Genomic DNA, 54639 nt, shown 5'->3' on the forward strand with positions numbered 1-54639 from the left:
CGATCCGGGCCGCATCTCCTGCCCCACGCGGCACGCAACCACTGGTGACCGGCGCTTCGGTGCCGGTCACAGTGGCGTCCCGGCGTGCACACCCCCCCTGCCCGCTGTCACGCCAATCCGCGCCGCCGTCAAGGGCGTTGACCCGCCCCGGGTGCACCAGCAGAATGAGCGCGCATCGTTGAGAGCGCTCTCAGGACCGAGGGAGACCCATGACCGGCATGGCCGACAGGCAGGGCGCGGCGCTCAGCCGTCGCACACTCATCGGGGCCGGCATCGGCGCCGCCGTGCTCACCGCGACCGGTGCGGGCGCCGCCCACGCCGGCGTCGACTCCGCCCGGCGCCGAGCCCACACCTTCCTCGCCGCCGCCATGGACGCCTACCCCGACCACGGCACCATCCGCCTCGCCCAGAGCTACGCCGACCAGGCCGGTCTCTTCAGCACCGCCTTCACGTACGACAACGCCCTCGCGATCCTCGCCCTCCTCGCCGCACGCACGTCCGACGGGCGCACCCGGGCCGTGGCGCTGGGCGACGCGCTGCTGTACGCCCAGCAGCACGACCCCGTCCACACCGACGGCCGGCTTCGGCAGGCGTACAACGTCGGGCCGTACACCTTCTACGACGGCTCGCGGCAGCCGGACGGGTTCGTGCGGGCGGACGGGACCGCCAATGTCGGGACGCAGTTCGGCTTCACGGGGACGGCCGTGGGGGACATGGCCTGGGCCGGGATCGCGCTCACGGCGCTCGCCCGGCGGACCGGGGAGCGCAGGTTCCTCGACGGTGCCGTGCGGATCGGGGAGTGGGTCGAGCGCAACGGCCGTACCGGCGAACCCCTCGGCGGGTACAAGTTCGGGGTGAACGGGGCCGACGAGAAGCTGCCGTTCACCTCCACCGAGCACAACACCGACCTCGTCTGCCTCTTCGGACGGCTCGCCCGGCTCACCGGGGACGGGGTGTGGCGGGAGCGGCGGGCTCGTGCCCGGGCCTTCCTGGAGAAGATGTGGGAGCCGGACGGCGGCTTCTTCTACACCGGGACCAATGACGGGGTGACGGTCAACACCTCGCCGGTTCCCGAGGACACCCAGACCTGGACGTACCTCGCCCTCGACTCCCGCGTCCACGCCCGGTCGCTGGACTGGGCCGCGCGCGAGCTGGCCGTCCTCGACCACGCCGGGCGGCGCAACAGCACGGTGCCCGCGGGGCAGTCGTACGAAGGGGTCACCTTCAGCTCCGCCGGGCTCCTGGCGAACGAGGACGCCCCGATCGCCGACTCACAGCCCAGGCCCGACCGGAACGGGGTGTGGTTCGAGGGCACCGCTCATCTCGCGCTCGCGCTGCGGGAGCGGCACGCGCGGGGCGACGAGGCGCGGGCCCGGCGGCTGATCGACTCCGTCGAGCGGGCTCAGGACCTGCTCGGCGCCGGTCAGACGGCCGGCGGGCGGGCGCTTCCCGAGCGGTCCGGCGTGGTCGCGGCGAGCAGCCCGCTCGACACCGGGTTCGGGTTCGGGTACTACCCGTACCGGCATGTGGGGGCGACCGCCTGGTATCTGATGGCGGCCGTGCGCTCCAACCCGTTGCGGGTCTGACCACCGGTCCCCCGGTCACGGTCAGCCGACCGGCAGGGGCTGTTCGGCCCAGATCGTCTTGCCGGTGGGGGTCTGACGGGTGCCCCAGCCCTGGGTGAGCTGGGCGACCATGTGCAGCCCGCGGCCGCCCTCGTCGTAGGAGCGGGCGCGGCGCAGATGCGGGGCCGTGCTGCTGGCGTCGGACACCTCGCAGATCAGCGTGCGGTCCCGGATCAGGCGCAGCCCGATCGGTACGTCGCCGTAGCGGATGGCGTTGGTGACCAGCTCGCTCACCACCAGCTCGGTGACGAACGCCGCTTCCTGCAGGCCCCAGGCCGCGAGCTGCCGGGTGGCCTGCGCGCGGGCGTCCGCCACGATCGCCGGGTCGGACGGCAGGGCCCAGGCGGCGACCTGGTCGGCGTGCAGGGCGCGGGTGCGCACGAGGAGGAGGGCCACGTCGTCGGCGGGGCTGTCGGGGAGCAGGTCCTTGAGGATGGCGTCGCAGGTCACCTCCAGCGACGGCACCGGGGAGGCCAGGGCCGCGCAGAGCCGTTCCAGGCCGAGGCCGACGTCGTGCTCGCGGTTCTCGATCAGGCCGTCGGTGTAGAAGGCGAGCAGGCTGCCCTCGGGCAGCTCCAGCTCGGTCGCCTCGAAGGGCAGACCGCCGACGCCGAGCACCGGGCCGGGCGTGAGGCGGACGACGCTGACCGACCCGTCGGTGAGCAGCACCGCGGGCGGGACGTGGCCGGCGCTGGCCAGGGTGCAGATCCGGGAGACCGGGTCGTAGACGGCGTACAGGCAGGTCGCGCCGATCCCGCCGGTGTACGGCAGGTCCCGGACGATGTGGTCGTCGTCCGAGGTGAGGTGGGTGACCAGGTCGTCGAGGTGGGTGAGCAGCTCGTCCGGGGGCAGGTCCACGTCGGCGAGGGTGCGCACGGCAGTGCGCAGCCGCCCCATGGTGGCCGAGGCGTGGATGCCGTGCCCGACGACGTCGCCGACGACCAGGGCGACGCGGGTGCCCGACAGCGGGACGACGTCGAACCAGTCGCCGCCGACGCCGGCGCCCGTGCCGGCGGGCAGATAGCGGTACGCCACCTCGACGGCCGCCTGCTTCGGCAGGTCGCGGGGGAGCAGGCTGCGCTGGAGGGTGAGGGCGTTGGTGCGCTCGCGGGTGTAGCGGCGGGCGTTGTCCACGCCGACGGCGGCCCGGCCCGCGAGCTCCTCGGCGAGGATCAGGTCGTCGTGCTGGAAGGGCGCGGAGTTCTTGCCGCGCACGAAGACCGCGACCCCGAGGGTGATGCCCCGGGCGCGCAGCGGGGCGGCCACCACCGAGTGGAAGCCGTGCTCGCGGACGACGGCCGCCCGCGCTTCGTGCTCGCCGACCCAGCGGGCGAAGTCGGGGTCGTCCGCGCCGCTGAGCACCGGACGTCCGCTGGTCAGGGAGCGGGCGGGCGGTGAGAACGGGGGGTAGGTGTCGATCCCGCCGAGGTCGACGGCGGCCTCGGGCACGCCCCGGTCCTCGGAGGAGGACTGGTGGGCGACCCGGCGCAGCACCACGGCGGAGTCGACCGGCCCCGGCACCGGTTCCTCCCCGCGCATCACCGAGTCGAGCAGGTCCACGCTGGCGAAGTCGGCGAGCCGCGGGACGGCCAGATCGGCGAGTTCCTGGGCGGTGCGGGTCACGTTCAGCGTGGTGCCGACGCGGCCGCCCGCCTCGTTCAGCAGGGCCAGCCGCTGCCGGGCGGCGTGCTGCTCGCTGCTGTCGAAGGCGGCGGTGCCGACGCCGGCCACCTCGCCGGTCCCGGGGTCGCGGACGGGCCACAGCTCGACGATCCAGGAGCGCTGCCGGCCCGTGGTGTGCGGCGCCGGGGCGAACCCCTCGTACCGCATCGGCACGGCCGCCTCGGCGACATGCCGCACGCACCGCAGGAACCCCTCGTCGGTACGGGCCCGGCCGAGCGGGTCGGTGTCCGCGCCCGTGTTCAGCCGCCAGGAGCCCGATGCGGCGCTGTAGGTGGACAGGGCGATCGAGGACTGGGCGAAGGCCCACTCCACCAGGCGCCGGTCGTGCTCCGAGGCGGGGGTTCCGGTGGTGGCGGTGACCACGAACGCCTGGGCCGCGCCCGCGCCGTCCAGCAGAGGACGGGCGTGCAGGGTCAGCCCGACGCGGTGGCCGTCGCGGTGCCTGAGGTCCGCGGTGCCGCTCCACTCCGGGGAGCCGACCGGGGAGAAGCCGGTCGCCTCCCGGTCCACGAGGAGGTCGGCCGCGGCCCGTCCCACCACCTCGGCGGGGCGGTACCCGAGCAGCCGCCGGGCGCCCTCGCTCCACCCCGTGACGATGCCCTCCAGGCTGACGGTGGCTGTCGCGGCATCTGGTGACCACCCGCTGTGACCGAGGCTGTGATCAGAAGTGGCCATAAGTGCTCAACTCGCACGAGTGATGTTACTCACGGTTCCAGCGTGCGCGTCGCGCGAGAATCGGACAAGTCGGTTTCCTGTGCATGGATCGACGGCAGCCAGACGGATGGAGGGGTCGGGTCATGGGCTATTCCGGTACGCCGCTCGCCAGGAAGATCGGCATCAAGCCGGGCCACCGGGTCCGGCTCCGTCACGCGCCGCCCCGCTGGGACATCCCCGGGCTGCCGGAGGGCTGCGACGTGGCCGAGGGAAGCGCGCGCGGCGCGGACGTCGCCGTCGCGTTCTACCGGTCGTACGGCGATCTCGTCGCCGAGGGTCCCGCGCTGGCCGATGACCTCGCCGACGACGCCATGCTGTGGATCGCCTGGCCGCGGCGGGCGGCCGGCCATGTCAGCGACATCACCGAGAACGCGCTGCGGGATCTCTTCCTCCCGCTCGGCGTGGTCGATGTCAAGGTCGCGGCGCTGGGGGAAGACTGGTCGGGCCTGAAGTTCGTACGGCGCAGGGAGAACCGCCGTAGCTAGGGGGCGGATACGGGGAACGGGAGACGTCCTCCCCGTGAACCACTAGCATCGCGCCGGTAACGGCAGCCGGGACGAAGTGGGTGCAGGGCATGACGGAACCGACGATCGCGGTCGCCGTGGTGACCATGGGCAACCGTCCCGACGAGGTCGACGCGCTGCTGCGGTCCGTGGCCAAACAGGACCTCGCCCCGCGCCGGATCGTCATCGTGGGCAACGGCTGCCCGCTGCCCGAGTTCGCCGAGCGGCTGTCGCTGCCCGGCGAGGTGACCCCGATCGAGCTCGACGAGAACCTGGGCTGCCCCGGCGGCCGCAACGCGGCCCTCGCCCGCCTCCGTGAGTTCGGGGACGTCGACGTCGTGGTCGAGCTGGACGACGACGGTCTCCTCGTCGACGCCGACGTGCTGCGCCGGGTACGGGACCTGTACGCCGCCGACGACCGGCTCGGCATCGTCGGCTTCCGCATCGCCGACGAGCACGGTGAGACCCAGCAGCGGCACGTGCCCAGGATCGGCAAGTCGGATCCGCTCCGGGGCGGCTACGTCACCGGTTTCCTCGGCGGCGGACACGCGCTGAGCATGGCGATGCTGGCGGAGACCGGGGACTGGCCCGCCGAGTTCTTCTTCGCCCACGAGGAGACCGATCTGGCCTGGCGGGCCGCCGACGCCGGCTGGCGCATTCTCTACGCCCCCGAGCTCCTCCTCCAGCACCCGAAGACCTCGCCCGCCCGGCACGCCATCTACTACCGGGTGAACGCCCGCAACCGCGTCTGGCTGACCCGCCGCCGGCTGCCGCTCGCGCTCATCCCCGTCCACCTGGGCGTCTGGATCCTGCTCACCCTCGCCCGCAACCGGTCGCTCGGCGGGCTGCGCGCCTGGTTCGGCGGCTTCCTGGAAGGCCTGCGGGAACCGGCGGGCGAGCGACGTCCCATGCGGTGGCGGACGGTGTGGCGGCTGTGCCGGCTGGGACGGCCACCGGTCATCTGACCCGGTGGAGGACCGAGCGGGGCCGGGCCCTGCGGTGTGGCGCGGGCCGCTGAGAGGTGCGGCGCCTTTCAGCCGGCCCGAGCCGGGAGTGATCGGGTGCCCCGCGCGAGCCGAAGGCGGCCGGTTCGAGCGTGGGGAGTCGGCGAGTGACGACAATGCGGCGGATGCGCCTGCCGGACCCGCGACGCCGGGATGACCCAAACGGCGGGGCCCAGGTGAGCGGGATGAGGGCCCCGGCCGTTCACCTCCGCCGACCGGGGCCCCTATCCCCGGATCCGGCCACGGCGGCGGCACTCCCCCGAGCTGCGCGTCATACGCGCGCACCGTCGGGCCGGATCCGATGTAGTGATCAGATTAAGCCATGCGGATGGATGACTGACATCCGGTCAACCTCGTGCGGCGGGAGCGTCGTTCGTTCGGTCGGTCCCTCCCCACCTGCACAGATCACCTCGCATCGGCATAACACTCCACCACCGCGGTGGTGAACGGAAACCGCACCGGCGTCCGTCCGAACGTCAGCCGCCCGGCCAGGTCCGCCGCCTCGCGGATCGCCACCACGACGGCCTCGGCCTCCTCCTCGGGACAGTGCACGATCACCTCGTCGTGCTGGAAGAAGACCAGTTCCGCCGCCATGCCCGCGCAGGCCTGCCGCAGCGCCGCGAGCATCAGCAGGGCCCAGTCGGCGGCGCTGCCCTGGACGACGAAGTTGCGCGCGAAGCGGCCGCGGGCGCGGGCGTTGGTGGAGGCGTAGCCCGGCACCCACTCCTGCGGCCCGGTGCCGTCGGCCGGCTCGGCCCCGGTGTCCGGGACCGGGATCCCCGCCTCCTCGGCCGCGTCGTCCGTCGCCCCGGCCGCCGGCGGACAGGTCCGCCCCAGCCACGTGCGCACGAGCCGCCCCTCCTCACCGGCGCGCGCCGCGTCGTCGACGTACGCCACCGCCCTCGGGAAGCGGCGTCTGAGCGCGGCGAGGTTCTTGAGCCCGTCGCCGGAGGTCTGCCCGTAGACCGCACCCAGCACGGCGAGCTTGGCCTGCGCGCGATCGCCGGAGAACGCGCGGTCGGAGACGGACTGGTACAGGTCCGTCTCCCGCCCGGCCACCTCCATCAGCCCGGGGTCCCGGGAGATCGCGGCGAGCACCCGCGGCTCCATCTGGTCGGCGTCCGCCACGACCAGCCGCCAGCCGGGGTCGGCGACGACCGCCCGCCGGATGACCTTCGGGATCTGCAGCGCGCCACCGCCGTTGGTCACCCACCGGCCGGTGACCGTGCCGCCCGCGAGGAACTCCGGCCGGAACCGCCCGTCGCGCACCCAGTCCTGCAGCCAGGACCAGCCGTGGGCCACCCAGATCCGGTACAGCTTCTTGTACTCGACGAGCGGCTTCACGGCCGGATGGTCGAGGGACTCGATCTCCCAGCGCCGGGTCGATCTGATCCTGATCCCGGCCTGTGCGAAGGCCTTGATGACGTCCGCCGGCAGATCGGGCCGCACCCGGCGCCCGAACGCCGCCGACACCTCGTCCGCCAGCTCGGCCAGCCGCCGCGGCTCCCCGCCCCCGGCATACCGCTCGCCCAGCAACTCGTGCAGCACCCGGCGGTGCACCTCGGCGCTCCACGGCAGCCCGGCCCGGTTCATCTCGGCGGCGACGAGCATGCCCGCCGACTCGGCCGCCGTCAGCAGCCGCATCCGCTCGGGGTGCGCGGCCCTGTCGTGCCGGCGCTGCTGGTCGGCGTAGACCTCGACGAGGTCGGCGAGCGGGACGTGCACCGCCTGGGGCTCGAAGAGCGAGGACTGTGAGCCCGGTTCGGCCGCACGCTGGGGCGGATCGGGCGGTACCGGCCCGCCCCGCAGCCGGGCGAGGGCGGCGGCGGCCGATCTCGGCTCCCCGTACCGCCCCTCGTGGCCGAGCAGGAGGGTCTCGGCGTCCTCGATGTCGTAGCACCGCTCCACTCGCACCCCCGCGGCGAGCAGGCGGGGATAGACCTCGGCGGTGGACCGCCACACCCACCGCGTGACCTCCGGCCGCCCGCGCACGGCCTCGGCCGGGTCCGCCTCCCGCCGCACCGGCCCGGCGAGCAGCCCGTCCGGACCGAGGGGGGCGAGCTCCACGCCGCCGTCCTCGGCCGGAGCGAGCGCCCACCGGTCGGTCATGGAAGCGAGTGTGGCACCCGGGTCTGACAACGGCTTCAGCTCTGCACCCCGCCCTCCTCGGTGAACGTCATCTTCAGCGTGGCGAGTGCCGCGGCGAGGTACTCCTCCGTCGCGGCCTTGGTCAGGCCGAGGCCCGACAGGACTCCCTCGCCGTTCTCGAACTCCAGCAGGGCGAGCAGGAGATGCTCGGTGCCGATGTAGTTGTGGCCCAGGCGCAGGGCCTCGCGGAAGGTCAGTTCCAGGACCTTCTTGGCGTCGGAGCCGTACGGGACGAGGTCCGGTGCCTCCTCGACGGCCGGCGGCAGCGCGGCGGTGGCCGCTTGCCGAACGGTGTCCAGGAGGACACCCTGCGCGGCGACGGCTTTGGCGGCCAGGCCCTCCGGTTCGGCCAGCAGGCCGAGGACGAGGTGTTCGGGGCGGCCCTCGGCGTTGCGGGCGGCGACGGCCTCGTTGTGGGCGGCCATGACCACGTTGCGGGCACGGGGGGTGTACCGCTGGAAGCCCTGGCTGGGGTCGAGGTCGGTCGACTCCTTCGGCACGAACCGCTTCTGCGCGGCCTGCCGGGTGACGCCCATGCTCTTGCCGATGTCGGTCCAGGAGGCCCCCGACCGCCGTGCCTGGTCCACGAAGTGCCCGATCAGGTGGTCGGCCACGTCGCCGAGGTGATCAGCGGCGATCACCGCGTCCTCGAGCTGGTCGAGGGGTTCGTGGTGGGCCTTCTTGATGGCCGCGATGAGTTCGTCGAGACGTACGGATGACGTGATGCTCGGGTTCGTCGACATGTGTCAACCGTAGGTTGACACTCCGGGAGTGTCAACCCGTGGTTGACAGGGTCGTCATAGCCTCTTGGCGAAGCAGCGACTGTCGGAATAGCCGCGATACGGCCCGAAGTTGGCCGTCGGCTCATACCCGCTTGAGGTGTAGAGCGCCATGGCCTCCGGCAGGGGAGTGCCCGTCTCCAGGACCATCCGGATCCGCCCGGCCGCCCGCGCGCTCTCCTCCAGCGCTCGCAGAACACGGCGGGCGAGCCCCCGCCCTCTGGCCTCGGGCGCCACGTACATGCGCTTGACCTCGGCATCGCCGTCCGCGTACCCCTCCTCGTCCTCTTCCTGCGCACGCCAGCCGCCGCACGCCACGGCCTTGTCGCCGAGGTGCGCGATGAGGAACAGGCCGTGCGGCGGGTCGAAGTGGCCCGGGTGCAGCGGGGTCATGTCGTCGTATCCGTAACGCCGCATGTACTCGGCCTGCGCGAGGGCGGACAGTCTCACGGCGTCGGGGTGGTCGAAGCGGACGGGGCGGATCTGCTCCATGGACTCCATGACGGCGGAACGTAGGGGCGGTCCTCCTCCTCCCACAACGCAATTACCATCCCTTGGTGAGCACGCCCAGCACCGTCGACCGCGCCTTCGAGGCCGCCCTCTACGACACCGGCCACACCGCCCTCGACACCGGCGCCTCCCTCCTCGCCGCCGACCCCGCCACGGACGCCGAACTCGCCCGGCGCGGACAGGAGTTCGTGGCGGCCGCCTGGCGGCGCGGCTGGCAGCCCGCCGACGTCGTACGGCTCGTGCGGCGCGACCTGGACGACGTCCACGTACGACTGCTCTCGGCGCTGATCCGCGCGCAGCAGCCGTACGACCGCCCCCGTGGCCCCCGCTGGACGGCGCAGCTCGACGACCTGCCCACCGAGGCCCCGCCCCGCACCGACCGCTTCTCGCACGCGACCGCCGTCCTGGAGCTGTACCGCCTCCTGCTGGGCCTGCCCGCGCTGGAGCCCCTGGAGGAGGCGGCCGGGCCGGCCGGCGAGGCCGCCCGGCCCGAGTCACGCATGCTCACCCGCATCCGCGCGCTCCTGGCGAAGGCGGAGGCGACCGGCTTCCCCGAGGAGGCGGAGGCGCTCAGCGCCAAGGCGCAGGAGCTGATGGCCCGGCACAGCATCGACGAGGCGCTGATCGCGACCCGCGAGCACACCGCGAAGGACGCCCCGGGCGCCTGCCGGATCGGCGTGGAGCCGCCGTACGAGCAGGCGAAGGCCGTCCTGCTGGACGCGGTGGCGACCGCCAACCACTGCCGTGCCGTGTGGAACGAACCCTTCGGCTTCTCCACGGTCGTCGGCTTCGAAGCCGATCTGGAGGCGGTCGAGCTCCTCTACACCTCGCTCCTCGTGCAGGCCCAGACCGCGCTGACGAAGGCGGAGGCGGCCCAGCGCGCGGGCGGCCGCAAGCGCACCAAGACCTTCCGCCAGTCGTTCCTGGCGGCCTACGCCCACCGCACGGGCACCCGCCTGGCCGCGGCGGCACAGACCCAGGTCACCCAGGACCTGCTCCCGGTCCTCGCCTCCCGCGAGGTCGCGGTCACCGACCGCCTGGACCGCATGTTCCCGGAGACGACCACGACCCGCCTGCGCGGCGTCACCGACGAGGCGGGCTGGGTGGAGGGTGCGCAGGCGGCCGACCGGGCGCAGGTGGAAGGCCGCCCCCGGCTCAGTCCCCGGCCTGCGCGAAAGCGCTGACCGAGGCCTTGAGGACGCCCGGGTTGTCCTCACCTTGGACCGGTCCGTACGACCACTTGTAGCTCTGCTGGGTCGTCGCCCCCGGCAGGCCGATCTTCAGCGTCTTCGCGTCCAGGGTGTCCTTGCCGCCGGCCTCGCCGCGCTCGTAGGTGATGACGAACCTGGCCGCGGTGCCCTCGTCCAGGGTCAGCTTCACGGCCTTGGCGCCCTCCTGCGGCAGGAGGTTGGCCGACCTGTCGGAGGCGTACAGGTCGACGCCCGGGAAGCCCCGCAGCGTGCACCGGGGGCCCTTGTTGGTGAGGGTGACGGGCACGTTGCCGGTGTCCCCGGCGGCCGGGGCGGCGTTGGCGGGCCCGACCTGCACGGCCATGCCGCCGATCCGGCAGGCGGAACCGGCCTTGCCGGCCTGGCTGTTGTCCGTGCCTCCGCCGTCCCCGCCGTCGTCGCAGGCGGTCAGGAGGAGGGCCGCGGCGAGGGCGGCGACGGTGAGGGAGGTGGCGCGCATGGTGTCCTTCGGGGAGTGACGTCGGCAAGGCTGTGACGTCGATGATCGCGTGCGGTCACCGCATCCGGCGTCACGACCCCGGAACGGCCGTGGGCAGCCCCGGCGGCAGCTTGCCGCCCTCCGCCTTGGTGTACGTCTCCGTACCGAGTCCGCCCTCCCACGTCACCTTCAGCGACGTCTTGCCGACGGAGTCGACCGTCCCGGACGCCCGGTCCTTGCCGCCGCCGGTGCACTTCAGGCGGATCATCCGCATCCCGCCCTGCTCGCCGGCGGTCCCGCTGCACACGGTCCCGCCGGTCGCGAAGAGCCCTGCCTGCGTGCCGTTGACCATGAGCACCACCGCCTTGCCGCCGGTGGTGGCGAGCCAGTTGCCCTCCAGCTCACCGGCCGCGGAGGCCGGCCCGCCGGTCCCGCCGCCGGTGTCGGCACTGGCGGTCGCGGAGGGACTGGAGTCGTCCGTGGAGGCGGAGTCGGAGTCGGAGCCGCCGTCGCCGCTGCACGCGGTGAGGGCGAGCGCACCCGCAAGCGAGGCGGCCACGGCCGCGACCCGCATCCGCCGGCCCGGCATCGTGCGCGTACGCGAGAAAGTCGCCGAGATCACTGGTAGCTCCCAAGCTGTAGCGGTCGGCATACGGCCGAATCGGCCATCTGACCGAAACGACCGCAGCAAGTTACCAGGCAGTCCCCCGGCGGCCCCGGAACGTGCCGGACCTACCAGGACGACTTGCGCACGCCCGGCAGATACCCGGCGTGCGCCTGCTCCCGCAGCGACACCCGGGACAGTCCGAAGGCACGGAAGTACCCGCGCGGCCGCCCGTCCACCTGGTCCCGGTTGCGCACCCGCGTGGCGCTGGCGTCCCGCGGCTGCCTGCGCAACTCGCGCTGCGCGGCGAGCCGTTCGGCGTCGCTGGACGACGGCCTGCGGATGATCTCCTTCAGCTCGGCCCGCCGCTCGGCGTACCGCGCGACGATCTCCTGCCGCTTCCCGTTCTTCGCGATCTTGCTCTTCTTGGCCATCAGACCCTCACTCCCCGCGCGCGGATACGGGCGACGGCCGCCTCGACGCCGATGACGTCGACGGTCTTGATGCCCTTGGCGCTCAGCCGCAGCCGCACATACCGGCCCTCGCTCGGCAGCCAGTAGCGCTTGGTCTGGATGTTGGGGTCGAAGCGGCGGGAGGTCCGCCGGTGGGAGTGGGAAATGGTGTTGCCGAAGCCGGGCCGGGCGCCGGTCAGCATGCAGTGGGCGGACACGGGTGACCAACCTCTCCTCGCTCGTAGCTGTTAATGGAATTCATTTTCAGTAAGATAGCAGCATGGCACGCAACGAACTCCGTCCGGTCATCAAGCTCCGGTCCACCGCCGGCTACACCTACGTGACCCGCAAGAACCGCCGCAACGACCCGGACCGCATGACCCTGCGCAAGCACGACCCGGTCGCCGGCCGCCACGTCGACTTCCGAGAGGAGCGCTGAGGACCGTCATGCGCAAGGGAATCCACCCCTCCTACGGCCCCGTCGTCTTCCGCGACCGAGCCGCGGGCCACGCGTTCCTGACCCGCTCGACCCTGGCCGGCGTACCGACCGGCAAGACGATCGAGTGGGAGGACGGCAACACCTACCCGGTCGTCGACGTCGAGATCTCGAACGTCAGCCACCCCTTCTACACGGGCACGGCCCGCGTCCTGGACACGGCCGGCCGCGTGGAGCGCTTCGAGCGCCGCTACGGAAAGCAGGGCTGACGAGGTGCCCGAGCTCTCCGTCGTGATCGTCGGCGGCCTGCACGCCGACGCCCGCAGGGCGACCGTGGACCAGCTGCTCGCCGACGTCCCCGACAGCGTCGTACTCCACCACGACCTGGCGACGGCCGCCGCCGGCACGGTCGTCCGTACGATCCGAGACGCCACCGGCATCGTCAGCGCCGGCGAGGCGCCCCTCGTGAACGACTGCGCCTGCTGCGCCCTGCGCGAGGACCTGGTGCCGGAGCTGCTGCGCATCCGGGACGCGGGCGGCACCCGCATGGCGGTCGTCGAACTGTGGGACTCGGTGGAGCCCAAGGCCATGGCCGAGGTGGTCACGGCCGGCGGGCTGACGGTCACCGGCGTGATCACCGCGGTCGACCCGGCGCTGGTCCTGCCGTACCTGGGCAACGGCGACGACCTGGCCGAGGGCGGCCTGGCGGCCGCGGCGACCGACCAGCGCACGGTCGCCGACACCTTCGCGCGGCAGCTGGAGTACGCCCCGGTGCTCGCCCTCGCCGACTCCCCGGAGGCCGACGACGAGGACCGCGAACTGCTCGCCCAGCTCCACCCGACCGCCCGCCAGGTCCCGATCACCGGGGGCGGCCCGGCGGCAGCGTCGGCCCCCGGCGCCGCAGCCGACGACCTGATGGTTCCGCCCCCGCGTCGCCGCCCCCTTTCTCTCCTCGCTCAGGCGGCGTTGGCCGGCTTCGACGTCGAATCGGCCGCTGCGGCCCAGCATCCGGCGTGCGCCCTGCTCCCCGCCGAGGCGGACGCACACGGCGTCTCCACCCTCGTCTGGCACCGCCGCCGCCCCTTCCACCCCGAGCGGCTGTACTCGGCGCTGGAGGACCTGACCTGCGCGGCAGCCCGCAGCCGGGGCCGTTTCTGGCTGGCCGACAAACCCGACGTCCTCCTGCACTGGGACGCGGCGGGCGGCGCCCTGTGCGTGGAGAGCGCGGGCCCCTGGCTCGCCTCCCTGCCCGACGCGGCCTGGGACATGGTCCCGCCGGTCCGCCGTGCCGCCGCCGCGCTGGACTGGCACCCCGAGCACGGCGACTGCTGCCAGCACCTGGTCTTCACGTCCCCCGGTCTCGACCGCGACGGCCTGACCCACCTCCTCGAGTCCTGCCTCCTCACGGACGCCGAGTACGCCGCCGGCCGCGACGCCTGGAAACAACTCCCGCCCGCCTTCGACACCCTCCTGGAGGTCTGACCCCATGCCCCGCACGTCCGCCCGCAAGCCGGCGAAAGCCCGCCCCAATCCCCTGGACCAGGCCGGCATCACCTACATCGACTACAAGGACACCGACCTCCTCCGAAAGTTCATCTCCGACCGAGGCAAGATCCGAAGCCGCCGCGTCACCCGGGTAACGGCCCAACAGCAACGCCAACTGGCCCAGGCCATCAAGAACGCCCGCGAGATGGCCCTCCTCCCGTACACCGGCCGCTGACCGAGGCCCCTTCGGGGCCGTGCCGGGGGCCTGCGGCCCCCGGACCCCCGCTTCGGCCCTGAAGGGGCCTCGTCCACGCGGCGACGCACAAGGGCGAGTCGTTCAACCGGTTCTCCCAGTGGGTCGGCTTCGGCAACGGCGGCGTGATCGCCGACAACGACCCCGTCGAGCAGGAGAAGACCGCGAAATTCAACGCGCTGCTGTCCAACGCGGTGATCTTCCACAGCGCGCTCGACATCGCCGAGATCGTGCGCCGGCTGCAGGCCGAAGGGTTGGACATCGACCCGGAGGACCTGGCGCAGGTCTCGCCGTATCTGACCGAGCACAGTCGCCGCTTCGGCGAATACTCCGCTCACGAACTGGCTTTTCGCAGGCCGCGTTTGTCCATGTGTCCACGAGTCGGGGGCTGTCACATCACTGCCAACCCGGTGGGGCGTCATCTTCAGGTCTGCGTGGGCTCCTGATCGTGGTGTTCTTGCTCCTGCGCCCAGATGGCCGCCCATTCGTCGAGCGGACGGAGGGCGTGACCGAGTGCTGTCCCCAGCCGGGTGAGCTCGTAGCCATCGGCCGAAGGGGCGATGATCCCGCTCGATGCGAGTTCGCGGAGCCGCTGGTAGAGGACGCTGGACGACATGCCTTCGCACCGTGCCAACAGCGCGCGGGCGCCGAGCGGGCCCGAACGGAGCTCCCAGAGAATTCGCAGCGCCCACCGGCGGCCGAACAGGTCCATCGCGGCCATGATCGGTCGGCCGGTCGTCGATCCACGAACCGGTGTTCCTGGGCGCGGCGTTGACATACGCCTCCTTGTGTTTCGGTATTCGAAACACTAACATCCGTCCGGCGTTTCTAATTTCGAAACGAGCTCGACGGGAGAGCCGATGCCGCGGATAGCCCTGCTGGAACCGCCGGATACCGACCAGGTCGGCGCACTGCTCGCGGGCATGATGCCCGGAGAGGCCCCACCGATCGGGCTGTTCCGGATGTTCGCCAGAAGCCTCCCGATGGCCGGCGCCATGCGCGAGTGGGGTCGCTACGAGTCGTTGACGTTCGCCGAGCGAGTCGGCCTCACTCACGAGCAGGCGACTTCGCTGGTGCACGGCGGTCCCGCCGACGAATGCCGGACAGCCGGGCCCGGGTGGTATCACGCCGTCGGCTTCGCCGCCCGCACTGCTCGCATACCGAACGAGCCCGGCGCACCACGCTTCGCCGACTTCCCGCCCCGCACTCGATGACGCGCCCTACCCGGCCTGCCGGCCACGACGACCTGCCCGTCACGATCGTCCACGCATGCCTGCGTGAGGGCCGTGGAGGCAGTCCGACGGCAGTCGTGGACGAGACGCCCTGGAGGCGGGCCGGCAGACCGTTGACCGATGGCGAGCGCCGCCTCGTGCCTGCCCTGGTCGGCGCCTCGCATGCCGTCTTCCTCTCGGATGACCGCGATCCGGCAGACAGGAGGGGGATCGGGCAGCCCGTGCTCCAGGTGCGCTTCTTCACTCCCGAGACGGAACTGCCCGCGTGCGGTCACGGCGCTGGGGCCGTGTCTCCTCCTTGCGAGGACGGGCTGGAATGCCCGCCATGGCCGACCCCGTCGACCGGGAGGCCTTTGTTTCCGTCTCCGGCAGTCGCGGGTGGCAGAGCCGCACCAGGCCGGATCGTCACGTCCTCACCGATGCCCGGCCCTCCGTCGCCGGGATCGATCAACCTGAACATCAATTCGAAGTCGGCCATGTCCGGCTGAACGCAGGAGGTTTCCATGGCCAAGGGCTACTGGGTCAGCGTCTACCCCGCCATTTCCGACCCTGAGGGGCTGACTGCCTACAACGAGCTGGCGGGTCCGGCTGTCCGGGCTGGGGGCGGGCGCGTCCTGTCCAATTTCGGTCGAGTCGTCGCCCACGAGGCCGGAATCACCGAACGCGTCGTTCTGATCGAGTTCGACAGCTTTGAACAGGCCGTCGCGGCATACGAGAGCGAGGCCTACCAGAAGGCGCTGGTGGCCCTCCCCGACGGCTTCGAGCGGGACTTCCGCATCGTCGAAGGCGTCGACTGACCGACGGGCCCAGCCATCGACGACTCACGAGACGAGGTCCGGGCCGACTGGGATCACGCCCGCAGACAACCGACGCACCCGCCCCGTACGAGCACCCGTGAACCCTGCCACGCCACCAGCAGATCCAGCCCGACCTGATCATCCCCGCTTACGACCATGATCGTTCTCGCCGGTGAGTCGGGCGACGAGACCCAGACCAAGATCATCCCATGGCCCGTTTCTGCCGTAGCCGGGTCACACCCTGGCGCGGCCCCGACCCGCGACGATGCTGCAGGCGCTACCCGCACACGCCCAACTACGTTTCACACAACGTCACTTGGCGTGGAACAAGAACGCCCCCGAACGCGTCTCTTGCTAATGCACGCATGTGATGCGATGCCTGGGGCATGCGCTGGAACGCATATGGGGCCGCGTACGTCACAGGAGTAACCGCAGGAACCCCCCGCGTGCACGTGCATCTGCTCCTGCAGCTGCACGTGAACAAAGCTATGATCCGGGAGCAGTTGACCACTGCACCACCAGCGGCACCACCCGCTGCACCACCTCTCGCATCAATGGCCTAGAAGCCACCGCACCACCGGGGAGCGACCTGTGGACCACGACGTGTACAACGGCATGGCAGCCACGGCTCTGACCGGCGTGGCCTGGCAGAAGAGCAGGCACAGCAACTCGCAGGGCTCCTGCGTCGAGTTCGCCCGACTCCCCGGCGGAGACGTGGCCGTACGCAACTCGCGCTTCCCGGACGGCCCCGCCCTCGTCTACACGCGCGCCGAGATCGAGGCGATGCTCCTGGGCATCAAGGACGGCGAGTTCGACCACCTGATCGTCGGCTGACAGAACCGGGGCGATCGGCGCCTTTCGTACCGTAAGAACCGCCCCAGCCCCGCGCAACGCGCGTAGAACCGCGGCGTCAGCAAACGCCGCGCAGTATCAGTCCGTCGAGGCCGAACCCGAGCCCGAAGCGGTGCCCGAGCCCGAAGCCGCCCCACCCTCCGACGGCCCCTGGACGCGGAACAGCGCCCATACGACCTTCCCGCTGAGCGTCCCCGCCAGCGGATGCCATCCCCAGCCGTCACTGAAGGAGTCGACAAGGAACAACCCCCGACCGGACTCGGCCGAGAAGTCGTCGGAGTCACGCGCGACCGGGCTCTCGTGACTGGGATCGCGCACCGCGCACACCAGCCGCTCGGTCCACCGCATCAGATGCAAGCGCACGGGCGGCGTCTGCTCGGGTATGCGCTGCGCGCTCGCCGGCAGCGCATGCCGCAAGGCGTTGGTCACCAACTCCGAGACCACGAGGCAGACGTCGTCGAAGCGATACCCCAACTGCCACTGGTCAAGAGTGCGCCGGGTGAACTTCCGCGCCTCACGCACCGCTTCGTAGCGGGCCGGCAGAGCACAGGAGGCGGCGCTGGACACGGCTGCGGGATCCAGCGGCGGAAGGCCCTGCCGTAACGGCTCGAGCATGGTCGATCCATTCGTCCCCATGCGAGGCACTCCCGGGAATTCGCGGTCGTTGCGATGCAGCGGTTGCGCGGGACCATGGTTTCGGATGCGCAGAGCAGATGCAAGGGCAGATGCACGTGCACGTGACCGAATTGGACGTTCCCGTACCGCTTCTTGGCCATTTTTTCCGCCAACTTCCGTGCCTCTCCTTGCTTTCCGTATCCCCTCCGTCACGGCTCCCTGACAGGAATCCTTGTCTTCTTTCCATCTCTGTAATCGGACGAGTACTGCTCGAAGTGATTTAGTGGCAGACTGCGGGCCCTGGAGACGGTTGGGGAGGCTGGCGAACGTGAGCGCGGGAGAGCCCGGATCGGTGGTGCGGCGCATGCTGCTCGGCTCGCAACTGAGGCGACTGCGGGAAGCACGCGGGATCACGCGCGAGGCGGCGGGTTACTCGATCCGCGCCTCCGAGTCGAAGATCAGCCGGATGGAGTTGGGCCGGGTGAGCTTCAAGACACGGGACGTCGAAGACCTGCTGACGCTGTACGGCATCACGGACGAGCAGGAACGCAACTCGCTCCTCTCCCTCGCCCGCGAGGCCAACGTCGCGGGCTGGTGGCACAGTTACTCGGACGTCCTGCCCAGCTGGTTCCCCACCTACGTCGGCCTGGAGGGCGCCGCCAGCCTCATCCGGGTCTACGAGGTGCAGTTCGTGCACGGCCTGCTGCAGACCGAGGAATACGCCCGCGCGGTCGTGCGGCGCGGCATGAAGGGCGCCAGCGAGGCGGACGTCGAGCGGCGCGTGGCGCTGCGCCTGGAGCGGCAGAAGTACCTCGTCTCCGAGAACGCTCCCGAGTTCCACATCGTCCTGGACGAGGCCGCCCTGCGCCGCCCCTACGGCGACCGCGAGGTCATGCGCGGCCAGCTCCAGCACCTCATCGAGGTCTCCGAGCACCCGAACGTACGGCTGCAGGTCATGCCGTTCAGCTTCGGCGGCCACTCCGGCGAGTCCGGCGCCTTCACCATCCTCAGCTTCCCGGAGTCGGACCTCTCGGACGTCGTCTACCTGGAACAGCTCACCAGCGCGCTCTACCTCGACAAGCACGAGGACGTCACCCAGTACGAGAAGGCGCTGAAGGAGCTCCAGCAGGACAGCCCCGGACCGGACGAGAGCCGGGACCTGCTGCGGGGCCTTCTCCAGCTTTCCTAGGGATTCCCCTTCGTTCACCGGCGGAGCCACCCAACTCACTTGAAACGCAAGTACGATGACGTGTGATCAGACCGTGAAGTTGATCAAGTCGATCAAGTTGATCGGGGTGGCTGCTACGGATGAGGGATCACATGTCGTCGTACTTCACCGACCTGGCTCAGCAGTACATCGACGGTGAATGGCGCCCGGGCACCGGCTCCTGGGACATCATCGACTTCAACCCGTACGACGGCGAGAAGCTGGCGTCGATCACCATAGCCACGGTCGACGAGGTGGATCAGGCCTACCGGGCGGCCGCCCGCGCCCAGAAGCAGTGGTCCGCGACCAATCCGTACGCCCGCCGCGCCGTCTTCGAGAAGGCGCTGCGTCTGATCGAGGACCGCGAGCAGGAGCTCGCCGAGGTGATCATCGCCGAGCTCGGCGGCACCCGGCTGAAGGCGGCCTTCGAACTCCACCTCGCCAAGGAGTTCCTGCGCGAGGCGATCCACCTGGCCCTGCGCCCCGAGGGCAAGATCATCCCCTCTCCGACGGACGGCAAGGAGAACCGCGTCTACCGCGTCCCGGTCGGCGTCGTGGGCGTCATCAGCCCCTTCAACTTCCCGTTCCTCCTCTCGATCAAGTCGGTCGCCCCGGCCCTCGCGCTCGGCAACGCCGTGGTCCTCAAGCCCCACCAGAACACTCCGGTCTGCGGCGGCTCCCTGGTCGCGAAGATCTTCGAGGACGCGGGCCTGCCGGCCGGCCTGCTCAACGTCGTCATCACCGACATCGCGGAGATCGGCGACGCCTTCCTGGAGCACCCGGTCCCGAAGGTCATCTCCTTCACCGGCTCGGACAAGGTCGGCCGCCATGTCGCCACCGTCTGCGCCTCCCACTTCAAGCGCTCGGTCCTCGAACTCGGCGGCAACAGCGCACTGGTGGTCCTCGACGACGCCGACATCGACTACGCGGTCGACGCGGCGGTCTTCAGCCGGTACGTCCACCAGGGCCAGGTCTGCATGGCCGCGAACCGGGTCCTCGTGGACCGTTCGATCGCCGACGAGTTCACCGAGAAGTTCGTCGCCAAGGTCAGGACCCTCAAGACGGGCGACCCGCGCGACTCGGAGACCGTCATCGGCCCGGTGATCAACTCCTCGCAGGCGGAGGCGATTTCTGCAACGGTCGAGCAGGCGATCGCCGAGGGCGCGACGGCCCTGGTGCACGGCACGACGACGGACAACCTGGTCGAGCCGTCCGTCCTGACCGGCCTCCCGGCCGACTCGGCCCTCCTGCGTCAGGAGGTCTTCGGCCCGGTCGCCTTCCTCGTCCCCTTCGACGGCGAGGAGGAGGCCGTACGCCTGGTCAACGACACCCCGTACGGCCTGAGCGGCGCCGTCCACACCGGGAACATCGAGCGGGGCGTGAACTTCGCCAAGCAGATCGACACCGGCATGTTCCATGTGAACGACGGCACGGTCCACGACGAGCCGATCGTCCCCTTCGGCGGCGAGAAGCACTCCGGTCTCGGCCGCCTGAACGGCGAGACGATGCTGGACGCGTTCACGACGATCAAGTGGATCTCGGTGCAGCACGGGCGCAGCGGCTTCCCGTTCTAACCTGGACCGCATGTCAGCGATCCGTCTCCTAGTGCTCGGCGCGGTCCGTATGCACGGCCGCGCCCACGGCTACCAGGTGCGGGGCGACCTGGAGTACTGGGGCGCCCACGAGTGGTCCAACGCCAAGCCCGGCTCGATCTACCACGCCCTGAAGCAGATGGCGAAGCAGGGGCTGCTGCACGCGCACGAGATCGCGCCGTCCACGGCCGGCGGACCGCCGCGCACGGAGTACGAGGTCACCGAGCGGGGCACCGAGGAGTACTTCCGGCTGCTGCGTGACGCGCTGGTCACCTACGACCAGCGGGGGGACATGAAGACCGCGGCGATCGGCTTCTTCGTCGACCTGCCGCGGGCCGAGGCGGTGACGCTGCTGAAGGAGCGGACCCGGCGGATCGAGGAGTGGCGGGCCTCGGTCCTGGAGCACTATGTGCCGGAGGACGGTCCCGAGCAGCTGGGACACATCGGCGAGATCATGAACATGTGGGTCCACACCGCGGACTCCGAGGGCGAGTGGACCCGCGGCCTGATCGAGCGCGTCGAGGGCGGCGCCTACACGTTCGCCGACGAGGGGAATCCGTTCGTGGGTGTGTTGGCCGAGGGCCAGGAGAATCCGTATGCGACGGGGGAGTCCCATCCCGAGGACGCTCGCTAATCAAGTTTGACCAACGGGTCGGCGGGGTCTACCTTCGAGCAGGTAGTCAAGTTTGACTAGCGAGGGGGTTCCCGTGGCCGACACGGCGATCATCGTCGAAGGCGCACAGAAGAAGTACGGCGACAAGAAGGCACTGGACGGACTCGATCTGCAGGTCGAACGCGGCACGGTGCACGGAGTGCTCGGCCCGAACGGCGCCGGCAAGACGACCCTGGTCCGCGTCCTGTCCACCCTGCTGCGCCCGGACGCGGGCCGCATCGAGGTGGCGGGGCACGATGTGGTGCGCCAGGCGTACGAGGTCCGCCTGCGCATCGGCCTCCTCGGCCAGCACGCGGCCCTGGACGAGGAGCTCGGCGGCCGCCAGAACCTCGAGATGTTCGGCCGCCTGTACCGCCTCGGCGCCCGCCCCTCGCGCGTGCGTGCCGACGAGCTCCTGGAGCGCTTCGGCCTCACCGACACCGGCCGCAAGCCGGTCAAGCAGTACAGCGGCGGCATGCGGCGCCGCCTCGACCTGGCCGCATCCTTGATCACCGATCCGGATGTGCTCTTTCTGGACGAGCCCACGACCGGCCTCGACCCGCGCGGCCGCGCCGAGGTCTGGTCGTCGGTCCGTTCTCTGGTGGGCGGCGGTACCACGGTCCTGCTCACCACGCAGTACCTCGAAGAGGCCGACCAGCTCGCCGACCGCATCTCGGTCGTGGACGCCGGACGGGTCGTCGCCGGCGGCACGGCCGACGAGCTGAAGGCGCTGACCGGCGGCGACCGCATCGACGTGGTCGTCCGCGACGCCGGCCAACTGGGCGCGGCGGTCGCCCTGTTGCCATTCCCGGCCGCCGGCGTCTCGGTCGACCCCGACCGCCGCCTGCTCAGCGCCCCGGTCACCGACCGGATGGCGGCCCTCTCCGGCGTCGTACGCGCCCTGGAGGAGGCCGGAATCGAGGCGGAGGACGTCGTACTGCGCCGTCCGACGCTGGACGAGGTGTTCCTGCACCTCACCGGAGACGAGCACCGAGCGAAGGAGCCGGCATGATCACCTACGCACTCAGCGACTCCTGGACCATGACCCGCCGTGAACTCGCCCACTGGGCGCGGCAGCCCGTGCAGGTCGTCGTCAACCTGGTCTTCCCCGTGATGCTGCTGCTGATGTTCGGCTACCTCATCGGCGGCGGCCGGGGCGTCGAGGGCTCCTACATCGACTACCTCGTCCCCGGCATGCTCGCGCTCACCATGGCCTTCGGCCTGGAGGGCACGATGATCGCGGTCACCCAGGACCTCAACAAGGGCGTGATCGACCGCTTCCGGTCGATGCCGATGGCCAACGGGGCGGTCCTGGTGGGCCGTTCGGCGGCCGACATGCTCCAGTCGGCGCTGGCCCTGCTCGTCCTCATGGGCGTCGGCCACGCCCTCGGCTGGCGCGCGGACGGCGGCCCCGGGGCCTTCCTCGGCGCCGTCGGACTCCTCCTGCTCTTCCGCTTCGCCATGCTGTGGATCGGCATCCACCTGGCGCTGCTGGCCGGGAAGCCCGAGATGGTGCAGGCGGTGCAGATCCTGGTCTGGCCGATCGGCTTCCTGTCCAACGCCCTCGCCCTCCCCGGGTCCATGCCCGGCTGGCTGGGCACGGCCGTCGAGTGGAACCCGATGTCCCATACGGCGACGGCCGTACGGGAACTGTTCGGCGGTACCGGCACCGAGAGCCTCGGGGCGGCGATCGTATGGCCGTTGCTGCTCCTGGCGGTGTTCTTCCCGCTCGCCGTACGCCGGTTCGCGCGCCTGAGCCGTTGACGGCCACCCAGTAGCCCGACCTAGTGATGGAAGCCGGTGGCCACCCCCTTGTCCTGCGTCAGGGGATGCGGCTGCCGGCGCAGCTCCGGCAGCAACTGGGTCAGGTCCTCCACGAACAGTTCGGCGAGGTCGGCGGAGAAGCCGTTGCGGCAGACGACCCGCAGGACGGACAGGTCCTCGCGGTTCGGCGGGAAGGTGTACGCCGGGACCAGCCAGCCCCTCTCGCGCAGCCGCCGGGAGACGTCGAAGACGTCGTACGCCCGCACGTCCGGGGCCGTCGTGAAAGCGAAGACGGGCAGCTCGTCGCCCCGGGTCAGCAACCGGAAGTCACCGAGCTTCTCCACGGCGTCGGCGACCTTCCCGGCCACGTCCCGCGAGGCCTGCTGCACGGCCCGGTAGCCCTCCCGGCCCAGCCGCAGGAACGAGTAGTACTGCGCGACGACCTGGGCGCCGGGCCGCGAGAAGTTCAGTGCGAAGGTCGGCATGTCGCCGCCCAGGTAGTTGACGCGGAACACCAGTTCCTCGGGCAGCGCCTCCTCGTCCCGCCACAGCGCCCAGCCGACACCCGGGTAGACCAGGCCGTACTTGTGCCCCGAAGTGTTGATCGAGGCGACCCGCGGCAGCCGGAAGTCCCACACCAGGTCCTCGTCGAGGAACGGCGCCACCATGGCGCCGGACGCGCCGTCGACATGGACGGGGATGTCGAGCCCGGTCCGCTGCTGCAGACCGTCCAGGGCGGCACACAGCTCCGCGATCGGCTCGTACGAGCCGTCGAAGGTGGAGCCGAGGATCCCGACGACCCCGATGGTGTTCTCGTCGCACAGCTCGGCCGCCGCCTGCGGATCTAGATGGAACCGCTCGCCCTCCATGGGCACGAGCCGGGCCTCCACCTCCCAGAACGTGCAGAACTTCTCCCAGCACACCTGGACGTTGACGCCCATGACCAGATTCGGGCGGGCGTCCCGGGACGGATACCGGTCGGCGTTGCGGCGCGCCCAGCGCCGCTTCAGTGCCATCCCGGCCAGCATGCACGCCTCGCTCGACCCGGTCGTCGAACAGCCCACGGCCGCCGCCGGGTCCGGTGCGTGCCACAGATCGGCGAGCATCGCCACGCACCGCTTCTCCAGCTCGGCGGTGCGCGGATACTCGTCCTTGTCGATCATGTTCTTGTCCCGGCACTCCGCCATCAGCACCCCGGCCTGCGGCTCCATCCAGGTGGTGACGAAGGTGGCCAGGTTGAGCCGGGAGTTGCCGTCCAGCATCAGCTCGTCGTGGACCAGCTGGTACGCCGTGGAGGGGGCCAGGGGAGTGTCGGGCAGCCGGTGCGTGGGCGGGGCCTCGGTCATGTCGCCGAGCGGATTCGCCTCGCCGTAGAAGGGGTTGACGGCGAGCCTTCGGCCGCCACCCCGGTCGTCCGGTGTTTCGCTGTTCCCGCGATGCAGTGGCATACATACGACGGTAGATCCGGGCCACCGGGCTTGCACCTCACGCGACGTGAGGGCTCACCGTGGAGTGCGTACCGAGAAGGGAGCGGAAGTGAGCTACTCCGTGGGACAGGTCGCCGGCTTCGCCGGAGTGACGGTGCGCACCCTGCACCACTACGACGACATCGGCCTGCTCGTGCCCAGCGAGCGCAGCCACGCGGGCCACCGGCGCTACAGCGACGCCGACCTCGACCGGCTGCAGCAGATCCTGTTCTACCGCGAGCTCGGCTTCCCGCTCGAGGAGGTCGCCGCGCTGCTCGACGACCCGGACGCGGACCCGCGCGCGCACCTGCGCCGGCAGCACGAGCTGCTGACCGCCCGGATCGAGAAGCTGCGGAAGATGGCGGCGGCCGTGGAGCACGCCATGGAGGCACGCACGATGGGGATCAATCTGACGCCGGAGGAGCGCTTCGAGGTCTTCGGGGACAAGGACCCCGAGCAGTACCGCGAGGAGGCGGAGGCGCGCTGGGGCAACACCGAGGCGTACGCCGAGTCCCAGCGCCGCGCCGCCACGTACACCAAGGAGGACTGGAAGCGCATCCAGGCCGAGGTCGACGACTGGGGCGAGCGGTACGCGGCCCTCGTGGCGGCCGGCGAGCAGCCGTCCGGCGAGGCGGCCATGGACCTCGCCGAGGAACACCGGCAGCACATCAGCAGGTACTACTTCGAGGTCCCCTACGAGATGCACCGGTGCTTCGGCGAGATGTACGTCTCCGACGAGCGCTTCAAGGCGTTCTACGACGCCATGCACCCGGGTCTCGCCGAGCACCTGAGGGAAGCGATCGTCGCGAACGCCGACCGCCACACCGCATAAGGGTCCTGGCCCGGGACCCGTACGGGTCACTCCCGGGCCAGGACCACCGCGGTCCCGTAGGCACACACCTCGGTGCCCACGTCCGCCGCCTCCGTCACGTCGAACCGGAACATCAGCACCGCATTCGCGCCACGCGCGCGTGCCTGTTCGACGAGCCGCTCCATGGCCTGGTTGCGGGTCTCCACCAGCGTCTTGGTGAGGCCCCGGAGCTCACCGCCGACCAGTGACTTCAGCCCGGCGCCGATCTGACTGCCGAGGTGACGCGAGCGCACCGTCAGCCCGAAGACCTCACCGAGAACCTCTGTGACGCGGTGGCCGGGAACGTCGTTCGTCGTCACGACCAGAACGTCGGGCCGGGGCCCCTGTCCACCGCCGTACTCTTCGATGCCCATGACTCACAGCTTTGTCCCGGCAGGGGCACAGTGCATCCTGAGGGGGTCCATGGAACCTGGGCCGCCGGTGCAGCGTTGATAATTCTTGAGCAGCCCGCTGCCCCGCCCGCCCCCTCCCAGCAGGAGCCACAATCCCGTGACCACGCTCGCGCTCGGCCCCGAGTGGCTCGACCCGAACTATCTGATCGAGACCTTCAGCCTCCCCGGCATCCTGCTGGTCGTCTTCGCCGAGTCCGGCCTCTTCGCGTTCCTGCCCGGCGATTCGCTGCTGTTCACGGCGGGCCTCTTCGTGGCCCAGGGCCAGTACATCAGCCAGCCCCTGTGGCTGGTCTGCACGCTCATCGTCCTGGCCGCCGTCATCGGTGACCAGGTCGGCTACATGATCGGCAAGTTCCTCGGCCCGAAGCTCTTCAACCGGCCGGGCTCCAAGCTCTTCAAGCAGGAGAACCTGGACAAGGCCCACGAGTTCATGGAGCGGTACGGCCCCAAGGCGATCGTCCTCGCCCGCTTCGTGCCGATCGTCCGCACCTTCGCCCCCATCGTGGCGGGCGCGGGCCGCATGAAGTACCGCACGTTCCTCACGTACAACGTCGTCGGCGGCATCGCCTGGGGCACCGGCGTCACTCTCGCGGGCTACTGGCTCGGCCAGATCGATTTCATCAGGACGAACGTCGAGGGGATCCTCGTTCTGATCATCTTCGTCTCGCTGGTCCCGATCATCATCGAGTACCTGCGAGAGCGCGCCAAGAAGAAGCGCGCGGCGGCCGAGACCCCGGCCCCCGACCGGCACCGGCCCCAGCCCCCGCTGATGGACGACGCGACGACCCAACTCCGCCGCATCACGTCCGACGACCAGCCCCAGCCCCAGCAGCAGTACGGCAACCAGGACCAGCAGTACGGCAACCAGGGCCAGCAGTACGGCAACCAGGACCAGCAGTACGGCTCCGACCAGCAGTACTACGGCCAGCAGCCCCCGCAGCAGCCGTACGCCCAGCAGTACCCCCAGGGCTACGGCCGGCAGAACCAGCAGTACCCGCCGAACCAGGGGTACTGAAGCGCCCCGCAAGGGGCGCGGGGAACTGCGCGATCAACCCCGAACAACCCGCAGCCGCCGTTGGACAGAAAGTCCCGAGCCAGCAGGCACCGGCGTCAGAACCCCCGCGTCCGCTTGGCGGCCTTGCGCCCCGCAACCGGAATCCTCAGGAACAACCGAGAGATCTCCGACCCCAGATTGACCCCAATGGCAATGGCCATGGCCAACGACGCAGCCGTGGCCAGCGAAACCAGCCCCGCGTCCACCTCGTTCTGCGCGATCGACAGCAGCCCGAAATACGTGGAGGACCCCGGCAGCAGGGGCCCGATCGCCGCCGTCGTGTACGGCAACGCCGACGCGAACCGGTACCGGGCGAGCAACTGCCCGAACAACCCCACCAGCCCGGCCGCCGCAGCCGTGGAGGCGACCGGCGAGAGTTCACCGGCATAGTGCATCGCGCCGTACACCACCCACGCGACACCCCCGTTGAGGGTCACGGCGAGCACCGTGGACCGCTCCTGCTGCAACAGCACCGCGAAGGTCAGCGACAGCAGCATCGACGCGCCGATCTGCCAGTACGGCCGTTCGGAGATGTTCAGCGCCGCGTCGGGGTTGAGCTTGGCGCCGAGGTTCACCCCGAAGTACAGGATCACCAGCACCCCGACGACGATGCCGACGAAGAAGTACATGACCTCCAGCAGTCGCGCGGAGGCGGTGATGTAGAACCCGGTCAGCCCGTCCTGCACACCCGCCACCAGCGCCCGCCCGGGCAGCAGCGCGAACAGCCCACCGGTGATGACCGCGGACGCCTTCACATCGACGTGCGCCAGCGTCAGCGCCACCCCGATCGCGGCCGGCGGCATCGCGGCCACCGTGAACTGGTAGAACTCCGGCAGCCCGCGCCCCGCGCACAACCACGCCAGCCGGTCGCCGAGCATCGCGCCCAGCATGGCCGCGATGAAGACGATCACGTCACCACCGACCAGCACGGAGGCCGCCCCCGCGAGCAGCCCGCTCGCTCCGGTCAGCACCCACGTCGGATACGGGTGCCGGTTGCGGCGGATCTCCGCGAGCCGCCCGTAGGCCTCCTCCAGGGAGATGTGGCTCTCCGGGTCGCTGAGGTCGTCGACGAGCCGGTAGACGGCGGCCAGACGCGTGTAGTCGGTGCCGCGCCGCCGTACCGTGCGCGACGCCGACACCGGATCGTCCACCAGCGACGGCTGGTACGAGATCGACAGCAGGGTGAAGGTGACGTTCGGCTCGCAGCGGTCCAGGCCGTAGGACCGGCAGACCGCGAACATCGCCGCCTCCACGTCCTCCGCGCCCTCACCGCCGGCCAGCAGCAGCTCGCCGATCCTCAGGGTCAGGTCGAGCACGCGCGGGACGGCCGGCCCCTCCTCCTCCGCCTTCGGCATCCGCTCCGGCGCGGGCCGCTCGGCCACCGGCATGCGCAGCATCGTCCGCATCCGGTCCTGCCAGGGCAGGTCCTTGGTCAGGCGGACCATCGGGATGCCGTTCGGCGGAGTGAACGCGGGCAGGGCGTCCTCCGGGCCGATGCCCCTCGGCGTGCTGAACGCCGATCCCTCGGGCTCCGGGGACGTCGGCTGCGGTACGTCCAGCCCCTTGGGGAGGGCGAACTCCGACGTGGTCTCCGACTCGCTGTCCCCCACCTCGACCCCGGCGGGCGGCGTGAAGGCCATCCTGGCCTCGTCCGACTGCGGCTTGCGGTCCTCCGCGTCCGTCACCTGTGCAGCGCTCCCTGTACGACACCTCCTGCCGCACTCAGTATGCGCACAGACACACGAACGGGCTGCACGCGCATGCGTGCAGCCCGTTCACATGGCTGAGAGCCGATGCCTCAGACCGATGCCTCAGACCGTGGCTCAGTGGCCGCCCTGGTCCTTGAAGCGCTTGTACGACCGCTCGATCTCGGCCTCGGCCTCGGTACGGCCCACCCAGTCGGCACCCTCGACCGACTTGCCGGGCTCCAGGTCCTTGTAGACCTCGAAGAAGTGCTGGATCTCCAGGCGGTCGAACTCCGACACGTGGTGGATGTCACGCAGGTGCTCCACACGCGGGTCCGTCGCCGGCACGCACAGCAGCTTGTCGTCGCCGCCGGCCTCGTCGGTCATCCGGAACATGCCGATGGCGCGGCACTTGATCAGGCAGCCCGGGAACGTCGGCTCGTCCAGGATGACCAGCGCGTCCAGCGGGTCGCCGTCCTCGCCGAGGGTGTTCTCGACGAAGCCGTAGTCGGTCGGGTAGGCGGTCGAGGTGAAGAGGCGACGGTCCAGGCGGATCCGACCGGTCTCGTGGTCCACCTCGTACTTGTTCCGCGAACCCTTCGGGATCTCGATCGTGACGTCGAACTCCACCGGTGGCTCCTCCATGATCAGCACATAGTTCTGGTGGTTAAGTGTCCCTCACGCAGGTGTGTGATCGCGAAAGGGGCTGGTGGTCGTGCCAGAGCTGAGGCCTTGGCGAGCCGCGAGACCGCATGTGACGCGGTTCGCGGACGCCGTACGACCGCGTCTGGCGCGCGCCGCCGAGGCCGTACGCCCACGTCTCGCACGCGCCGCGAGGGCCGCGAAACCCCGGGCCGCCCGGCTCACCCGAGCCGTCGCCCCGCAGGCCGCGCGGACACGCAAGCCGAAGACCTGGCAGTACACCGCGGGCGCCGCCACCGCCGGACTGGCGCTGGCCGCCGGAGTGGTGACCGCCGCCGGCCCCTGGGACGCCACCGGTCAGCGTACGGCCGAGCGGGACTGGGCGGCCGCCCGGGAGCGCACGGGTGGCACAGATCACGGCCGTAGGACCGATACGTCCGATACGGCGGCCGAGGCGCCCCGTCCCGCCCCCAGCGCGGCCTCCGTCCTCACCGGCCTGGGCGGCGGCACCAGCACCGTGAAGTCGGCCCCGAACGGAAAGGCCCTGGCCGGCGTCCTGGAGCCGCTCCTGGACGTCCCGGGCCTCGGCACCCGCCGGGCGGCGGCGGTCGTGGACGTGGCCACCGGCGAGCGCCTCTACGGCGAAGGAGCCGCAGAATCCCTCACCCCGGCCTCGACGACGAAGATCGCCACTGCCGCGGCCGCCCTCGCCGCACTCGGTGCCGACCACCGCCTCACCACTCGTACCGCCCTGGAACCCGGCACGAAGGAACTGGTCCTGGTCGGCGGCGGCGACCCCACGCTGACGGCCCGCAAGCAGGACGGAGGCTGGGCGAGCCTGCGCGAGCTGGCCGCCGCCACGGCCGAGGCCCTGAAGAAGCGGCACGTGCGCGAGGTCACGCTCTCGTACGACACCACCCTCTACGCGGGCTCCGACCTGCACCCCATCGGGGTGAACGACAACCTCGCGCGGGTCACCGCCCTGATGGCCGACGAGGCCCGCACGGACGGCTCCAGCAGCGGCCCGGCGCCCCGGGTGGCGGACCCGGCGAAGGACGCGGCGACCAGGTTCGCGGCCTTCCTCGCGGACCACGGCGTCAGGACGACGTCCCCCGGCCCGTCCAAGGCGACCGACCGCGCCGAGCCCCTCGCCGAGGTCTCCTCGCCCCCGCTCTCGGCCCTGGTCGAGCGCATGCTCACCAACAGCGACAACGACATCGGCGAGGCCCTGGCCCGCCAGACGGCCGTGGCGAGCGGGAAGCGCGCCGACTTCGAGGGCGCCGGCGAGGCGATCGAGGCCCAGTTGAAGAAGCTCGGAGTGCCGGTGACCGGCATCGACGTCAAGGACGGCAGCGGTCTCGACCGCGCCGACCGGCTCACGGCCGGCCTGCTCGCGACCCTCCTCGCCAAGGCGGCCGACCCGGCCCACCCCGAACTCCGCCCCACCCTCACCGGCCTCCCGGTGGGGGGCTTCACCGGCACCCTGGCCGGCCGCTACACGGACGGCGCGGCAGGCATCGTACGAGCCAAGACAGGCACCCTGACCGGCGTCAACACCCTCGCCGGCACAGTGGTCGACCAGAACGGCCGCCTCCTGGCCTTCGCCTTCATGGCATCGAACACGACGGACCCGGGCGCGGCCCAGTCGGCCCTGGACAAGGCAGCGACGGCACTGTCGTCCTGCGGCTGCGTCCAGCCGTAGGGCGCCGGGCCCCACACAAGTCACCGCCAACCGAGCCAACCCCTCACGGCCTGCCCCAAGTGGGAACGCTCACGTACGGTTGACACATGACGAGCATCGGTGGTGCCGAGATGGTCGACTGGAATCTCGCGGTGGCAACCGCGACCCGGCTCGTACGGCCGGGCCCCGAGGTGAGCCGCGACGAGGCCCGTGCCGTCGTCGCCGAGCTGCGCCGACACGCCAAAGCCTCGGAGGAGCACGTCCGGGGCTTCACTCGGATGGGCACGGAGGAGACCCACGACACCCCCGTCCTCGTCGTCGACCGCCCCGGCTGGGTCCGGGCGAACGTCGCCGGCTTCCGCGAGATCCTCAAGCCCCTGCTCGAAAAGATGCAGGAACGCCGCAGCAGCAGCCCCGGCGGCGCGGTACTCGGCGCCGTCGGCGGCAAGGTCACCGGCGTGGAACTCGGAATGCTGCTGTCCTTCCTGGCCTCCCGGGTCCTCGGCCAGTACGAGACCTTCGCCCCCTCCACCCGCGAACTCCCCGCGGGCGGCCCCTCGGATTCACCGAGTGGCGGCGGCCGCCTCCTGCTCGTCGCCCCGAACATCGTCCACGTCGAGCGCGAACTCGACGTACATCCCCACGACTTCCGCCTGTGGGTGACCCTGCACGAGGAGACCCACCGCACGCAGTTCACCGCCGTGCCCTGGCTGCGGGACCACCTGGAGGGCGAAATCCAGTCGTTCTTGGGAGAGACGGACGTCGACCCCATGACCGTCCTGGAACGCATCCGCGAGGCCGCCCAGTCGCTCGCGGGCGGCCGCCCCGAGGCCGAGGAGGACGACGGCGGACGGTCCTTCGTGGAACTGGTGCAGACCCCGGCCCAGCGGGAGATCCTCGGCCGCCTCACCGCCGTGATGTCACTCCTGGAGGGCCACGCCGACTTCGTGATGGACGGGGTCGGCCCCCAGGTCGTACCGACCGTCGCCGAGATCCGCGAGAAATTCCAGCAGCGGCGCGCCAAGGGTGCGTCGAGGCTCGACATGGCCCTGCGCAAACTGCTGGGCCTGGACGCCAAACTCAGGCAGTACCGCGACGGCGAACGCTTCGTACGGGCCGTCGTCGACCAGGTCGGCATGGACGGTTTCAACCGCGTGTGGACGTCCCCGAACACCCTCCCCACCAAGGCGGAGATCGCCAAACCGGCGGACTGGATCGCGCGGGTGCACCGCAAGGCGGAGTCGTGAAATCGCACGGGAGTCGTGCATCTCATACGAACGTCGTGCACCGAATCCGGCCGACGGCAGGCGAACGCCCCTCCAATCACCCGTCCGAGGGACCGTGGGCGATGGGTAGGCGTGCAATGCTCGGGGAACGGCCCGGTTCTGTCACCATCTACACACTCTGAGTGACCGAGCTCGGGCTCACCCCCCGACAATTTCATGAAGGGAACCGGACATGGGTCCCCATCCTGCGGTCGCGGCGATACGCCTGGCGGTCCGCCGCGTCCTCCACGACCTCCTCACCGAACACAGCCACAGCACCGACGCACCAGCGCCCGGCAACCCGCGCGCGGCCTCCTGCGAGACGCCGCCCGTGACACCGCCGACGGCGCCCTCTGTGACGTCGGCGACCACCCTGCTCGCCACGACCGCGTACGACCCGACCCGGGCCCCGGCCTCCCACGGCGCCGCCACCCACGGCACGGCCTACGAACCGTCGTACGAGCCCCCGCACGCCGCCCCGCACGAGCGACCCCCCTCCCCGCTCGTGCTCGTCGCGTGCTCCGGCGGCGCCGACTCCATGGCCCTCGCCTCCGCGCTCGCCTTCGAAGCCCCCAAACTCGGCATCCGCGCCGGCGCGGTCACCGTCGACCACGGACTGCAGGCCGGCTCCGACCTGCGCGCCGAAGAAGTCGTCCTGCGCATGCGCGAACTCGGCCTCGACCCGGTCGAGTCCATCGCCGTCACCGTCGGCCGCCAAGGCGGACCCGAAGCCGCCGCCCGAGACGCCCGCTACGCCGCCCTCGACGACGCCGCCGAGCGCCACGGCGCCCTCGCCGTCCTGCTCGGCCACACCCGCGACGACCAGGCCGAAACCGTCCTGCTCGGCCTCGCCCGCGGCTCCGGCATCCGCTCCTTGTCCGGAATGGCCGCGGTCTCGGGGGCCGGCGGCCGTTACCGACGCCCCTTCCTCCAGCTCGACCGGCAGACCGCCCGCAAGGCCTGCATGGTCCAGTCCCTGCCGGTCTGGGACGACCCCCACAACGCCGATCCCGCCTACACCAGGTCGCGGCTGCGCCAGGAAGGCCTGCCCGCCCTGGAGAAGGCCCTCGGCAAGGGCGTCGTGGAGGCCCTCGCCCGCACGGCCCAGCTCTCCCGCGACGACGCCGACGCCCTCGACGCCTGGGCCCGCCAGGCCGAGGCCGCCGTACGCGACTCGGCCGGCCTCCTGGAGTGCGCGAAGCTGTACGCGCTGCCGCCCGCCGTACGCCGCCGGATCCTGCGCCGCGCCGCCATCGAGGCCGGGGCGCCCGCCGGTGCCCTCTTCGCTCGCCACATCGAGGAAGTCGACCGCCTGATCACCGGCTGGCGCGGCCAGGGAGCCATCAATCTCCCCGGCAAAGTCGTCGCCCAGCGCCAGGGTGGCAGACTGGTGATTCGGCAAGGCTGAAACCGGACCTCCCACCGGCCCCTCCATCGGGGTCGTGAGAGCGGCCGGGACCGGCCGGTGGGACGACCGAAAGTGATGCGGGTGGACGCGAAAGACATGGGTGCCGACCTCAAGCAGGTACTCATCACCAAGGAAGAGATCGACGCCAAGCTGGCCGAGCTGGCGGCGAAGATCGACGCGGAGTACGAGGGCAAGGACCTGCTCATCGTCGGCGTGCTCAAGGGCGCGGTGATGGTCATGGCCGACCTCGCGCGGGCGCTGTCCACCCCCGTCACCATGGACTGGATGGCCGTGTCGTCGTACGGCGCCGGCACCCAGTCCTCCGGTGTCGTGCGGATCCTCAAGGACCTCGACACCGACATCAAGGGCAAGCACGTCCTCATCGTCGAGGACATCATCGACTCCGGGCTGACCCTGTCCTGGCTGATCAACAACCTCGGCTCCCGCGAGCCCGCCTCCCTGAAGGTGTGCACGCTGCTGCGCAAGCCGGACGCCGCCAAGGTCGCCATCGACGTCGAGTGGGTCGGTTTCGACATCCCCAACGAGTTCGTCGTCGGCTACGGCCTCGACTACGCCGAGAAGTACCGCAACCTCCCGTTCGTCGGTACGCTCGCGCCCCACGTCTACGGCGGCTGAGTCCGGCGGTCCGGGGAACCGGACCCCAGGACCCAAGCCTCGTACGAAGATCGGGAACCCCGGCGGGCCTCGCGGCGTTGGAGCATGCAGACGGGCTTGCCAGCCCGCCCGTGCGGCTACGGGTGTCAAAGCTGGGGTACCGTCAGAAGAACTGTCTTATCAAACTCACTATGGCAGGAGGGACGGGGCGGCACCGCTCCGTATGGATGGACGTGAAGCGATACTTCCGTGGGCCGGTCATGTGGATCGTGCTGGCCGTCCTTGCCGTGGTCGTGTTGATGCAGGTCGTCGGCTCGTCCGGCGGCTACAAGACGGTGGACACCGGCCAGGTCGTTCAGGCGATCAATGAGAACAAGGTCGAGTCGGTCAAACTGACCACCGGCGACGAGCAGACCGTCAAGGCCGAGCTCAAGGACGGCGAAAAGGTCGAGGGCGCCACCAAGATCCAGGCGTCCTACATCGGCGACCAGGGCGTGACCATCGCCAACACGCTGCAGAACAAGTACGAGCAGAAGCAGATCCCCGACGGCTACACGGTCTCGCCGTCCAAGCAGAACCCGTTCGTCGGCATCCTGCTCTCCCTGCTGCCCTTCGTCCTCATCGTGGTCGTCTTCCTGTTCCTGATGAATCAGATGCAGGGCGGCGGCTCCCGAGTCATGAACTTCGGCAAGTCCAAGGCGAAGCTCATCACCAAGGACACCCCGAAGACGACGTTCGCCGACGTCGCCGGCTCGGACGAAGCGGTCGAGGAACTCCACGAGATCAAGGAATTCCTCCAGGAACCGGCCAAGTTCCAGGCCGTTGGCGCCAAGATCCCCAAGGGCGTACTGCTCTACGGGCCTCCCGGCACCGGTAAGACGCTCCTCGCGCGGGCGGTCGCCGGCGAGGCGGGCGTCCCCTTCTACTCGATCTCCGGTTCCGACTTCGTCGAGATGTTCGTCGGTGTCGGTGCCTCCCGAGTCCGTGACCTCTTCGAGCAGGCCAAGGCGAACGCCCCGGCGATCGTCTTCGTCGACGAGATCGACGCGGTCGGCCGCCATCGCGGCGCCGGCCTCGGCGGCGGTCACGACGAGCGCGAGCAGACCCTGAACCAGCTGCTCGTCGAGATGGACGGCTTCGACGTCAAGGGCGGCGTGATCCTCATCGCCGCGACGAACCGCCCCGACATCCTCGACCCGGCCCTCCTGCGCCCCGGCCGCTTCGACCGCCAGATCGCGGTCGACCGCCCGGACATGCAGGGCCGTCTGGAGATCCTCAAGGTCCACCAGAAGGGCAAGCCGGTCGCCCCGGACGTCGACCTGTCGGCGGTCGCCCGCCGCACGCCCGGCTTCACCGGCGCGGACCTGAGCAACGTCCTCAACGAGGCCGCGCTGCTCACGGCCCGCTCGGACAAGAAGCTGATCGACAACCAGATGCTGGACGAGGCCATCGACCGCGTCGTGGCGGGCCCGCAGAAGCGGACCCGGATCATGTCGGACAAGGAGAAGAAGATCACCGCGTACCACGAGGGCGGACACGCCCTGGTCGCGGCGGCCTCCCCGAACTCCGACCCGGTCCACAAGATCACGATCCTGTCGAGAGGCCGCGCCCTCGGCTACACGATGGTTCTGCCGGACGAGGACAAGTACTCCACGACCCGCAACGAGATGCTGGACCAGCTGGCCTACATGCTGGGCGGCCGTGCGGCCGAGGAGCTCGTCTTCCACGACCCGACCACGGGTGCGGCGAACGACATCGAGAAGGCCACGGCCACGGCCCGTGCGATGGTCACGCAGTACGGCATGACCGAGCGCCTGGGCGCGATCAAGTTCGGCGGCGACAACACCGAGCCCTTCCTCGGACGTGAGATGGCTCACCAGCGCGACTACTCGGAAGAGGTCGCCGCGCTGGTGGACGAGGAAGTCAAGAAGCTCATCGAGAACGCGCACAACGAGGCCTGGGAGATCCTGGTCGAGAACCGCGACGTCCTCGACAACCTCGTCCTGCAGTTGCTGGAGAAGGAGACGCTGGGCAAGGAGGAGATCGCCGAGATCTTCGCCCCCATCGTCAAGCGCCCGCCGCGGCCCGCCTGGACCGGTTCCTCCCGCCGCACGCCGTCCACCCGTCCGCCGGTGCTCTCCCCGAAGGAGCTCGCACTGACGAACGGCGCCAACGGCGCGACCCCGGCGATCAGCACCGCGAAGTCGACGGCGGCGGAGCCCGCCCAGGCGACCGAGCCGGCCCCCGAGGAGCGTCCCGAGAGCTGACGCCGCCCCGCCCCGGTGACCTCACCGGGCCCGGAATGGATGCCGCGCCCCCCTGGTTTTAGCCTTGGGGGGCGCGGCATTTTGGTATACCCGCAGATCACGCGCGCTCGTGGCCCACACGCGCGCGACCCGCACAGGAACGAGGCACCACATGACCGACCCCGTGACGCTGGATGGCGACGGCTTCATCGGCGAGTTCGACGAGAAGCGCGCCGAGAACGCCGTGCGTGAGCTGCTGATCGCGGTCGGGGAGGATCCTGATCGGGAGGGGCTGAGGGAGACTCCGGCCCGGGTTGCGCGGGCTTATCGGGAGCTGTTGGCTGGGCATACGCAGCAGCCCGAGGATGTCCTGACGACTACGTTCGATATCGGGCATGACGAGATGGTCTTGGTCAAGGACATCGAAATCGTATCTTTGTGCGAACATCATATGTTGCCATTTCATGGCGTAGCGCACATTGGGTACATTCCGGCGGAAAGCGGCAAGATCACCGGCCTGTCGAAGCTTGCCCGGCTGGTTGAGGTGTTTGCTCGCCGCTTGCAGGTGCAGGAACGACTCACCACGCAGGTCGCCGACTCCCTCATGACGATCCTGGAGGCCCGGGGCGTGATCGTCGTCATCGAGGCCGAGCACATGTGCATGTCGGTGCGCGGCATCCGTAAGCCGGGTGCGAAGACGACGACGTCGGCGGTGCGTGGTCAGCTTCGGGACGCTACGACCCGGGCCGAGGCAATGAGCCTGATACTGGCGCGCTGACCCGATTGTCAGTGGTGCCCGGTAGCGTCCTTGATCAGTGAGTTGATCGCTGATCAAGGGGGATCGCGGTGGGGTGTGGGCTACCCAGCAAGCAGACGGTGAATGGGGTCGGCGGGCGCTTGCAGGCGCGGAGCGTTCGGGTGGGCTGCCGACTTTGGACGCTGGACGGGGAACGTACGGTTCAGACGACAGTCACACACGTGGTGACAGCAAAGGTCCGCGATGTGGCGGACGTGATGACCGACCATGTGACGTTCACTGTGGCGCCTGATCAGTTGCTGGGTACGCCTGACGGGTGGGTCCATGCGAGAGACGCCGAGGGGACCGTGCTCGCCTGGACGCAGGCGCGGAAGTTGCGTCGCGAGCGGTTGACCATCAAGCCGGGCTACGAATTCGGTTACATGCTCGGCGCGAATTGCTCGGACGGGACGGTCGGCAAAAACTACGTGTCGCTGGTGGTCAATGACGAGGCGTTCGCGGCGCGCTTTGCGAGGTCCCTCACCGCTGCAACCGGGTTGCCGGCCCGCCTGGAGGCAGTCACGCGTCCTTCCGGCTACCTTCAGCGCGATACCCCTGGCTTCCGAGTGCGCGTGGTCTCGTCGTATCTGGCTGACTTGATGAGGCAGTACGTGGGCGGGGACGCCCATCACATGCGGCAGCGCTTTCCGCGTGTCGTTCTTCGGGACAGGGAGACGTTCGAAGGCTTTCTCGACGGCTACACGGATGGGGACGGATTCCGTCCGAAGACCTGGGCCGGGCGCTTGCTGGTCAGCGCCAATGTTGCGTTCCTGTCCGAGTTGGCGCAGGTGGTCGGGGCGAAGTTCACACCACGGAGCAGCGGGCTGGCCTCACATCTAGTCGTGGCCGACAGCTGGACGGCACGGGGCACGTACAAGCCCGAGCGGCATCCGCTGGGGCTGGTCGAGTCCTCATGGGTCGAAGTGCGCGAGGTACGTCTGCGCAGAGCCGAAAGCCCGAAGCCGTTCACGCTCTACGGCTACCGCCTCGATCCGTACCCGGGCTTCCTGGTGAACGGCCACCTTGCCCGCCAGCCCTGGTAGCCCGGGCGCCATCACACCGTCGGCGTCGCCCCCGCCCCATCGTGCTCGTCGTCCTCCGGGAGCTTGCACACGCGTTCCAGGAAGATGGCCGCCGCTATGACGGCGATGCCGGCCAGGACCGAGAAGCCGGCGTAGATGGCCTGGTCGCGGCGGGCGGGGATGTCGAGGTACTCCAGGAGGAAGACGCCGGTGCCGCCGTACATGCCGGCGACCAGGGCGGCGACCAGGGCGCTGGCGTGGCCGAAGACGACCGCGCGGGCGGCCATCAGGGGGTCGACGCCCTTGGCCTCGGGGCGGCGTTCGCGCTGGGCCTTGAGGCGGGCGCGGATGGAGATCGCCGTGGACAGGAGCACCACGGCGATCAGGGCGAGGACGATGGGGGCGGCCAGGGGGACGCTGGGCAGGGTCCCGACGGAGTTCCAGAGGCGGGCGCCCGCCCAGGACAGGACTCCGGCGACGATGAACACACCGGCCAGCATCCTGATGCGCAGCTCTCTCACGGTGTCCCTTCAGCTCCCCCGGGGCCGGGTCCCCGCGGACTTGTGTCGTCTTGACCTTAACGACTACTCGGGCAGCCGGAGTTCCAGGTCATGGCGCGCTGTGACCCCTTCGCGTGTGACGGCGGCCAGGAGGGCGGCCACCGGGCCGCGGCCCGGCAACTGTGCCTGCGGATCGACGTCGTGCCAGGGGGCGAGGACGAAGGCGCGCTCGTGGGCGCGCGGGTGGGGGAGCGTGAGGTGCGGGTCGTCGGAGACGACGTCGGCGTACGCGACGATGTCGACGTCGAGGGTGCGCGCACCCCAGCGTTCGTCCCGTACGCGGTGGAAGGCCTCCTCGACCGCGTGGGCCCGCTCCAGGAGGGATGACGGGGGGAGCGTGGTCTTGAGGACCACGACGGCGTTGAAGTAGGACGGCTGGCTTCCCGGCTCCACGCCCCAGGGTTCCGTCTCGTACACCGGCGAGACCGCCTTGATGCGGACGCCGGGGGTGTCCTCGAGGGCGTCGATGGCGCCCTGGAGGGTCTCCAGGCGGTTGCCCAGGTTGGAGCCGAGGGAGATCACGGCCCGTTTCGGGTTGTGGAGGGTGGTGTCGGCGGCGTCGACCTTCTCGACGACGGAGGCGGGTACCGGCTGTACGGTCGGGTCGCTGTGACCTTCGGTGAAGAACGCGGTCATACTCGGCTCCGGGTGATGGTGACGGTCACGTCGTCGAAGGGGACCGTGATCGGCGCGTCCGGTTTGTGGACGGTGACCTCGACCTCCTGGACCCCTTCGTGCTTCAGACAGGCCTTGGCGATGCGTTCGGCGAGCGTCTCGATGAGGTTGACCGGTTCGCCCTGGACGACGGCCACGACCTCCTCGGCCACGATGCCGTAGTGCACGGTCTTCGCCAGGTCGTCGTCGGCGGCGGCCGGGCGGGTGTCCAGGCCCAGCACGAGGTCCACGACGAAGGTCTGGCCCTCCTCGCGCTCCTCGGGGAACACACCGTGGTGCCCGCGGGCCTTCAGGCCGCGCAGCGCGACACGATCCACGCGAATCACTCCTGCAATCGTCGGTGACGGCCGGGCGCTGCCGTGTGCGGGCGGCATGCCGGCCTCGAACGAATCTACCTGCGGGCACTGACAGGGCCGGGCCACGGGGGCGTGGGCCCGGTCCGGGGCCAGGAGGATTCATCGCGTGTTTCCCCTGGGGAACCCGGCGGCTCACGGGTTGGTAGCCGCCCCTACCCGGAGCGGCGTGATTCCAACCACTTCTTGGTCCCGGCGGCGCCCCACGCGCCCCCTTGCGGGTGGCTCGCGCGGGTCGCTCCCGTTCCGTGCCCGTGGCGTCCTCGCCGGTCGCCTACCCACTCAGGTGGGGGTCTCCTCGCCGTCTTCCTCGTCGTTTTCGGCCAGAACGGGCGAGGCGTGGTGGGACCACATCTTCCAGCCGTCGGGTGTGCGCCGGAACACGTTCGTGGCGACCACCAGCTGGCCCACCAGCGGGCCGAGCTCCTCCCCGGCGTCGGGGGCGGGGCCGCCGCTGAGGATGTTCTCGGTGCAGGTCACCAGGGCGGTGTCGCCGGTGACGGAGACGTGCACGTCGGTGAGGAAGAACTGGATGTAGTCGGTGTTCGCCATGATCAGGGCGTACGACCTGAGAACCTCGCCGCGTCCGGTGAGCACCGGCCAGCCGGGGTGCACGCAGGAGATCACGCCGGCGTCGGCCGGGTCGTGGTACGTCTCGTCGACGCCGAGGTCGGACGGGGTGAGCCAGAGCGACGACAGCGTTTCGAAGTCGCCGCGCTCCATCGCCTCGTAGAAGGCGGTGTTGGCGGCCTCCACCTGTTCGACATCGGTGTGGGGGGCGCTCACCGCGCTCCTTCAGCGCCGCGCGCTTCTTCGACGGCCCGTGCGACGCGCACCGCGTCCGCCGTGGCGCGCACCTCGTGCACCCGCACCGCCCAGGCGCCGGCCTGTGCCGCGAGCGCCGAGACGGCGGCCGTGGCGGCGTCCCGCTCTCGCGCGGGTGGGGGCGCGCCCTGCGGTCCGGCGAGGACCCGGCCGAGGAACCGCTTGCGGGAGGCGGCGACGAGGAGCGGGCGGCCGAGGGCGAGGAGGCGGTCGAGGCGGGCGAGGAGGACGAGGTCGTGCTCGGCGTCCTTGGAGAAGCCGAGGCCGGGGTCGACGACGATGCGGTCGGGGGCGATGCCGCCCTCCAGAACGGCCTCCACGCGCGCGTGGAGCTCGTCGACGACCTCGGTGACGACGTCCTCGTACCTGCCCTTCACGTTCCCGCCCTGCAGGAAGCCGCGCCAGTGCATGACGACGAAGGGCGCGCCGGCGTCCGCGACGACGGGGATCATGGCGGGGTCGGCGAGGCCGCCGCTGACGTCGTTGACGAGGGCGGCGCCCGCGGCGAGGGCCTGCTCGGCGACGGAGGCGCGCATGGTGTCCACAGAGACCGTGACGCCCTCGGAGGCGAGGCCGCGGACGACGGGGACGACGCGGCGGAGTTCCTCGGCCTCGTCGACCCGGGTGGCGCCGGGCCGGGTGGACTCGCCGCCGACGTCGACCAGGTCGGCGCCCTCGTCGACGAGGGCGAGGCCGTGCTTGACGGCGGACGTCGTGTCGAACCAGCGGCCGCCGTCGGAGAAGGAATCGGGGGTCACGTTGACCACTCCCATGACCGCGCACCGGTCCCACTCGGGGAGGCCCGCGACGCGCCCGCGTCCGCTCTGCTTGCTCATATGTTCAGCGTAGGCCCAAGGCGGTGCCGCGATGCGCGGTGGCCCGAGCGGGAGCCTTTGGGTGTGTGGGGCGGGGTGAGGCTTCCGCTCGGGCCGGTCTCGGGTGGCCGCGGTCCCGGTCAGGCCGCCTGGGCCTCCCGTTCCGCCACCCGGTGGGCGCACGGGCGCGGAGCGGTCGTACGGCGGCGCAGGGCGCGCGGCAGCGGCAGGGCCAGGTTGACGAAGCCCTCCGCCTGCATGGCGGCGAAGCCGAGGCGGGGGAGGTCGGCGGAGGCGCGGTAGACGACGAAGCGCGGCTCCCAGCGGGGCTGGAACTTGGCGTTGAACTTGTACAGGGACTCGATCTGGAACCAGCGGGAGAGGAACACCAGCAGCCCGCGCCAGGCGCGCAGCACCGGTCCCGCGCCGATCTTCTCGCCGCGTGCCAGTGCCGAGCGGAACATGGCGAAGTTCAGCGACACGCGCGCGATGCCGAACTTCGGGGCGGCCTGGAGGGCGGCCACGATCAGCAGCTCGTTCATGCCGGGGTCGGCCGAGCGGTCGCGGCGCATGAGGTCCAGGGAGACCCCGTCCGTGCCCCAGGGCACGAAGTGGAGGATGGCCTTGAGGTCGCCGTACGGACCCGGCTCCTCGTCCGCCTTGTGGGCGGTGGCGATGAGGCAGTCGCCGTCGGCGGGGTCGCCGACGCGGCCCAGCGCCATGGAGAAGCCGCGCTCGGTGTCGGTGCCGCGCCAGTCCTCCGCGGCCTGCCGGATGCGCTCCAGTTCCGTCTCGCCGAGGTCACGGACACGACGTACCCGGGTCTCGTAACCGGCGCGCTCGATGCGCTTGACCATCTGACGCACGTTGCGCATCGCGCGGCCGGCGAGCGAGAAATCCGGGACGTCCACCACCGCCTCGTCGCCCAGTTCGAGGGCGTCCAGGCCGGTCTCGCGGGTCCACACCTCGGCGCCGGTCTCGGAGCAGCCCATGACGGCCGGGGTCCAGGAGTGGGCCTTGGCCTCGTCCATGAAGCGCTCGATGGCGCCCGGCCAGGCCTCGACGTCGCCGATCGGGTCGCCGCTGGCGAGCATCACGCCGGACACGACGCGGTAGGTCACCGCCGCCTTGCCGCTGGGGGAGAAGACGACGGCCTTGTCGCGGCGCAGCGCGAAGTGGCCGAGCGAGTCGCGGCCGCCGTGCTTGTCCAGCAGGACGCGCAGGCGGGCCTCGTCGTCCTCGGTGAGGCGGGCGGCGGGGTGTTCGGGGCGGAAGGCGAGGTAGATCGTGGTGACCGCGGTGATCCAGCCGAGGGCGCCCAGGGAGAAGGCGACCGTCCAGGAGGTGTTGCCCTGGTAGTCGACCGGGCCCTCGAAGCCGAACAGGCCGTACAGGACATGGGTGATGCGGTCGGCCAGGCTCGGGTCCCCGACCAGGGTGTTCGGGTGGGCGCTGACGATGACCAGGCCGAGGGCGAGGGAACCGGCGCTCATGAGGACGAAGTTGGCCAGCGCGCGCCACCTGCTGCGCGGGTCGGGCAGCGCCGCGAACTGGTCGCGGTGCCGCAGCAGAGCCCAGAGCAGCGCGAGCGAGATGAGCACGCCCACGATGGAGTGGCGGTACGTGAACTGCGCCACCGCTCCGGCCGGGAGCAGGACGACCGCGGCGCGCCACGCCCGCCGCTTGCCGCGCTTGAGGCCGTGGGCGAGCAGCAGCAACAGCACGCCCGTGCCGAGCGCCAGCGCGGCCGCGAACGGGCCCACGGAGCCCGGCAGCACCTCGGCGATGGCGTGCATACGGCTGTGCCGGAAGCGGGGGAAGACGCCCGCGGCGATGTTCAGCAGGCCCACCAGGGTGCAGGCCCTGCCGACGAGGACGGGTACGGCCTCGGGGCGCGGGCCGCGCAGGAGGTGCCGTACCCGGCCGGGCAGATGCCCCACCTGGCTCGATCGTTCCGGAACCTTGCCCGACATTTCCACATCTGTCCTGACAGACATCGCATCCCACAGTTGAGCGAGAGATCTTGGACCCGGTGCCGATTCGGGCATCCGGCGACATTGCGCCCTCTAGGACGGTGTCTCGAGGGGAGAGGTTCACTCGGCTTCCCAAAACCGTTTCAAAAGCCAAGGAAAGTCCGGGGCAAGCCCTTGCGAAGGTGTGGGGGAGGCAGCGCGGGGGAGCACGTGTCCGCGCGGCCGAGGCGTCCGGGCGGAAAGTGCGTACAGGTAACCATCGATGGGTCTCACGAGCGACAATGTGCTGGCGCTGGCGGTCGCCGCCGCCATAGGGCTGTTCGTCGGCACGGTGTGGCTGTGGCCACGGCTGGCTCGGCGCGGCTGGCGGGCCATGACAGGCAGGGTCGGGCTGCTGCTCGCCACTCAGTTGATGCTCTTCGCTGCGGTCGGTCTCGGCGCCAACCAGTCCTTCGGGTTCTACGCCAGCTGGGCCGACCTGTTCGGGCAGGAGAAGGGCCAGGGCGTCGTCGTGGACCACACGCCGGGGCGCGGGCCGCTGCGGGTCGTCGACACGCGGCGGGTGCCGGGGGCGGCCAGTGCCCGGCCGGAGGTGAGCGGGCAGATCCAGAAGGTCGACATCGTGGGTCGTGAGACGCACATCGCCACGCCCGCGTACGTCTATCTGCCGGCCGAATACTTTCAGCCGCAGTACCGCAAGCACGCGTTCCCTGCCGCTGTCGTTCTGACCGGTTACCCGGGTACGGCGGAGAAGCTGGTGACCAAGCTCAACTATCCGCGTACGGCCTCGACGCTTGCCAAGGAAGGCCGTATGCAGCCGATGATCCTGGTGATGCTGCGGCCGACGGTGGCGCCGCCGAGGGACACGGAGTGCGTGGACATCCCCGGGGGCCCGCAGACCGAGACGTTCTTCGCGAAGGACCTGCCCGATGCCGTGAGCGGCCACTACAGGGTGAGCCGGAAGCAGGGCGGTTGGGGCATCATCGGGAACTCCACGGGTGGCTACTGCGCGCTCAAGCTCGCCATGCACCATCCCGGGGTGTACGCCGCCGGGGCGGGGCTTTCCGCGTACTACAACGCGCCGAGCGACCCCACGACGGGCGATCTCTTCCACGGTGACGAGGAACTGCGCAATCGCGCGAACCTGGGGTGGTACCTCAAGCACATGCCCGCGCCGGACACTTCACTGCTCGTCAGCAGCAGCAAGGTCGGAGAACCCAACTACAAGAACACGCTGAAGTTCATTGAGGGGGTGAAGGCGAACGGGGTTACGCGGATCTCGTCGATCATCCTCGAAAACGGCGGGCACAACTTCAACACCTGGCGGCGGGAGATTCCGGGGGCGCTGGAGTGGATGAGCGGGCGGTTGAGCGGAGGGTCGAGCGGAGGGCCGAGCGGGGCGTGATGTGGCAGGTGGAGTGGCGGGTGACCGGTGGGCGACCGGCGGCCGGCGTCAGCGGCCGGGGCTTTGTGATCTTGCTTCCTGGTCAATTCGGTGGCACGTCTGATTCCTGATGTCGCGTGAACGTCTCGGGATGGCTGTCTTTTTACGGGGCGGGGCAACAAGATTCGCCTACGCGCGGTAAGTTTCTGGCCATGCCACGTGGACGTCACCGTCATTCCCCGCCCTTGCACAGGCTGCTGCCCCCGTCGGCGATCGCAGGCGTCTCCGTCGTCTGCGCCCTCGCCCCCTGGGTGTTCACCGAGCCCATGGTGCTGCGCGGCCTTGCCGCGGCCGCCGCGGCGACGGCGGTCGTCGGTGCGGTCGTCATGCGTCGCTGGGACACGCAGGCGGGCAAGAAGGTCGCCGACCTCACGCGCGCGCGTGCGAGCGACGAGTGGCGGTACGAGGAGCGGGTCGCCGAGCTGGAGACCGACCTCGAGGAGTCGCGCGAGCTGCGGGTGAAGCTGGAGCAGCGGCTGCGGGCCAAGCGGGCGGAGCTCGCGGGGCTGCGCAACGAGCATGCGGCGCTGCTGCGGCGGTACGCCACGGCGGAGACCGAGCGGGCGAGTGTCCTGGAGGAGCGCCGGGTTCTGGAGATCGAGGCCGCTGTGCCCGCGCGGGCGTTGCCGCCGGTCCCGGTGCCGGCCCAAGGGGCTGTGGCTGCCCCTGCTGAGGCCGACGCCGAAGGTGCGAGGGGCGAGGCCGACGAGGAGACGTCGGCGGCTCCTGCGGTCTTCTCTCCGGAAGGATCCCGGCTGTTCCTGCGGGCCAAGGCGGCGTTGGCGCGGTTCGACGAGGAGGAGGACGCGGCGGACAGCGAGGCCTCTGCGGACGAACCGGACGAGCCCTCGATGGACGAGCCCTCCAAGGACGAGCCCTTCGAGGACGTAGATTCGAAGGGCGGGCCCGCGAAGGGCGAGTCGCCGACGGATGAGTCTCCGACGAACGAGCCTCCGAAGAACGAGCCTCCGAAGAAGCAGCCTCCGAAGAACCAGCCGCCGAAGGGCGACGGGCCTTCCGACGGCAAGCCCGTGCACGACGGGTCGGAGGCCGCCGAGGCGGTGGGCAGCGGCGCAACGGGGACGGAGTCGGCGTCCGTGCTGGAGGACGAAGCGCAGGGGAAGCCCGAGGCGGCCGACGGGCACGAGCGCGCGGCCGCCAACCCCTCGGCAGGCGCGGCCGCCCAGGCCGCCCAGCCCGCCCTGCCGCCGGCCCAGCAGCCCGCGGGGCACTTCATCGCGCCGACCGCCGTGGCCGTCGTACCGGCCACGCCCGTGCGGCGTCCGGCGGTCGAGGGCGGGTTCGACTTCTTCGGTACGAAGAAGGGCAGCACGGCGCCCTCCGCGCTGGAGTCCGTCCAGAACGAGGACCTCGCCGATGTCGTCGGCCAGGAGGCCCTCGCCCTCCACAAGGCCGAGTCCGAGGCCGACTTCAAGCCGGCGGACGAGGACGCCCGGGGGGTCGGGCAGGTCATCGACCTGACGGCTCACGACGAGACGGAACAGATCGATGTGCAGGGGCTGCGGAGCGCGGTTTCCTGACGCGTCGGTGGGGCGGGACGCCTGCGGCGGCCTGTGCCGCTGAGCAGGGGTTCGCGTAGCGCCTGCGGTCGTTTGCGGGTCGGGGCGGCGCCGGGAGGTGCCACAACGCCGCGTGCCCGCCTGACCGGGCTCACGCCATCCAGCGATCCGGCCGCGCATCCCTCCGCCCCGTGCGCGACCGCTCCGCCTGCCCGCGCAGCAGCTCCGCCGCCTCCCCGGCATCCCGCAAACGGGCCGTCACCGTCTTGTTCGCCCCGGTGTCCACGTGGACGTCGGCCACGCCCCACATCCGCTCCCACGGGCCCTGAGTCATCCGTACGCTCTGGACCTTGGCGTGCGGCACGAGCGCCAGGCTGCGCCGGAAGAGGCCGGTGCGGGCGGCGAACACCGTGTCCGTGACCGCCAGGCCGTACCCACGCCACCACAGCGGTACGCATCGACCCGCCCGGCGAGGCGGGCGGGTCAGGGATGTGCGCGGTGGCACGGTCACCCCGGGCAGCACGCGCGCGACGACCGATTCGGCGACCTCGCGCGGGGCGACCGGGAGCAGGATCGAGTTGGAGGAGCCGGCCACGTCCAGTTCCACCCGTACCCAGCCGCGTCGGCGCCACAGCAGTGGCTCTACGAGCCGGACGGTCTGGACCCGGCCGGGCGGCACCGTTTCGTGTGCGCGGTCCAGCAGGCCGTGGTCGATGCGCAGCCCGTCCGGTGACTCGCCCACCGTCCAGTCGTACTCGGCGACAAAACGCCCCACACTGCTCGCCCCCGCCGCGCCGAACAGAGGAATCGCGGTGGCCAGGACCGTCCACGCGCTTTCGGTGACCAGCCAGAGGACGGTCGGTACGACCAGGGCGGCGGCCAGTGTTCCCCAGGTGGCGCCGGTGAGGACGAGGGAAGTGGCCAGGACGTTCGGGGGGACCCGGAGGAGCTGGTGGGACGGTGCCTCGCCTATTTCGTGTGCCGTCTCGGGGGCGAAACCGGCGGCCCGGGCGAGGAGTTCGGCGCGGAGCACGCGTGCCTCCTCCGCGCCCAGGAAAGCGAGTTCGTCCTTTTTGTCCGCGCCTATGACGTCGAGTTTCAGCTTCGCCACGCCCGCCACGCGCGCGAGGAGCGGCTGCGTGACATCGATGGCCTGGATGCGTTCGAGCCGGATGTGCGCAGTGCGCCGGAACACCAGGCCGGTACGGATGCGCAGTTCGCTGTCGGTCACCGCGAAGTGCGTGTACCACCAGGTGAGGAAGCCGTACAGGGCGGCCGCGGGGATCACCACCGCGAGGGCCAGGAGGAGGGTGGTCGTGGTCAGCCTCGTCAGCTGGCGCTGCGCCTGGTCCGGGTCGTGCACCGCCCACCCGATGAGTACGGCCACCGGCGCCCACGCACGCCTGAGCGGTGTGACGGGGTGCAGCCGGCGTTCGCTCACGGGACGCCGCTCGCGTACGGCGTCGTCGACGCCCGGCGTCGTCACAGGCCCGCCGATCGGGCCTCGCCCAGCTCGGTGAGCCGGTCGCGCAGCCGTTCCGCCTCCGCCGGGTCCAGGCCGGGGATGGTCGCGTCGGTGGCCGCCGCTGCCGTGTGCAGCTGCACGCTGGCCAGGCCGAAGTGGCGCTCCACGGGGCCCGAGGTGACCTCGACCAGCTGCATGCGGCCGTACGGGACGACCGTCTCCTCCCGCCACAGCACACCCCGGCTGATCAGCAGGTCGTCGGCGCGCTCGGCGTAGCGCCACGAACGCCAGTTGCGGCCGAGCATCACCCAGCCCCACGCCATCAGCGCCAGGGGGAGGAGGGCGAAGGCGGCCCAGGCGGGGCCGGCGAGGATGCCGGGCAGCAGGGCCCCGGCGACCGTCAGCAGGCCCAGCCACACCACCAGCAGCATCCGGCGCATCCGCAGCAGATCCGGCGGCAGCCCGGTCCATGCCGGATCCGGCTGCCCCTCGTCGGTCCCCACCCGTTCGTCTCCCGCCGTTCCCGTGTTCTCCGGGCTCCCCGTCTCCATGAGGCCAGCGTACGTAGGAGAGACTGTGTCCATGACTCCTACGACGGAGACCATGGTCGGTATCGGCGGCGCCGCGGAGAGCACCGACATGGTGCTCAACATCGGGCCCCAGCACCCGTCCACGCACGGCGTGCTGCGGCTCAAGCTCGTCCTGGACGGTGAGCGCATCACGCGCGCGGAGCCCGTGATCGGCTATATGCACCGCGGCGCGGAGAAGCTCTTCGAGGCGCGGGACTACCGGCAGATCATCATGCTCGCCAACCGCCACGACTGGCTGTCGGCCTTCTCCAACGAGCTGGGCGTCGTCCTCGCCGTGGAGCGCATGCTCGGCATGGAGGTGCCGGAGCGCGCGGTGTGGACCCGGACGCTGCTCGCGGAGCTCAACCGCGTGCTCAACCACTTGATGTTCCTGGGCTCCTACCCGCTGGAACTGGGCGGGATCACGCCGATCTTCTACGCCTTCACGGAGCGCGAGGAGCTCCAGCATGTGATGGAGGAGGTCTCCGGCGGGCGTATGCACTACATGTTCAACCGGGTGGGGGGCCTGAAGGAGGACCTGCCGGCCGGGTGGACCACGCGCGCGCGTGCCGCCGTCGCCGACGTGCGCTCCCGCATGGACCGGTTCGACGACCTGGTGCTCGGCAACGAGATCTTCCGGGGGCGCACGCGGGGCGTGGGCGCCCTCGCGCCGGAGACCGTGCACGCGTACGGCGTGAGCGGGCCGCTCGCGCGCGCTTCGGGCGTCGACTTCGATCTGAGGAGGGACGAGCCCTATCTCGCCTACGGCGAGCTGCGGGACGTCCTGAAGGTGGTGACCCGGCAGGAGGGTGACTGTCTCGCCCGGTTCGAGTGTCTGCTGGAGCAGACCCACAACTCCCTCGACCTCGCCGACGCCTGCCTCGACCGGCTCGCCGAGCTGCCGCCCGGGCCCATCAACCAGCGGCTGCCCAAGGTGCTGAAGGCGCCCGAGGGCCACACGTACGCGTGGACCGAGAACCCGCTCGGCATCAACGGCTACTACCTCGTCAGCAAGGGCGACAAGACCCCGTACCGGCTGAAGCTGCGCTCGGCCTCGTACAACAACATCCAGGCGCTGGTCGAGCTGCTGCCGGGGACGCTGGTCGCGGACATGGTGGCGATTCTGGGCTCGATGTTCTTCGTGGTGGGGGACATCGACAAGTAGGGCACCGCTGTTCAGCCCGCCAGTACGTCCGGGATCCCCACCGGCTGCACCAGCCATCCGAAGTCGCCGAGCCCGCCCCGCGCGGTGAGTTCCGCGGCTTCGCCCGCGGTCGTCAGGGCTCGTACGTACTCGGCCGGGTGCGTGGAGGCCAGCTCCAGCGGGGGGCGAGTGCCGGTGAGGCCCAGGGCGCGCAGTGCGTCGCGCTGGGACAGCAGGCGCGCGCCGGGCAGAGCGCACGCCGTCGCGCACGCGTCCAGCGCGACATGCGCCGTGATGTCGCACGAACCGTCCGGCACGGGCGCCGTCTCGCGCCCCTCGCGGAAGCCGGTGAGCGTTCCGAAGGGCGGCCGGGTCCGCGCCGTGTGCGCGTAGTCCACGGCGACCGCGAGCCCTCGCTCCAGGGTCGCGACGGCGGTGGCCCAGGCCTCGTCCCGCGGGAGGCCGATCTCGGCCCGTAGCCCTTCCATGGCCGGTGCGTCCGGAACGGCCCGCGCCCCCTGCACCACCAGCGCGTCCTCCGCGCCGCACGCCTCCTCCACGCCCCGCGTTCCCTCCGCGCGCCCCAGCGGCCACCAACGCGCCAGCCACTCGGCCTCGGCACCCGTGATCCGCTCCCCGAGGCGCTCGGTACCGTCCCGTCGTACGAGGATCTGGCGCGGTACGCCCGCGGAGTCCACCTCCGCGACCTCCAGGGGGACGTTGTCCAGCCACTCGTTGGCGAACAGCAGCCCCGTGACCCGCCGGGGCGGCTCGGGCAGCCACTCGATCCGGTGATCGAGGGTTTCCGGACGGCCGGCGATCTCGACGGCGTACGCACGCGTGCGTGCCGCCACGTCGACGGGGAGCGCGGCCAGGACGCGGGTGACCAGCTCGCCCCGCCCTGCCGCCATGTCGACGAAGTCGAGCGACGCGGGCCTGCCCAGCACCTCGTCGACCCGGCACAGCAGCCGGGCCACGGCACCGGCGAAGAGCGGCGACGCGTGGACGGACGTACGGAAGTGGCCGGCCGGCCCCTCGGGCCTGCGATAGAAGCCGTGCGGCCCGTAGAGGGCGGATTCCGCCGCCGCACGCCATCCGCGCCACTCGTCCGTCGTCTCTGCCGTCACCGGCCCAGGCTAGGACAGGTGCCGAGCGCACAGGGGAACACAGCCTCCACCTTGCGGAGTACGCGCGCGTGACGCGGATCGGCCCTCCGGTTGACCCCTGCACGCATCTCGCTTCCCTACGCTGGGTTACGTGCAGCGCCTCTATGACTTCCTCCGCAGGCACCCGACATGGGTCGACAGCTTCTGGGCCGTCTTCCTTTTCGGGATCTCTGTGATGACCATGGCCGTCCAGCAGGTGGGCGGGCAGGAGTCCAGGGGCACCGAATCGGAGGCGGCCATCATCCCGGTCGTCCTCCTGCTGTGCCTGGTGATCGCGCTGCGCCGGCGCATGCCGGAGAAGATGCTGCTGCTGGCCATCGGCGTGGGACTGGCGCAACTGGTGCTGGACGTGGAGACCACGCCCGCCAACTTCGCCTTCCTGGTGATCACCTACACCGTCGCCGCGACCGGCGCCCGCTGGGCCTCCCGGCTCGCGCTGGGCATGGGCCTGTTCGCGGCGCCCCTGGCGCAGCTTCGCTGGCCGGAGAAGGACGCCAGCGTTCTGGGCAATGTCGCCCTGGTGATCTTCATGACGGTGCCGTTCGCGCTCGCCTGGGTCCTCGGCGACTCGATCCGCACCCGCCGCGCCTACTACGAGCAGCTCGAGGAGCGCGCGACCCGGCTCGAAAAGGAGCGCGAGGCGCAGGCCAAGGTCGCGGTCGCCGCCGAACGCGCCCGGATCGCGCGGGAGCTGCACGACGTCGTCGCGCACAACGTCTCCGTGATGGTGGTGCAGGCCGACGGCGCCGCCTACGTCCTCGACGCCGCCCCCGACCAGGCAAAGAAAGCCCTGGAGACCATCTCCTCCACCGGCCGCCAGGCCCTCGCCGAGATGCGCCGCCTGCTCGGCGTCCTGCGCACCGGCGAGCACCAGGAGACCGGCGAGTACGTCCCGCAGCCCGACGTCGAGCAGATCGACGACCTCGTCCAGCAGTGCCGCAACTCCGGTCTGCCGGTCGATTTCAAGGTCGAGGGCACCCCGCGCCCGCTGCCCAGCGGCGTCGAGCTCACGGCGTACCGCATCGTGCAGGAGGCGCTCACCAACACGCGCAAGCACGGCGGGCCCAACGCGGGCGCGAGCGTGCGCCTGGTGTACTTCGACGACGGCCTCGGCCTGCTCGTCGAGGACGACGGCAAGGGCGCCCCGCACGAGCTGTACGAGGACGGCGGCGCCGACGGCAAGGGACACGGCCTGATCGGGATGCGCGAGCGGGTCGGCATGGTCGGCGGCACCCTGGACGCGGGGCCGCGCCCGGGCGGAGGATTCCGCATCAGTGCGCTGCTGCCGCTCAAACCGGCACACTGACGCCTGCGCACGCCCCCTGTTGACACCTGTAACGCCCCTGAAGAACGGCCCCTGTAGAACCGACCGTAGACGGATACGGATACGGAAGACGTAGACGGATACGGAAGACACGGAAGAGGACCCCGATGACGATCCGCGTGATGCTCGTCGACGACCAGGTGCTGCTGCGCACCGGTTTCCGGATGGTGCTCGCCGCCCAGCCGGACATGGAGGTCGTCGCGGAGGCGGGCGACGGCGTCGAGGCCCTCCAGGTGCTGCGCTCGACTCCCGTCGACGTCGTCCTGATGGATGTGCGCATGCCGAAGCTGGACGGCGTGGAGACCACCCGCCGCATCTGCTCGGAGCCCGAGCCGCCCAAGGTGCTGATCCTGACCACCTTCGACCTCGACGAGTACGCCTTCTCCGGGCTGAAGGCGGGCGCCTCCGGCTTCATGCTCAAGGACGTGCCGCCCGGCGAGCTCCTCGCCGCCATCCGCTCGGTGCACAGCGGTGACGCGGTGGTGGCCCCGTCGACGACGCGGCGGCTCCTCGACCGGTTCGCGCCGATGCTGCCCTCCGCGGGCAAGGAGCCCCAGCACAAGGAGCTGGAGCGGCTCACCGACCGCGAGCGCGAGGTCATGGTGCTGGTCGCGCAGGGCCTGTCCAACGGCGAGATCGCGGCCCGGCTGGTGCTGTCCGAGGCGACGGTGAAGACGCACGTCGGCCGCATCCTGACCAAGCTGGGGCTGCGGGACCGGGTGCAGGTGGTGGTCCTGGCCTACGAGACGGGGCTGGTACGGGCCGGTGGGCAGGGCCACTAGGGTCTGCGCATGCTCCTGTGGATCAACGGCCCTTTCGGGGGCGGCAAGACACAGACCGCCCACGAGATCCAGCGCCGCCTGCCCGGCAGCGTGATCTGCGATCCCGAGCACGCCGGGTTCGGCCTGCGGCGCATGCTTCCGCCGGAACTGAGGGGGAACTTCCAGGATCTGGCGTCCTGGCGGCAGGGTGTCGTCGAGGTCCTCGACCTCGCGCTCACCCGGCACGACGGCGTGGTGATCGCCCCCATGACGGTCACCGACTCGGACTGCTTCGCCGAGACGGTCGGCCGGCTGCGCGAACTCGGCCATGACGTACGGCACTTCACGCTCCTCGCCGAGCGGGAGACCGTGCTGCAGCGGTTGCGCGAGCGCGGCTTCGGTCACCTCCTGCAGTACGTCGCCGGAAAGAACGCCGGTCTGCGCCGGGAGAGCTGGGCCGTACAGCAGCTCGACCACTGCCTGGAGCGGCTGCGTGAGCCGGAGTTCGCCGAGCATCTGTGGACGGACCACTCGACCGTGCCCAAGACGGCGGACCGGATCGCCGTCCTGGCCGGGCTGAGGCTCCGGCCGAACCACGAGGGGGCGCTGCGGACGCGGCTGCGGCAGGTGGGGGTCGGGATCAGGCACATCCGGTTCGACTGACGGCTCACCTCAGGAGCGCTTCGAGGAAGTCGCTGCCGAGCCGCGCGACCGCGGTGGCGTCCAGCTGGTGCAGGACGTACCGCCCCCGGCGGCGGGTGGTGATCAGGCCCGCCTTCTTGAGGACGCTCAGGTGCCGGGATATCTCGGGCGCGGTCATGCCGTGGATCTGCACGAGCTCGCTCGTGGTGTACGTGCTGCGGGCGAGGTTGCGGCAGAGCTGCATCCGCACCGGGTGGGACAGGGCGGTCATTCTCAGGGCCAGCTGGTCGACCGAAGGCGGGGCGGCGAGCCCGGGGGAGCCGACCGGGTAGTGCAGCACCGGCTGCCAGCCGTACCGGTCCAGCACCTGCAGATGCGGCCAGCCCAGGCTCGTCGGCACCAGCAGCAGGCTGCTGTTCTTGAGGGCGGTGTGGCCCAGGCGCAGCTTGTCGATGGTGACCCGGCCGGAGGCCTCGTCGACGCTCACCGCCGGAGACACCGCGGTCAGCGCCTCGGCCAGCCCCTTGTGCCGCAGAAGGTCGGTCTTGTGGCGGGCGTCCGCCGCGAGCTGGTGGCGCAGCCGGGGCCAGGCGTCCGCGAAGAACGCCTCGTCGCAGTCCTCCAGGAACTGCCGCAGCCAGGCCCGGATGCGCGGCGGATCGTCGAGCAGCCGCCGGCTGAACCGCAACTGCTGAGGCCCGCGCGCGGCGGCCAGCTCCAGAGCGCGCCCGCGCAGCTCCGAGTCGGCCAGCACGGGAGGTGACTGCGTGCTGTACGGGAGCGCGCAGGTGAACTCCAGGGCCGCGTCCACGAACTGCTCGTCCGTCAGCTTGTCCAGCAGGTCCAGCTCCTCGGCGAGCGTGGCGCCCGGGAGCGTGTCCCCGCCCGCGATGCCGGCGAAGGGCAGGAACAGGTCCGAGAACGTCGTCCGCCACAGGAAGTCCGCCTCGCACATCCGGTCGGCCAGATGCGAGTCCAGCCGGGCCGTCACACCCGTCACCCAGCCCTGCAGGCCCGGGTGGTGACCCGGCTCCGACAGCGCGTGCAGCGCCATGCCGAGCTCGGCGAGGGGGGAGGGCACGACGACGAGCCTCTCCGGCCGCAGCCCCGTGATGTCGATGCTCACGCTCATGCCCTCATGGTGCACCCCGCCACTGACAACGCGGCCGTCGATTGACGGCGGCCGTCAATCGACGCGACGTGGCGGCCGGGGCGGCGCAACCTGGGACCACCGGGGCAGCCGCGGAGCCCGATCACGACCACCCATGCCTCCTACGTCCCGAGAAGGCGACCCGCCATGAGCATCACGCAGCAGTACGTCCTCGACACCTACCGGGCCCGGCAGCTCGGAGAGCCCGCCCCGCCCGCGCCCGGCACGCAGGACTGGCAGGTCGTCCGTGAGTGGCGCGACCACCGGCAGTTCCGGGCGGTCGTCGCCGGGCGCCCGGCCCGCGGACGCATGCGGCAGGCGCTGGGGCGGTGGCTGCATGTCCGGCCCCGCTCCACTGGATGATCTTCCTCTCTACTTGCTGACCTCCTCGGTCAGCAGGGCCACGAACCGGGCGACGGCCTCCTTCACGTCGTCGGCCGTCCACCCGAGACCGGCGGCCCGTACGGAGACCTCGGTGAAGGCCAGGCCGGGTCCCTTGGCGTCCCAGGCGTTGGCGAACAGGACGGTCTTCGTC

57 protein-coding genes and 1 pseudogene (1 of these 58 running past the window's edge) are annotated in these 54639 nt (G+C 70.9%); 33 read left to right on the forward strand and 25 right to left on the reverse strand.

Annotation, left to right across the window (positions count from 1 at the left end; genetic code table 11):
* The first annotated feature begins 209 nt into the window (after positions 1–209).
* Positions 210–1586 carry a Tat pathway signal sequence domain protein gene (locus ACIBU0_RS08870; RefSeq protein ID WP_398813763.1) on the forward strand — a complete coding sequence of 459 codons (1377 nt, stop codon included), beginning with the start codon at positions 210–212 and terminating at the stop codon, positions 1584–1586.
* Between the two features lie 21 nt (positions 1587–1607).
* Here ACIBU0_RS08870 and ACIBU0_RS08875 read toward each other — a convergent pair whose 3' ends face one another.
* Complete coding sequence (locus ACIBU0_RS08875; RefSeq protein ID WP_398813766.1) at positions 1608–3983, reverse strand: SpoIIE family protein phosphatase; 2376 nt, start codon at positions 3981–3983, stop codon at positions 1608–1610.
* A gap of 122 nt (positions 3984–4105) precedes the next feature.
* Here ACIBU0_RS08875 and ACIBU0_RS08880 point away from each other — a divergent pair, with 122 nt between their 5' ends.
* Positions 4106–4507, forward strand: a complete 402-nt coding sequence (locus tag ACIBU0_RS08880) for a DUF3052 domain-containing protein (protein WP_398813769.1) — start codon at positions 4106–4108, stop codon at positions 4505–4507.
* An 89-nt stretch (positions 4508–4596) separates the two neighbouring features.
* Positions 4597–5490, forward strand: a complete 894-nt coding sequence (locus ACIBU0_RS08885; RefSeq protein WP_398813772.1) for a glycosyltransferase family 2 protein — start codon at positions 4597–4599, stop codon at positions 5488–5490.
* A gap of 444 nt (positions 5491–5934) precedes the next feature.
* Here ACIBU0_RS08885 and ACIBU0_RS08890 read toward each other — a convergent pair whose 3' ends face one another.
* From ACIBU0_RS08890 to ACIBU0_RS08900, 3 genes are read right to left on the reverse strand one after another with little or no spacing between them, the layout of a single operon-like run.
* Positions 5935–7638, reverse strand: coding sequence for a bifunctional 3'-5' exonuclease/DNA polymerase (locus ACIBU0_RS08890; RefSeq protein ID WP_398813775.1), 1704 nt, complete (start codon positions 7636–7638; stop codon positions 5935–5937).
* 35 nt (positions 7639–7673) lie between these two features.
* Complete coding sequence (locus tag ACIBU0_RS08895) at positions 7674–8420, reverse strand: Clp protease N-terminal domain-containing protein (protein WP_398813778.1); 747 nt, start codon at positions 8418–8420, stop codon at positions 7674–7676.
* A 54-nt stretch (positions 8421–8474) separates the two neighbouring features.
* Positions 8475–8957: a GNAT family N-acetyltransferase gene (locus ACIBU0_RS08900; RefSeq protein ID WP_398813781.1), complete on the reverse strand. Its 483-nt coding sequence runs from the start codon at positions 8955–8957 to the stop codon at positions 8475–8477.
* 56 nt (positions 8958–9013) lie between these two features.
* On the opposite strand from ACIBU0_RS08900, the gene ACIBU0_RS08905 reads away from it, so the two are divergent.
* Positions 9014–10150, forward strand: a complete 1137-nt coding sequence (locus ACIBU0_RS08905; RefSeq protein WP_398813784.1) for a DUF2786 domain-containing protein — start codon at positions 9014–9016, stop codon at positions 10148–10150.
* On the opposite strand, the gene ACIBU0_RS08910 is transcribed toward ACIBU0_RS08905, so the two are convergent.
* The 4 genes from ACIBU0_RS08910 to rpmB all read right to left on the reverse strand — a co-directional run bounded on the left by ACIBU0_RS08910 (position 10122) and on the right by rpmB (position 11908).
* Positions 10122–10655: a DUF4232 domain-containing protein gene (locus tag ACIBU0_RS08910; RefSeq protein WP_398813788.1), complete on the reverse strand. Its 534-nt coding sequence runs from the start codon at positions 10653–10655 to the stop codon at positions 10122–10124. The two genes, ACIBU0_RS08905 and ACIBU0_RS08910, sit on opposite strands and share 29 nt — an antisense overlap.
* Positions 10656–10725: 70 nt before the next feature.
* The gene (locus ACIBU0_RS08915) at positions 10726–11208 is read right to left on the reverse strand and encodes a hypothetical protein (protein WP_398814021.1); all 483 of its coding nucleotides are present in this window, start codon (positions 11206–11208) and stop codon (positions 10726–10728) included.
* Positions 11209–11366: 158 nt separating this feature from the next.
* Positions 11367–11672 carry a 30S ribosomal protein S14 gene (gene rpsN / locus ACIBU0_RS08920; RefSeq protein ID WP_398813791.1) on the reverse strand — a complete coding sequence of 102 codons (306 nt, stop codon included), beginning with the start codon at positions 11670–11672 and terminating at the stop codon, positions 11367–11369.
* Positions 11672–11908 carry a 50S ribosomal protein L28 gene (gene rpmB / locus ACIBU0_RS08925; protein ID WP_398813794.1) on the reverse strand — a complete coding sequence of 79 codons (237 nt, stop codon included), beginning with the start codon at positions 11906–11908 and terminating at the stop codon, positions 11672–11674. Before rpmB ends, rpsN begins: the two co-directional genes overlap by 1 nt.
* A gap of 62 nt (positions 11909–11970) precedes the next feature.
* Here rpmB and rpmG point away from each other — a divergent pair, with 62 nt between their 5' ends.
* From rpmG to ACIBU0_RS08950, 5 genes and pseudogenes are all read left to right on the forward strand, one after another.
* Entirely contained in the window at positions 11971–12129 is a 159-nt protein-coding gene (rpmG, locus tag ACIBU0_RS08930) for a 50S ribosomal protein L33 (protein WP_398813797.1), read from the forward strand.
* A gap of 8 nt (positions 12130–12137) precedes the next feature.
* On the forward strand, positions 12138–12395 hold the full coding sequence (locus tag ACIBU0_RS08935) for a type B 50S ribosomal protein L31 (protein ID WP_398813800.1): 258 nt from the start codon (positions 12138–12140) through the stop codon (positions 12393–12395).
* A gap of 4 nt (positions 12396–12399) precedes the next feature.
* On the forward strand, positions 12400–13608 hold the full coding sequence (locus ACIBU0_RS08940) for a GTP-binding protein (RefSeq protein ID WP_398813803.1): 1209 nt from the start codon (positions 12400–12402) through the stop codon (positions 13606–13608).
* Between the two features lie 4 nt (positions 13609–13612).
* Positions 13613–13846: a 30S ribosomal protein S18 gene (rpsR, locus tag ACIBU0_RS08945; RefSeq protein WP_398813806.1), complete on the forward strand. Its 234-nt coding sequence runs from the start codon at positions 13613–13615 to the stop codon at positions 13844–13846.
* A gap of 83 nt (positions 13847–13929) precedes the next feature.
* Positions 13930–14310 (forward strand): annotated as a pseudogene (locus tag ACIBU0_RS08950) (Tn3 family transposase); the annotation flags it as partial.
* Here the strand turns inward: ACIBU0_RS08950 and ACIBU0_RS08955 are convergent.
* Positions 14289–14585 (reverse strand): winged helix-turn-helix transcriptional regulator, encoded by a 297-nt coding sequence (locus ACIBU0_RS08955; RefSeq protein ID WP_398814024.1) that lies wholly within the window; start codon positions 14583–14585, stop codon positions 14289–14291. The pseudogene ACIBU0_RS08950 and the gene ACIBU0_RS08955 sit on opposite strands and share 22 nt — an antisense overlap.
* Before the next feature lie 139 nt (positions 14586–14724).
* Between ACIBU0_RS08955 and ACIBU0_RS08960 the strand changes: the two genes are divergently transcribed.
* The 3 genes from ACIBU0_RS08960 to ACIBU0_RS08970 all read left to right on the forward strand — a co-directional run bounded on the left by ACIBU0_RS08960 (position 14725) and on the right by ACIBU0_RS08970 (position 16727).
* Complete coding sequence (locus tag ACIBU0_RS08960; RefSeq protein ID WP_398813809.1) at positions 14725–15078, forward strand: hypothetical protein; 354 nt, start codon at positions 14725–14727, stop codon at positions 15076–15078.
* Positions 15079–15599: 521 nt separating this feature from the next.
* Positions 15600–15893, forward strand: a complete 294-nt coding sequence (locus tag ACIBU0_RS08965; protein ID WP_398813812.1) for a DUF1330 domain-containing protein — start codon at positions 15600–15602, stop codon at positions 15891–15893.
* Between the two features lie 615 nt (positions 15894–16508).
* Positions 16509–16727, forward strand: a complete 219-nt coding sequence (locus ACIBU0_RS08970) for a DUF397 domain-containing protein (RefSeq protein ID WP_398814027.1) — start codon at positions 16509–16511, stop codon at positions 16725–16727.
* Positions 16728–16823: 96 nt separating this feature from the next.
* Here the strand turns inward: ACIBU0_RS08970 and ACIBU0_RS08975 are convergent, their stop codons facing one another.
* Complete coding sequence (locus ACIBU0_RS08975) at positions 16824–17381, reverse strand: ATP-binding protein (RefSeq protein ID WP_398813815.1); 558 nt, start codon at positions 17379–17381, stop codon at positions 16824–16826.
* 343 nt (positions 17382–17724) lie between these two features.
* Between ACIBU0_RS08975 and ACIBU0_RS08980 the strand changes: the two genes are divergently transcribed.
* The 5 genes from ACIBU0_RS08980 to ACIBU0_RS09000 all read left to right on the forward strand — a co-directional run bounded on the left by ACIBU0_RS08980 (position 17725) and on the right by ACIBU0_RS09000 (position 22575).
* Entirely contained in the window at positions 17725–18549 is an 825-nt protein-coding gene (locus tag ACIBU0_RS08980; protein WP_398814030.1) for a helix-turn-helix domain-containing protein, read from the forward strand.
* Positions 18550–18680: 131 nt separating this feature from the next.
* Positions 18681–20141 carry an aldehyde dehydrogenase family protein gene (locus tag ACIBU0_RS08985; protein WP_398814032.1) on the forward strand — a complete coding sequence of 487 codons (1461 nt, stop codon included), beginning with the start codon at positions 18681–18683 and terminating at the stop codon, positions 20139–20141.
* Between the two features lie 10 nt (positions 20142–20151).
* Complete coding sequence (locus tag ACIBU0_RS08990; protein WP_398813818.1) at positions 20152–20793, forward strand: PadR family transcriptional regulator; 642 nt, start codon at positions 20152–20154, stop codon at positions 20791–20793.
* Positions 20794–20866: 73 nt separating this feature from the next.
* Positions 20867–21823 carry an ATP-binding cassette domain-containing protein gene (locus tag ACIBU0_RS08995; RefSeq protein WP_398813822.1) on the forward strand — a complete coding sequence of 319 codons (957 nt, stop codon included), beginning with the start codon at positions 20867–20869 and terminating at the stop codon, positions 21821–21823.
* Entirely contained in the window at positions 21820–22575 is a 756-nt protein-coding gene (locus ACIBU0_RS09000) for an ABC transporter permease (protein WP_398813825.1), read from the forward strand. The genes ACIBU0_RS08995 and ACIBU0_RS09000 overlap by 4 nt, the downstream gene beginning before the upstream one ends.
* Before the next feature lie 20 nt (positions 22576–22595).
* Here ACIBU0_RS09000 and ACIBU0_RS09005 read toward each other — a convergent pair whose 3' ends face one another.
* The gene (locus ACIBU0_RS09005; RefSeq protein WP_398813828.1) at positions 22596–24023 is read right to left on the reverse strand and encodes a glutamate decarboxylase; all 1428 of its coding nucleotides are present in this window, start codon (positions 24021–24023) and stop codon (positions 22596–22598) included.
* Between the two features lie 88 nt (positions 24024–24111).
* Between ACIBU0_RS09005 and ACIBU0_RS09010 the strand changes: the two genes are divergently transcribed.
* Positions 24112–24873: a MerR family transcriptional regulator gene (locus ACIBU0_RS09010; RefSeq protein WP_398813831.1), complete on the forward strand. Its 762-nt coding sequence runs from the start codon at positions 24112–24114 to the stop codon at positions 24871–24873.
* 26 nt (positions 24874–24899) lie between these two features.
* On the opposite strand, the gene ACIBU0_RS09015 is transcribed toward ACIBU0_RS09010, so the two are convergent.
* Entirely contained in the window at positions 24900–25265 is a 366-nt protein-coding gene (locus ACIBU0_RS09015) for a YbjQ family protein (protein WP_398813834.1), read from the reverse strand.
* 136 nt (positions 25266–25401) lie between these two features.
* Here ACIBU0_RS09015 and ACIBU0_RS09020 point away from each other — a divergent pair, with 136 nt between their 5' ends.
* Complete coding sequence (locus ACIBU0_RS09020) at positions 25402–26319, forward strand: DedA family protein (protein ID WP_398813836.1); 918 nt, start codon at positions 25402–25404, stop codon at positions 26317–26319.
* 95 nt (positions 26320–26414) lie between these two features.
* Here ACIBU0_RS09020 and ACIBU0_RS09025 read toward each other — a convergent pair whose 3' ends face one another.
* The gene (locus ACIBU0_RS09025) at positions 26415–28043 is read right to left on the reverse strand and encodes a threonine/serine exporter ThrE family protein (RefSeq protein WP_398813839.1); all 1629 of its coding nucleotides are present in this window, start codon (positions 28041–28043) and stop codon (positions 26415–26417) included.
* A 138-nt stretch (positions 28044–28181) separates the two neighbouring features.
* On the reverse strand, positions 28182–28673 hold the full coding sequence (locus ACIBU0_RS09030) for an inorganic diphosphatase (protein WP_031487466.1): 492 nt from the start codon (positions 28671–28673) through the stop codon (positions 28182–28184).
* A gap of 124 nt (positions 28674–28797) precedes the next feature.
* Between ACIBU0_RS09030 and dacB the strand changes: the two genes are divergently transcribed.
* From dacB to ACIBU0_RS09065, 7 genes are all read left to right on the forward strand, one after another.
* The gene (dacB, locus tag ACIBU0_RS09035; RefSeq protein WP_398813842.1) at positions 28798–30387 is read left to right on the forward strand and encodes a D-alanyl-D-alanine carboxypeptidase/D-alanyl-D-alanine-endopeptidase; all 1590 of its coding nucleotides are present in this window, start codon (positions 28798–28800) and stop codon (positions 30385–30387) included.
* 86 nt (positions 30388–30473) lie between these two features.
* A complete protein-coding gene (locus ACIBU0_RS09040; RefSeq protein ID WP_398813845.1) occupies positions 30474–31613 on the forward strand; it encodes a zinc-dependent metalloprotease in 1140 nt (379 codons plus the stop codon).
* Between the two features lie 211 nt (positions 31614–31824).
* The gene (gene tilS / locus ACIBU0_RS09045; protein ID WP_398813847.1) at positions 31825–33039 is read left to right on the forward strand and encodes a tRNA lysidine(34) synthetase TilS; all 1215 of its coding nucleotides are present in this window, start codon (positions 31825–31827) and stop codon (positions 33037–33039) included.
* Positions 33040–33114: 75 nt separating this feature from the next.
* Positions 33115–33675, forward strand: a complete 561-nt coding sequence (hpt, locus tag ACIBU0_RS09050) for a hypoxanthine phosphoribosyltransferase (RefSeq protein ID WP_398814035.1) — start codon at positions 33115–33117, stop codon at positions 33673–33675.
* A 206-nt stretch (positions 33676–33881) separates the two neighbouring features.
* Complete coding sequence (gene ftsH / locus ACIBU0_RS09055; RefSeq protein WP_398813850.1) at positions 33882–35921, forward strand: ATP-dependent zinc metalloprotease FtsH; 2040 nt, start codon at positions 33882–33884, stop codon at positions 35919–35921.
* A 151-nt stretch (positions 35922–36072) separates the two neighbouring features.
* Positions 36073–36678, forward strand: coding sequence for a GTP cyclohydrolase I FolE (gene folE, locus ACIBU0_RS09060; protein ID WP_398813853.1), 606 nt, complete (start codon positions 36073–36075; stop codon positions 36676–36678).
* A gap of 200 nt (positions 36679–36878) precedes the next feature.
* Positions 36879–37739, forward strand: coding sequence for a hypothetical protein (locus ACIBU0_RS09065; protein WP_398813856.1), 861 nt, complete (start codon positions 36879–36881; stop codon positions 37737–37739).
* A gap of 11 nt (positions 37740–37750) precedes the next feature.
* Here the strand turns inward: ACIBU0_RS09065 and ACIBU0_RS09070 are convergent, their stop codons facing one another.
* The 6 genes from ACIBU0_RS09070 to ACIBU0_RS09095 form a co-directional block, all read right to left on the reverse strand.
* Positions 37751–38239 carry a DUF3180 domain-containing protein gene (locus ACIBU0_RS09070; protein WP_398813859.1) on the reverse strand — a complete coding sequence of 163 codons (489 nt, stop codon included), beginning with the start codon at positions 38237–38239 and terminating at the stop codon, positions 37751–37753.
* A 63-nt stretch (positions 38240–38302) separates the two neighbouring features.
* Complete coding sequence (folK, locus tag ACIBU0_RS09075; protein ID WP_398813862.1) at positions 38303–38914, reverse strand: 2-amino-4-hydroxy-6-hydroxymethyldihydropteridine diphosphokinase; 612 nt, start codon at positions 38912–38914, stop codon at positions 38303–38305.
* On the reverse strand, positions 38911–39270 hold the full coding sequence (gene folB, locus ACIBU0_RS09080) for a dihydroneopterin aldolase (RefSeq protein ID WP_398813865.1): 360 nt from the start codon (positions 39268–39270) through the stop codon (positions 38911–38913). The genes folK and folB overlap by 4 nt, the downstream gene beginning before the upstream one ends.
* 318 nt (positions 39271–39588) lie before the next feature.
* Positions 39589–40092, reverse strand: coding sequence for a nuclear transport factor 2 family protein (locus ACIBU0_RS09085; RefSeq protein WP_398813868.1), 504 nt, complete (start codon positions 40090–40092; stop codon positions 39589–39591).
* The gene (gene folP, locus ACIBU0_RS09090; protein ID WP_398813871.1) at positions 40089–40967 is read right to left on the reverse strand and encodes a dihydropteroate synthase; all 879 of its coding nucleotides are present in this window, start codon (positions 40965–40967) and stop codon (positions 40089–40091) included. Before folP ends, ACIBU0_RS09085 begins: the two co-directional genes overlap by 4 nt.
* A 119-nt stretch (positions 40968–41086) precedes the next feature.
* Entirely contained in the window at positions 41087–42919 is a 1833-nt protein-coding gene (locus ACIBU0_RS09095; protein WP_398813874.1) for a phosphatidylglycerol lysyltransferase domain-containing protein, read from the reverse strand.
* 262 nt (positions 42920–43181) lie between these two features.
* Between ACIBU0_RS09095 and ACIBU0_RS09100 the strand changes: the two genes are divergently transcribed.
* On the forward strand, positions 43182–44324 hold the full coding sequence (locus ACIBU0_RS09100) for an alpha/beta hydrolase (protein WP_398813877.1): 1143 nt from the start codon (positions 43182–43184) through the stop codon (positions 44322–44324).
* Between the two features lie 191 nt (positions 44325–44515).
* Positions 44516–45904, forward strand: a complete 1389-nt coding sequence (locus ACIBU0_RS09105) for a hypothetical protein (protein WP_398813880.1) — start codon at positions 44516–44518, stop codon at positions 45902–45904.
* A 130-nt stretch (positions 45905–46034) separates the two neighbouring features.
* Here ACIBU0_RS09105 and ACIBU0_RS09110 read toward each other — a convergent pair whose 3' ends face one another.
* Both ACIBU0_RS09110 and ACIBU0_RS09115 read right to left on the reverse strand, forming a co-directional pair.
* On the reverse strand, positions 46035–47369 hold the full coding sequence (locus ACIBU0_RS09110) for a PH domain-containing protein (RefSeq protein ID WP_398813883.1): 1335 nt from the start codon (positions 47367–47369) through the stop codon (positions 46035–46037).
* Positions 47366–47899 carry a PH domain-containing protein gene (locus tag ACIBU0_RS09115; protein WP_398813886.1) on the reverse strand — a complete coding sequence of 178 codons (534 nt, stop codon included), beginning with the start codon at positions 47897–47899 and terminating at the stop codon, positions 47366–47368. Before ACIBU0_RS09115 ends, ACIBU0_RS09110 begins: the two co-directional genes overlap by 4 nt.
* Before the next feature lie 31 nt (positions 47900–47930).
* Between ACIBU0_RS09115 and ACIBU0_RS09120 the strand changes: the two genes are divergently transcribed.
* Positions 47931–49082: an NADH-quinone oxidoreductase subunit D gene (locus ACIBU0_RS09120; protein WP_398813889.1), complete on the forward strand. Its 1152-nt coding sequence runs from the start codon at positions 47931–47933 to the stop codon at positions 49080–49082.
* Between the two features lie 11 nt (positions 49083–49093).
* Here ACIBU0_RS09120 and ACIBU0_RS09125 read toward each other — a convergent pair whose 3' ends face one another.
* The gene (locus tag ACIBU0_RS09125) at positions 49094–50188 is read right to left on the reverse strand and encodes an SAM-dependent methyltransferase (RefSeq protein ID WP_398813892.1); all 1095 of its coding nucleotides are present in this window, start codon (positions 50186–50188) and stop codon (positions 49094–49096) included.
* A gap of 130 nt (positions 50189–50318) precedes the next feature.
* Between ACIBU0_RS09125 and ACIBU0_RS09130 the strand changes: the two genes are divergently transcribed.
* The 3 genes from ACIBU0_RS09130 (at position 50319) to ACIBU0_RS09140 (ending at position 52975) form a co-directional block, all read left to right on the forward strand.
* Entirely contained in the window at positions 50319–51533 is a 1215-nt protein-coding gene (locus ACIBU0_RS09130) for a sensor histidine kinase (RefSeq protein WP_398813895.1), read from the forward strand.
* 125 nt (positions 51534–51658) lie between these two features.
* On the forward strand, positions 51659–52333 hold the full coding sequence (locus tag ACIBU0_RS09135; RefSeq protein WP_398813898.1) for a response regulator: 675 nt from the start codon (positions 51659–51661) through the stop codon (positions 52331–52333).
* A 9-nt stretch (positions 52334–52342) separates the two neighbouring features.
* A complete protein-coding gene (locus ACIBU0_RS09140; protein ID WP_398813901.1) occupies positions 52343–52975 on the forward strand; it encodes an AAA family ATPase in 633 nt (210 codons plus the stop codon).
* A gap of 4 nt (positions 52976–52979) precedes the next feature.
* Here ACIBU0_RS09140 and ACIBU0_RS09145 read toward each other — a convergent pair whose 3' ends face one another.
* Positions 52980–54086, reverse strand: a complete 1107-nt coding sequence (locus tag ACIBU0_RS09145) for a DUF5937 family protein (RefSeq protein ID WP_398813904.1) — start codon at positions 54084–54086, stop codon at positions 52980–52982.
* A 165-nt stretch (positions 54087–54251) separates the two neighbouring features.
* Between ACIBU0_RS09145 and ACIBU0_RS09150 the strand changes: the two genes are divergently transcribed.
* Positions 54252–54467, forward strand: a complete 216-nt coding sequence (locus ACIBU0_RS09150) for a hypothetical protein (protein WP_398813907.1) — start codon at positions 54252–54254, stop codon at positions 54465–54467.
* A gap of 9 nt (positions 54468–54476) precedes the next feature.
* On the opposite strand, the gene ACIBU0_RS09155 is transcribed toward ACIBU0_RS09150, so the two are convergent.
* On the reverse strand, positions 54477–54639 hold the 3' portion of the coding sequence (locus ACIBU0_RS09155) for a threonine aldolase family protein (RefSeq protein WP_398813910.1). The gene runs 1118 nt beyond the window's last position; the window shows 163 of its 1281 coding nt (coding positions 1119–1281); its start codon lies beyond the right edge, outside the window — the gene reads right to left on this strand; it ends in the stop codon at positions 54477–54479.

Source organism: Streptomyces sp. NPDC049627, from assembly GCF_044465645.1.
GTDB lineage: Bacteria > Actinomycetota > Actinomycetes > Streptomycetales > Streptomycetaceae > Streptomyces.

Bases quoted from the DNA above. Each gene is read 5' to 3' on its own strand.
- ACIBU0_RS08870 (WP_398813763.1), top strand. From the start codon at position 210: ATGACCGGCATGGCCGACAGGCAGGGCGCGGCGCTCAGCCGTCGCACA.
- ACIBU0_RS08875 (WP_398813766.1), bottom strand. From the start codon at position 3,983: ATGGCCACTTCTGATCACAGCCTCGGTCACAGCGGGTGGTCACCAGAT.
- ACIBU0_RS08880 (WP_398813769.1), top strand. From the start codon at position 4,106: ATGGGCTATTCCGGTACGCCGCTCGCCAGGAAGATCGGCATCAAGCCG.
- ACIBU0_RS08885 (WP_398813772.1), top strand. From the start codon at position 4,597: ATGACGGAACCGACGATCGCGGTCGCCGTGGTGACCATGGGCAACCGT.
- ACIBU0_RS08890 (WP_398813775.1), bottom strand. From the start codon at position 7,638: ATGACCGACCGGTGGGCGCTCGCTCCGGCCGAGGACGGCGGCGTGGAG.
- ACIBU0_RS08895 (WP_398813778.1), bottom strand. From the start codon at position 8,420: ATGTCGACGAACCCGAGCATCACGTCATCCGTACGTCTCGACGAACTC.
- ACIBU0_RS08900 (WP_398813781.1), bottom strand. From the start codon at position 8,957: ATGGAGTCCATGGAGCAGATCCGCCCCGTCCGCTTCGACCACCCCGAC.
- ACIBU0_RS08910 (WP_398813788.1), bottom strand. From the start codon at position 10,655: ATGCGCGCCACCTCCCTCACCGTCGCCGCCCTCGCCGCGGCCCTCCTC.
- ACIBU0_RS08915 (WP_398814021.1), bottom strand. From the start codon at position 11,208: ATGCGGGTCGCGGCCGTGGCCGCCTCGCTTGCGGGTGCGCTCGCCCTC.
- rpsN (WP_398813791.1), bottom strand. From the start codon at position 11,672: ATGGCCAAGAAGAGCAAGATCGCGAAGAACGGGAAGCGGCAGGAGATC.
- rpmG (WP_398813797.1), top strand. From the start codon at position 11,971: ATGGCACGCAACGAACTCCGTCCGGTCATCAAGCTCCGGTCCACCGCC.
- ACIBU0_RS08935 (WP_398813800.1), top strand. From the start codon at position 12,138: ATGCGCAAGGGAATCCACCCCTCCTACGGCCCCGTCGTCTTCCGCGAC.
- rpsR (WP_398813806.1), top strand. From the start codon at position 13,613: ATGCCCCGCACGTCCGCCCGCAAGCCGGCGAAAGCCCGCCCCAATCCC.
- ACIBU0_RS08955 (WP_398814024.1), bottom strand. From the start codon at position 14,585: ATGGCCGCGATGGACCTGTTCGGCCGCCGGTGGGCGCTGCGAATTCTC.
- ACIBU0_RS08960 (WP_398813809.1), top strand. From the start codon at position 14,725: ATGCCGCGGATAGCCCTGCTGGAACCGCCGGATACCGACCAGGTCGGC.
- ACIBU0_RS08965 (WP_398813812.1), top strand. From the start codon at position 15,600: ATGGCCAAGGGCTACTGGGTCAGCGTCTACCCCGCCATTTCCGACCCT.
- ACIBU0_RS08970 (WP_398814027.1), top strand. From the start codon at position 16,509: ATGGCAGCCACGGCTCTGACCGGCGTGGCCTGGCAGAAGAGCAGGCAC.
- ACIBU0_RS08975 (WP_398813815.1), bottom strand. From the start codon at position 17,381: ATGGGGACGAATGGATCGACCATGCTCGAGCCGTTACGGCAGGGCCTT.
- ACIBU0_RS08980 (WP_398814030.1), top strand. From the start codon at position 17,725: ATGCTGCTCGGCTCGCAACTGAGGCGACTGCGGGAAGCACGCGGGATC.
- ACIBU0_RS08985 (WP_398814032.1), top strand. From the start codon at position 18,681: ATGTCGTCGTACTTCACCGACCTGGCTCAGCAGTACATCGACGGTGAA.
- ACIBU0_RS08990 (WP_398813818.1), top strand. From the start codon at position 20,152: ATGTCAGCGATCCGTCTCCTAGTGCTCGGCGCGGTCCGTATGCACGGC.
- ACIBU0_RS09000 (WP_398813825.1), top strand. From the start codon at position 21,820: ATGATCACCTACGCACTCAGCGACTCCTGGACCATGACCCGCCGTGAA.
- ACIBU0_RS09005 (WP_398813828.1), bottom strand. From the start codon at position 24,023: ATGCCACTGCATCGCGGGAACAGCGAAACACCGGACGACCGGGGTGGC.
- ACIBU0_RS09015 (WP_398813834.1), bottom strand. From the start codon at position 25,265: ATGGGCATCGAAGAGTACGGCGGTGGACAGGGGCCCCGGCCCGACGTT.
- ACIBU0_RS09040 (WP_398813845.1), top strand. From the start codon at position 30,474: ATGACGAGCATCGGTGGTGCCGAGATGGTCGACTGGAATCTCGCGGTG.
- tilS (WP_398813847.1), top strand. From the start codon at position 31,825: ATGGGTCCCCATCCTGCGGTCGCGGCGATACGCCTGGCGGTCCGCCGC.
- hpt (WP_398814035.1), top strand. From the start codon at position 33,115: ATGCGGGTGGACGCGAAAGACATGGGTGCCGACCTCAAGCAGGTACTC.
- ftsH (WP_398813850.1), top strand. From the start codon at position 33,882: ATGGACGTGAAGCGATACTTCCGTGGGCCGGTCATGTGGATCGTGCTG.
- folE (WP_398813853.1), top strand. From the start codon at position 36,073: ATGACCGACCCCGTGACGCTGGATGGCGACGGCTTCATCGGCGAGTTC.
- folK (WP_398813862.1), bottom strand. From the start codon at position 38,914: ATGACCGCGTTCTTCACCGAAGGTCACAGCGACCCGACCGTACAGCCG.
- folP (WP_398813871.1), bottom strand. From the start codon at position 40,967: ATGAGCAAGCAGAGCGGACGCGGGCGCGTCGCGGGCCTCCCCGAGTGG.
- ACIBU0_RS09095 (WP_398813874.1), bottom strand. From the start codon at position 42,919: ATGTCGGGCAAGGTTCCGGAACGATCGAGCCAGGTGGGGCATCTGCCC.
- ACIBU0_RS09100 (WP_398813877.1), top strand. From the start codon at position 43,182: ATGGGTCTCACGAGCGACAATGTGCTGGCGCTGGCGGTCGCCGCCGCC.
- ACIBU0_RS09105 (WP_398813880.1), top strand. From the start codon at position 44,516: ATGCCACGTGGACGTCACCGTCATTCCCCGCCCTTGCACAGGCTGCTG.
- ACIBU0_RS09115 (WP_398813886.1), bottom strand. From the start codon at position 47,899: ATGGAGACGGGGAGCCCGGAGAACACGGGAACGGCGGGAGACGAACGG.
- ACIBU0_RS09120 (WP_398813889.1), top strand. From the start codon at position 47,931: ATGACTCCTACGACGGAGACCATGGTCGGTATCGGCGGCGCCGCGGAG.
- ACIBU0_RS09135 (WP_398813898.1), top strand. From the start codon at position 51,659: ATGACGATCCGCGTGATGCTCGTCGACGACCAGGTGCTGCTGCGCACC.
- ACIBU0_RS09140 (WP_398813901.1), top strand. From the start codon at position 52,343: ATGCTCCTGTGGATCAACGGCCCTTTCGGGGGCGGCAAGACACAGACC.
- ACIBU0_RS09145 (WP_398813904.1), bottom strand. From the start codon at position 54,086: ATGAGCGTGAGCATCGACATCACGGGGCTGCGGCCGGAGAGGCTCGTC.
- ACIBU0_RS09150 (WP_398813907.1), top strand. From the start codon at position 54,252: ATGAGCATCACGCAGCAGTACGTCCTCGACACCTACCGGGCCCGGCAG.